Raw genomic sequence first — 57,671 nt, 5'->3', positions numbered from 1 at the left:
CCAGTACAACAAGTCGAAATCAACCGGACTGTTACCCTTCAAGTAATTGTCGACGTAGTAGTTCCAGTACAAGCTGTTTTCACGCAGTAAACTAAACGTCACGCTTAAGGAACGGCCGTCCATATACCCTTTTGCGTTATTTTGCGCTTCAATTGCACTAACAATGGTGTCATTGATATACGCGCCGACTTCACCTGGTTGAGAGAAGTCGAGCAACGTGGTGAAGAAAGTGGCAGACTTAATGCGCTTCTTCATACGTTTTGCAGCGTAGTAGGCAACCGTGCTTGCTAAAACAGTACCACCGATACAATAACCAGCAGCATTGATTTGCTCTTGTCCTGTTATATCTTCAATTGCAGCGACGGCTTTCACTACGCCTTCTGTCACGTAGTCACCAAACTCTATGTGCGCTTGTGCCTTGCCTGGATTGCGCCAAGACATCATAAATACACTATGCCCCTGCTCTAACAACCATCGAACCATTGAGTTCTTTGCTGTTAAATCAAGGATGTAGTATTTATTGATGAAAGGTGGGACGATGAGCAGCGGCGTCGCATTCACTTTCTCTGTTAGAGGTCGATATTGAATCAACTCAAACAATTCGTTTTGAAAAACCACATTGCCCTGTGTCGTCGCAACGTCATCGCCCACGCGGAATGCATTGTTATTCGTCATACGAATTTTTAAAATGTCTGCGCTCGACTCAACGTCTTCTTTCAACTGCTCTAAGCCTGCCAGTAAGTTTTGACCGTTTTGCTCAAGTGTCAGCTTCAAAAGCTCTGGGTTAGTGGCGATGAAGTTGGAAGGAGAAAGGGCGTTAATGGCTTGGCGAGAGAAAAAAATAATACGTTCTTTCGTCTTTTCATCTAAGCCTTCCAAAGACTCGATGGTGTCCAGATAGGTCTTACTAAATAAAAGGTAGGATTGTTTGATGAAGCTATACATGGCTTCATTTTGCCACGCTTCGTTTGAGAAACGCTTATCCCCTTTTTCAGCTTCGACGATTTGTGCTTGGTTCCCTGCCAATGCAACATTCTGCCAAATTTGCAGCTGCTGTTCCCACCACTGTGCTTGCAGCTTTAAAATCGCAGCAGGCTGATTCGCAGCTTGTTCGAACAGTTTGGCAGTATCCTCAAAGTTCACTTCTTGCATGGCCTTGTTTAAAGGAGAGTTCACGACTGCCTTGTTCACTTCGAAATCATGCCACCACTGATGATTGGTTTCCTGAAGCTTCACAAGATAGTCCGAAAAGAAGTGTTGAAACATAGTCTTACTCCTATATTCGGAAAAAACAACGCCGCCCAAATCTAGGGGCGGCGAGAATCGGACAAATTACGCTGGAGTAACAGTCTTTAGATTTTCCGAAGTCATTTTCTCAACGTCTTCTTTGAACTCTTTTGCAATCGCTTGAAGCTTGTTGCTGTCATCCATCATTTGTTGAGAAAGTTTAGTAAGTACGCTTAGTTGCTGACTGTTGAAAGCAGTCAATGACGTTACGTCTTTGATTTCTGTCGCTGCTTTCATCTGGTTTAGACCCACTTCACTGTATGTGCGAATGGCGTTCAATTGAAGCTCGGTCAACACTTCTACGTTTTTTGTCACTAGCTTGTTGAACTTCAAGTAAGGTTCTAGATTTTTTTCAGTTTGATCGCTAAATGTTTTGAAGAAATCTGTGTACATGGTTTGTCTCCTAGAGAAAGAATTAAAAATGTCCGTTTAAATAATTACTTAACTGTCTTTACAACCACAGCCGTGCCCATGCCGCCGCCCACACAAAGTGAAGCAACGCCATATTGACCATTTTGCTTATGAAGCTCGTGAACCAGCGTGACTAAGATTCGGTTGCCAGAAGCACCAAGCGGGTGTCCTAGCGCGATAGCACCACCGTTAAAGTTCGCTTTGTCTTGAATCGCGTTAACTGGAACTTGGTTTGTTTCCGCCAACTGATGAATCACGCCAAGTGCTTGCGCTGCAAATGCTTCGTTTAACTCGTAAACGTCGATGTCGTGTACACTGAGTTCCGCTTTTGCGAGTGCTTTATTGACCGACTCAACAGGACCTAGGCCCATGATCTTCGGATCAAGACCCGATTGCGCGTAGCTTACGATCTCAGCAAGCGGCGTTAATCCATGCGCTTTAACTGCGCTTTCAGACGCCACGATAATCGCACTCGCGCCATCGTTAATACCTGATGCATTACCCGCAGTCACAGTGCCTTCGCGGTCAAAAGCAGGACGTAGCTTGCTTAAGGCTTCCATTGTCGCGTTCGCTTTTGGGTATTCATCCGTATCAAACATCACGGTTTCACGGCGTTGCTTTACTTCCACTGGCACAATTTCGTCTTGAAATTTGCCAGCTTCGATAGCGGCTACCGCTTTCTGTTGGCTAGACAGCGCGTATTCGTCTTGCTGCTGGCGAGTTAAGCCGATTTGTTTTGCTACGTTTTCTGCCGTCACACCCATGTGATATTGGTTGTAAACATCGGTTAAACCGTCCGCTACGAGCAGATCTTTTAGCTCCAGATTGCCCATTTTGTTGCCATCACGAATGCTGCTTGGTGCGGCAAACGGAATCTGAGACATGACTTCAACACCCGCTGCAACAACGATCTCAGCATCGCCACTACGGATATGGGACACGGCATCCATGACCGTTTTCATGCCACTACCGCAAACCATGTTTACGCCATATGCAGGAACAGATTCAGGAATCCCCGCAAACAGTGCCGCTTGGCGGCCAACACCCATTCCTTGACCTGCACCAACAACGTTGCCAACAATCACTTCGTCAACCTTGTCGCCAGGCAACTTTGCCGCTTCCAACGCGCCTTTAATCGCTACTGCTGCCAGATCGCCAGCAGAAGTATTTTTCAGGCTGCCACCAAAAGCACCAATTGGAGTACGCTTCGCCGCTACGATAAATACTTTTTCCATCATCTTCTCTCCTTAGTGCATGTATAGGCCGCCGTTCACCGACAAAGTCTCTCCGGTGATGTAGGCGCCCGCATCGCTGACCAAGAAGCTCACTGATGCTGCAATTTCCTCTGGTGTCGCAAGACGTTTCATTGGAATTTGGTTCGTAATGGATTCCAGCACTTCTGGCTTCATTTGCTCAACCATTGGCGTACCCGTGTAACCCGGAGCGATAACATTAACTGTCACACCCGAGCGAGCACCTTCGTATGCTAAGGCTTTAGAGAAACCGATCATCCCAGCTTTCGCCGCCGAGTAGTTTGCTTGACCAAACTGCCCTTTAAGACCATTGACTGAAGAGATATTGATGACACGACCACCGCCTTTTTCGCACATTGCAGCGAAGAGGGGTTGCGTAACGTTGAATAAACTATTGAGGTTGGTATTGATGACATCATTCCAAGCTTGCGCAGTCATCTTTTTAAACACGCCATCACGTGTGATTCCTGCGTTGTTGACAACAACATCAATGGTTCCCTCCTCCCCAAGCAATTGCGCCAATTTCTCTGCACACTCTGTCGTGTTTGTTACATCCAACTCAAAAAGGCGAACCTGATCTTTGGTAAACCCTTTGCTGTTGAACCACTCCAGCGCACATTCGTAGTTACCTGTGAAATAAGTAGCGATTACACGGTAACCGTCATTGACTAATTGAGAGGAAATAGCAGAACCAATTCCGCCTTTTGATCCAGTGATCAAAGCGACTTTCTTCATTGAAGACTCCATTCTTAACGGCATTTAAAAAGCAAACTTAATACACTGATGAAATAGTTCACCAACTGACGTGTTTATTTATTCTTTTGACAACCAATCCCGTGCTGCCTTTATTTTAAGTTAACCTAGAAATATTACATTTCAAATAAAAAACTCACCCAATTGCATAAGATTGATTTAGATCTCATTACCCGTGAAATGTTATAAAATGGTTAATTTTACATAAGTCATTGTTTTAAATCACACTTCCACAAAAGCCACACCAACAGAAATAGAAACATAATTATTAAATATCATGAGCTTACATACAGAATGGTAGACGTTACATTATGTCATGATTTAAGATCTGAATTTTAAGCCTATATGATTACAACAAACTTGAGATTAGAATAATAATTCAATTATCGGTAAAAATAATTATCAAACATATCATTTAATTACTGCATTTAATGATAATTTAGTTATCAATTAGATTATTTTAATACAGTGATGATTAATACCGATAAAATATAATAAATTAAACATATTTAATCTAAACATGATATAAGAGCTTGTCTCATACTGGTGCAATACGCACTATTATGACGCATAGATTAAAATATAATTTCATTTTAAATTTATATACTCGAAGAACATCAACTAGCTACTAGTGAAAGTAATCGTTCGCTTTGTAGTAGCATCCTTTTCCACTTTGCACTATCTTTGTGGCTTCTCTTTAATCACTAAATCATCAACAGATATGAATCTTGCATTGCTCAGTATGTTCATCCCTACTTTCTTTTTTGTCTCAATCACGCCTGGTATGTGCATGACTCTCGCCCTAACGTTAGGTATGAGTATCGGTTATCGTCGCACGTTATGGATGATGATAGGAGAACTTCTCGGTGTTGCGCTGGTGTCAGTCTCTGCGGTGTTAGGTATCGCTGCGATTATGCTCAATTATCCTTGGATGTTTATCGCGTTAAAGTTCATTGGTGGCGGTTATTTACTCTATCTTGGTGTTGAAATGTGGCGATCGCGAGGGAAACTTGCGATTAATGTCGACAACTTAGAAACACCAAAGAGTGACAATATCGCACTGATCATGCAAGGCTTCGTTACTGCAATCGCAAACCCAAAAGGCTGGGCATTTATGATTTCTCTTTTACCGCCTTTTATAGACCAAAACGCAGCACTTGCACCGCAACTGATCATACTTGTCTCTATTATTTTACTGTTTGAGTTCATTTGCATGTCTCTGTACGCTACTGGTGGTAAAGGGTTGAAACACGTATTAGGTCAGTCTAAGAATGTACGCCTAATGAACCGTATCGCAGGCACTTTAATGATGGGAGTTGGTGTTTGGTTGCTACTAAGCTAAGGCAAACTGGAAACAATGAAAAATATTCTGAATAAAATCGCTAAAGTCATGGGTGAAGTATTGGACTTTCAAGCCCGAGTTTGGGTTGTGAACGTCTATAGCGGTGAGCATAAAGGCGAGTCTTATGTCGTTAATGAAGATGCTTTCTCTGTACCTCTTCAGTGGATGAAGAAGAAAGGCTACCAAGAGTCGATGTTGAATAAAGTCGAAGCAATGAAGCGCTCACAAGTCTTAGAGTTCGATTTGGGACTTGTGAAACATCGCTTGATGCGCGTGAAATAAGCACAAAAAAGCGCCACTCAAGATGAGTGGCGCAAGCACTTTTACCTTAAAAATAATGCTACGGCGCAGCGTCGATCTCAACTGGAAGATAATGTTTCGGCTCCAGTTTCAACCACTCCGGCAGAACAGTACCAATCGAAATCGAAGACCATGTACCCGACAGAACGCCAATAAACATGGCGGTTGAGAAACCAGCCAAAGGCGCTCCTCCCATAATCCATAATGCACCAACAGTGATCAATGTCGTACCAGATGTCACCATGGTGCGTGAAAACGTCGCGATAACAGCTTGATCATTGATGTCTTCTGTTTTCCAACTCTGTTTCGCAATCAACAGCTCACGGATTCGGTCTGCAATGATGATAGAGTCATTCAATGAGTAACCTAAAATTGCTAACACCGCTGCAAAAACGGTTAAGTTGAACTCCATTTGAGTAACTGCAAAAAAACCAAGCACTAAGATCACATCATGGGCCAAAGCAAACAGTGAACCACTGGCCAAACGCCACTCAAAACGGAAACACAAGTAACCGAGAATACTCAACACACAAATCAACAATGCTAAGCCACCTTGTTCAAACAAGTCTTGGCCAACTTGAGCGCCAACTATACTGTTGCTGACAACATCAACTTGGTGAGAGATTGGCTTCAACACCTCTTCTACACTTGGCAACGTTTGTCCATCTTCCGGCGCAGAGTAACGAATCACCCAACGGCCATCTTCACCAGAGCGTGTCACTGACGCAGATTCACCAAGCTTTGGTTGCAGAACGTCAAGCAGATCATGGTTAGTTAGCTGCTTATCTACCTTTACTTCTGTCACCATACCGCCAGTGAAGTCCAAACCTAGGTTCAACCCTTTAAAGCCTAGAGCGACGATCGCGATCACCGTTAAAATGATGGAAACTAGCGTAGTAAAGTAGCGAATTTTACGAATATTTTGTTTTAGCATTTCGACCATGATTAAACCCTCACATCACGACGGGCATCGCGGCCCCAAATTAAATTGATCATTGCTCGAGAGGCAAATACGCCTGTAAACATACTGGTTAACAAACCTAATCCGAGTGTTAAGGCAAAGCCTTGGATTGGGCCATTACCGATGGCGTACAAAATCACGGCGGTGATCATGGTAGTAATGTTGGCATCAAGGATGGTCGAGAATGCGCTGTCAAAGCCAAGATCAATCGCTTGAGCGAAGCTGCGGCCTTCACGCATTTTGTCCTTAATACGTTCAAAGATAATAACGTTGGTGTCTACTGCCATACCGACGGTTAACACTAAACCGGCAATACCCGGAAGCGTTAGAACCGCTCCTGGTAACAAGGCGATTAAGCCAAGCAAACAAAGCATGTTGGCACAAAGCGCCACGTTTGCAACCCAACCTAAGCGGCGGTACCAAAGTGCCATAAAGGTCAGTGTTAGTCCCATACCTAAAGCCAGTGCTGCAAAACCGTTTTCAATGTTTTCTGCCCCCAGAGAAGCACCGATTGTTCGCTCTTCCACAATAGTAACCGGCGCGGTCAGTGACCCCGCGCGAAGCAATAGCGCCAACTGCTGCGCATCGTCCATGCTACCTGCCCCAGTAATACGGAACTGGCTACCAAGCTGAGATTGAATAGTCGCGACGCTGATAACGCGCTCACTACGCTCAGTTACACCGCGATCGTTTGTTTTGTATTCACGGTAAACGGTCGCCATTGGCTTGCCGATGTGAGTTGCTGAGAAGTCACTCATTTTCTTACCACCAGCGTGGTCAAGAGAAATATTGACTTCTGACATGCCCATTTTGTCGACACCAGCACGAGCGTTCACGATGTGCTCGCCCGTTAGAACTGGTCGTTTTGACAAAATCACAGTACGACCATCATTATCTTGAAGAACAAGATCTTGGCTGCTGTGTGCTTGGCTCGCATCTTTCACTTCATAAAACGCCAAGCTTGCTGTTGCACCAATAACGTTTTTCGCTTGAGCAGGATCTTGTACACCAGGGAGTTCAATTCGAATGCTCTCTTTACCTTGGCGTTGCACTAGTGCTTCTGTGATACCAAGTTCTTCAATACGACCACGCATGATCTTCAGGTTTTGTTGAAGAGTCGACGATTGAAATTCTTGGATATTTTGTTCACTCGGTTCAAGCACAAAGCCACGAGATGAACTTTTTGAAATCCAGCCCGGGTAGTTTTGACGCAAGAGCTTGTTCACTTCCGACAATGCTTGCTCGCTGTCACTGTTTACCGTAATTCGGTTGCCGCTCTCTGCTCGAACTTGCACACCACGAACACGTTGATCACGTAGGTTCGCTTTGATTTCATCAATCAACGCATCACGTTGTTCTTCAAACGCTTTATTCACATCAACATTCAACAAGAACTGAACGCCACCACGAAGGTCAAGACCGAGCTTTATTGGGCTAAAGCCCATCTCATTTAACCATTCTGGCGCAACCGATACGTATGAGAAAGTGATGCTGTCGTCTTTATTTAGCTCTTTGTTTAACAACGCACGAGCTTTACTTTGCGCATCTTCACCATCGAATACAATGGTTGTTTTGCCGTCTTTTTCGATGATTTTGTCGGCTGAAATATGGTTGGTTTTTAGCAGTTGATTCAGATGAACAACCGACATTTCGCTGTTGTTTTGATCCGCAAACGTCAACTGGATAGAAGGCTGTTCACCAAACCAAGTTGGTATAGCACTTAGGGTTAAAATAATGACTGTCGTGATTAATACGACATATTTCCAAGCTGAGTAGTGATTCATCAGCTTTCTGTTCTTTTGCTGCTTTGGTGTTTTTTTCATGTAAACATCATCCCTTCACAATGAAGTGAAGCTTTTAATAACAAGGCTTAACACACGACAGATGCTCCCAGAATAAATTCAGGGTATGAAATGCTCAGAACGCTCACGTCCTGTCGAATACAATCGTCGTGCTAAGAGTGCACAATGGTGCAAATAGATGGTGTTTAGGCAGAAAACTGACTATTGAGTGCGACGTACATGGCATTGGTCTCTTTCCAACCAGAAATGCGATGATCGCTTGTGAAATGATAAAATGTGGACTGGTTGTGACGCCAGTTAATGTCCATCAAGCTGTATGCGTAACCCGCATCAGCGTAAAACGGAGTAGTGAGATCGCCGACAAAATCTACGTGCTCGTCATCAAGCCCTTCCCGTAAGTAAGACGTCCAGCGCTGAGAGTTAAACAAAGCAACGGAATCGAGACTTGCATGGCCTTCAGATACTGGAGATTGAGAGCTTTCTTCTGAAACTTCAGAAAAATCGACGGAAGAGTTTGGCGATACACTTACGGCTACAAAAGGTTGTAGCTTAGAAAAGTGCGGTACGTGAGCCTTGTGGTCGATTTGCGCAGCAGATACATGCACTGGTAGCAATACCATTGCAAATAGCAGCAAAATCAACTTTCTAAGGTAAATCCAAGGCATAGGAACTCACTAAAAACACAAAGAGCCAAGTTAGGTCACTTGACTCGTTGATAGTATTCCTATTGATTATGGTTCACAACTAAAAAGTTATAAATCTCTGATTTCAGGTTTGCATCGTTATTGCATTTATCAAAACGTCTTTAGAGAACGAGTGTAATTGGTGGTGAGTTATCGATAAAAAATATCGCCCTTATCAACATCTAAGTAGATCTTATTCTCTTGCTCCAAACCGCCACAATAGATGAAGTAAACGTTGCGCTTTTTGAACGTCACAGAACGCACCCAACCCCCGAGCTCCTCAAAATCACTCGGATCACAGGTTTCATCGTCTAACAATTGCTGTGTTTTCTTACGGAAAATATCCAAGTGAACTTTTAAATCATCCGACTTCTGTAGGTATTCATCCAATATCTCTAAGCGCTCTTGCTCTTTAATAACTGGCTCTGCATCCGATAACCCTTCAGCATTCAACCATTCGGCTTTTTCTTCTCCACCCTCTTCATAGACAAGATAGCCGGAGATTCGGTACCACCCATCTACTTTTTCTAACACCGATACTTTTTCTCCCTTATAGAGCGTATCGACAACTAAAGCATTAAGGTTAGGCTTGTTGTAAACATTGACACGACGCTCAATAACGTAGTACTCGGTAACTTCCGGGGGAGCGGCTTCTAAATCCAGAATCGGTTTGGATGTTTCTTTTTGCAGTGACGATTGCTCGACTTGTGTAGCCTTTGGTGCTTCAGGTTCATCTTTCTGCATAAAGAAGAAATAGTATCCAGCCCCCGCTCCGCCGAGCAACAGCATGACAATCAATGCGACGAGAATTTTCTTCATGCCCTTTTCCTTTTCATTCTTTATTCTTATCCCACCAGCAGCACGCATGTCGTAGAAATTTGGGTATATACTCAAAAGAGCAGGTCAACTAACGCGAGCAATAATGATCAACAGACTCAATTGGATACTACTATTTCTTCTGTTCCCGATAACGGGGCACGCCAATATTCAATGTAACCCATCGTCGTGGAATGACAATCTTACCCAATTCAATCGTTTAGAGTCCAATTACAATCAGCATGTTGAGGTATTCAATACACTTTTAACCGAACATAAACAGCGTCAGTTATTGTCCGAAACCTTTTCAATGCATGAGCTCGTGCTACTTTGGCGTGCCAAGTCGAACCAAAATGTGTTCAAAGCGCAATTAAAAGCATCGATTCAATACAAAGAAGAGCTCACAACTAAAGCGAATCAGCTGCTTAAATTGAGCACACAATCCCAATGGTCAGCAAATGGGTGGGAGATACTGGCCCAAAAGTGCCGCGAGTCAAACAAAATAGCCAATCAAATAACCGCGGAATGGTATAACACCAACGCTCTGGAACTTGCTGAAGATTACAAGCGCCTCTCTTCACAATATCAAACTCTGTCACAAGTCTATGATAAAGAAGCTCGAGCGCTTCAATACGCTCAAGATGTTTCGAAGTAAAAACAGAGCCAGTTTTGAATAGACGATGTTGGTTTTTCACTCCAATATTGGACGTTATTCGTGCTTTTTATCTTTCCTTAGTCGTGAATGATATCAAATGTAAATAATGGGATTGTTCCCTTTGACAAACTTGACTAAACCATGACCAAGACAATCAATTTATAGAGACATACGTCACATTAATGCTTTACTTATGGACATTTTTTGGTTAGTTTAGCCATTAATAAAATTTAATAAAAAGTCACATTTGGCTGGAGATGATGCTACAAACATGGTTATCAATCGATTAAGTAACAGGGAATGTCCTAATGCTACCAAAGCCAAGTTTTTGTCAGTAGTTAGGCACGTAAAAGAGTTCGGTTCAATCAGTGATTTGGATCTGTGTAAAATCTTCGGAGAAACAATATGGAGTGATGGGAGGGAATACCATTCAGCCGCGTTCTCATTCAAGGTTGATAGATACACAGGTAACTGTGAAATCTCACAATACAAAAACCAATAAGGCTTAAGAATTTATAAAGCGGAGTCAGGAAACGGACTCCGCTTTTTTGATCATGGCAATCGTAAAGTCGTGCTCGGAGTACCCCTCAATCAATCGTGTATTCGGACACAGCAACCGACAATAGCGAAAGACACCTTCTTTATTGTGCGACGCTAACATTTTCATGCTGGGTAGTTTGGATTCATCCAACAAGTTAAACACACAACCTTTCTCTGTCGCTCGGTACATTTTCTCAATCATTTCAATGGTGTGATTTGGGTTGGTGGATTGATAGTTCAATGATCCGGAAGCAAAAACAAAGTCGCAACGAGGCAATACCAACGTTGAAAAGTCGCCACATATAAACTTACTTTGCGTACGAAAATCTCGTTTTCTGGCTTCAGAGATAAACTGTTTTTGCTGATCAATGCCAATATAGCTTTGAGGAAGCCCCCCCATAAGTTCGATAAACGCTAACAAGTCTCCGTAGCCGCACCCAATATCTAAAATACTTGAACCGTCTAACGTTAACCCTCGGCACAACGCCTCAAAACGGCTGATCTGACTATACTTATCTGCCCATCCCAGAGTTCGGGCTCTGTCTTTACCAAACTGTCTATATCGCTTTCGATGATAGTGGGCAATCTTAAGTCTATCGAAAAATTTCATCTTTCTTATGCATAAATCGGCAAACTGCCATTTCCTTTCACTTGTCTAATCGCCAGGTGGGTATGAATATCTTTCACATTTTCTAATCGCTGTAACTTTCTAGTAAATGTTTCATAACCAGCGAGATCTTTACTGACCACCTCTAACAGGTAATCATAGGCCCCTGATACGACATGGCATGAGATCACTTCATCCATCTCAACAACGGCATGTTCAAACTCATCAATCGAAGAAGCTTGGTGGTTATTTAAACTCACTTCAACAAATACAGTCATCGCGATGCCTACGGTGTCTCTGGACACAATAGCTCGATAACCACTTATTACACCTTCCTGCTCCAAACGCTTAATGCGTCTTGCACAAGGTGATGCCGATAGCCCTACTTGGTCAGCAAGTTCTGCCGTTGTCAGAGTGGCATCCTTCTGCATTAGGTTGATAAGTTGCCTGTCAATTTTATCCATCTATTCTTCCATGCCTTTAATCACCAACAATTAACACTTATACGCAATTTATCACCAACATCAAGCCTAATTACGTCAAACTTTGCCTCCCTTTGGCAAGAGTTTTATTCAACAATTAACACATCATTTACAAATGGACATGTCGATAATGATCTTGGGATACGCAGCTATATTAACGACCTTACTGCTTTGGTCTGGTTTCTTTATTTCTTTAAAAGGGGGCGCAATTTCTGCCTTGCAGCCAGCCGATATCGCGTTAGTTCGCTTTCTAATCCCAAGTATAATTTTATTACCATTTGTGATTAAGCATAAACAGTCGCTGCGCGTCGTGCCTAAACGCTACCTGGTTGGTGTTGTGGTTGGAAGCGGCCTTCCCTATCTTCTGGTCGTCGGAACGGCTATGCATTTCGCTCCCGTGGCGCACGGCAGTGCATTAGTACCTGGCACTTTGCCATTGTTTGTTTCTGCTATCGCGGTACTTTGTTATCAACAGTCGCTGAGTGCTCACCGCTTAATCGGGCTTTCTACGGTGTTGTTAGGGATTTTCGTATTCCTTCTTTCTAATAGCGGCGCAGAGTACAACTGGTCTCAGTTGCAAGGGCATATCCTGTTTCTAACTGGCAGCATCATGTGGGCTGCTTTCACCATCAGCGCTCGTGTCGCTAATCTTAATGCACACGTCTGTGCAGGATTCGTTGCAATCGCGTCTTTGGCTCTACTCATCATCGCCGTTGGTTTCGGGTGGGTAGACAGTTATTTGGTGGTAACACCGTTCAGCCAGTGGCCATGGGAGGAGTTATTTGGCCACGCGATGCTACAAGGTGTTGGCGCAGGTTTAATCGCTTCTTTCACTTTCATTTATGCAATTAGGATCATCGGTGCCGAAGCCAGCGCAGCTTTTGGTTCATTAACTCCAGTCGTCGCGACACTTCTTGCCGTTCCAATTTTTGGTGAACAACCAGATTCTCTCACTTGGTTAGCTCTGATGTTGGTCACATGCGGCAGTATTGTGGCAAGCCAAATCTTTATGAAAGGTGGAATGAGCCAAACTTATCGCCCACCACTTCACAGATAGCGATGATTTTACAAAAACTTATGCCTTACTATCTTGAATAACAAAATGGCGTTTTGATAGCCTCAGCTCAACTAATAATTAAAACGCCAATGTGATGCCAGCCACTCATACTAAAGATGAACTGCATAGGTTTCTCAAACCGGGAATGAAACTTTCTACTAATTTCGAATTTGGGCCTAAGGATCAATATACGTATTCCACCACCTATCTGGGGATGAAAGAAAATGCTTATTTGATTCTTGATATACCAATGCGTTTGCTTGAAGAGCAAGTGATGAGAAAACTCCCCAACGCCGATGTCATCGTGCGTGGTGTATCAGATACGGAGTTAGGCCATGTCATTGCGTTTAAGTCCAGCGTACTGACGACGACCGTTCGACCATCCCCCCTTTTGTTTATCCGCATTCCAGGAACATTTGCAACCAAACCAGTTCGAGAACATGAGCGTTACAAGTTGCAAATGGACTGTAACGTTATTCATGCAGGGAATGTCTACGACGGTAGCCTTATCGATTTCTCTCTAGCAGGTGTTGGTATATCAACCTTGATTGAGCCCGAATTCAACGTGGGTGAGAGTGTTACCATCGAATGCCCGTTAAGCCACTATATCGGAGAAGAAAATCGATGTGTCATTGCCAACATTAAGAAATTGGCGAAGGGATGGGTAGTTGGAATTAAGTTTGCTAGTTCCATTGAGATGACTCACGAACTAAAAACAGAGTTACTGGAGCAATCCTTTCTAACCAGTAACGTCTGAAATTACTGCTCGCTAAAGCGCGTCGCCTCAAAGCTGTTGAGTATTCTGTGAACCGTATAGGTCACAAGCAGCGTCGCAACAATAGCAAACAAAATACTGCTCACGCGATACAGCGCACTGAACATTAAGTCACCATCCGGAGTAAGATATTGGCCGAACAAAATGCCTAATGTGGTTAAGCCGCCAAATCCGGCTCCCGAACCGCTAGATTCTTTCACGTGCATATAGCTGAACATCATAGCCCCAATCCAAAGCAATGGGACGATAAACAATAAAGTATCCGACCAATCGTATAATACAAGTTGTCCGACGATACCAAAGGTCACCCCCATCAAGGTTCCCATTGCTCTTTTTCGCGCATACCCTAAAGCACCGTTCCAATGCATAGGAAACAATAAAAGCAAGGTTGTCGCCTGAGCAGACATAGAGTCACTGAGGTCAAATAGCTGGAATACAAGGAAAGACATTGTAGCGATACTCGCCCCCATAAGGGCTTCATGACGCATTCGATGACTCTGTTTAGGCTGCGACGGTTTCGCTGGTGGCTGACGAGGTTCCGCATCGGGAATCAAAAATGTCACCACATAAGCAACGATCACTGAAATAACATTCGCTTGCAGGTTGCTAAATATTAGGTCATTTAAGTCAGTGGTTGGATAACTCGCAAAGTGCAGCATGATGCTTAAGCTCAGTACGCTGTTCGCTCCAAATAAGAATAAGCTCCCTTTTGACATACAGGCGAATTTATACAGGAACAACCCGAATGCAATGATTGTCATCATGCCTGGGTGCCCACCAAATAACCCACCAAGCACACCAACTTCTAATCCACACACAACCGCTGAAAAAATCAGTTGTCGTGCGGCATGTAGACTCATGACTGGCACCATTCCAAGTAACAGCATCGGGGTTACAGTAAAGAATACGCCATAGTTCCAACCAAATACTTTACACAAAGTGAAACCAATGGTCGCACCAGTTGCAATGCGCAAACACTGACGGAAGTCGTTTTCCGACATGGGGTGGTCCCATAACTTCATATCGCCTCCTCGTTAATAAATATAATGAAGAAGACTCAAGAATTGGATCTGGCACCTCGCTAACCAACCAGATAATGAGTTTTCTGGCAACAACTGCACGGTTGCTCGTGCCCCTGCTGGAAATGCGCGCTGCTGAGGTTCATCGATAGCTAAATGTAAACGTAAGCGCTGCGCGTCTCTCACCCAACGGTTTGAGTCAGTTGGTGTTGCTAAGCGACCATCCGCATCGAATTGACCCGAGCTGACCCCGGCATCCACACTCGTAATACGAGCTTCAAATACATCACCAGGTAAGCTATCAAAAGCCACTAACGCACGGCTGTTCTGATTAAAGTGTCGTAAACTCTTTTCACGAAAGTCGGCAATGATATCCACGTCATCGGAGACTAAAGCGACAAGAGGTGTACCAGCTGCCGCATAGGCCCCCGTCTCCAGCTGCAAGTTAGCGACAACGCCATCATGTTCCGCCGAGACTTGAGTGTAAGACAGATTAAGTTCCGCTTGTTTTAGCTGGTTTTGCGCTACGCGGATATTCACATTCGTCGCGCCTAAATCACCGCGGTTTACTTCCAACTCTTTTAAACGAGCACGTGCGGCCAGTAAGTTCGCTTTAGCTGCCGTTGCACTGCTCTGTGCGTCATCGCGCTGCTGTTGCGAAGTACCATTACGGTGAAACAGGGTATTAAGACGTTTTGCTTCGCGAACTTTTTGTTCCGCCACGATTTTGCTCGCTTCAACGTCTGCTTTTGCCGCCGCAATAGAAGCATCAAGTTGTTCGTTGTTTTGAATCACACGCTCAAGGTTAAGTTGAGCCTTTTCTACGGCGAGCTGATAAGGCTGGGGATCAATCTGAAATAGTAGATCGCCTTGGCTTATTTCTTGGTTGTTGGCAACATAAAGATGCGTAATCTGCCCACTCACACGGGGGGCCACTTTAGTTACCACACGCGTTGCCATTGCCTGAGGCGTCAACGGCATGGCGAGATCTGCAACTAGAAAATAGGCAAAGACAAGGACAAACGCGACGCAAGAATATTTGATCCAACGTGCGAATTTTTGATCTGGAGTCATAGGCGTTTACTTCTCTTTTTATTCGGTTTTCTGACTTATTCGCTAAGTGAATCAAGCGCATTGTGAGCAATCTGATCAAGAATCAATGAAAGCTGCTGAAGTTCCTGGTCGTTGATGTCCGTTAGGAGCTTGCTTCGAACTTGAAGAATTCGAGCCTCCATTTGCTTTAGTAGGGTTTTCCCCTCTTCTGTGAGGCTAACAATACGTGCTCGCTTATCGTGTTCACAGCAATGGCGAACGATCAGAGATTGCTCTTCTAATAATTTTAATGTTCGCATCAACGACGCTAACTCGATCTCAAGCGCTTCAGCCAAATGCTTCTGACTGATGTTGTCACCCATTCGATAAAGCTTCCATAACGCAGTCCAACGCGGATACGTTAGGTTTAAAGGCTCTAACTCGCGATCTGCAACCATTTTCCACAAACGAGCAACACGAGATAATTTTTCAGCCAGAGAAAGGTCTCGCAAACTGTTGATGTCTTGAATCATAAGATCTACTCAATTACTTAGCGTGCTAAGTAATATAAAATAGTTAGCACGCTAAGTAAATATCTTTTTGTGATTGAAATCACGTTGGGTGTGTCAGTGAAGGGGCAGAAATCTAAGTAACACAACACTATGTTTGAACTTGAAATGCAGCGATGTACACAACAAACGTCGAGACCAATAAAGTCTGATTTGTATAAGAGTAAAAGGGTCAGATACAAAAAAGCACAACCCACAGTCATGGTGTTGTGCTTTTCAGATAATGAATAATTGGGTTATCTCGTAGTGAGCCAATTATTCATGTTCGCTCGACTAAGAACCGCTGTTTAAAATCCACAAATGCTTCATGGAGCGCATTTTCTTTAATCGGCTTGAGAAGCACGTAATTTGCACCCGATTCCATAAAGGCGTCACTGGTTTCTTTCGCGGTGTCAGCAGTACACGCATAAATTGGCGTGCCTAGTTTTAGCTTTTGTCGGATCTCTTTGGTCGTTTCAATTCCACCAAGATGCGGAAGTTGGTTGTCCATCAGTATCAAATCGTAAGTATGATCTTTTAAGAATTCCATTGCTTCTAACCCATCTTTCGCCCAATCAACCTGCATTTTGTACTTGTTACAAAACGCTTTTAGAATGAATGCGTTAGTATGGTTATCCTCTACCAACAACACTTTGAGACTCTCTGCAAATAGTTCACCTGGCTTAACTCGCAAACTCGAATCAAGAGGGGTGAGTACTCGCTCACGATCTTTCACTGGCATTGTAATGACAAAAGTCGTTCCTAAACCTTTCTGACTGCGGACTTGAACATCACCTTCCAGCATGTCGACAAGGCTCTTCACAATGGTCAGCCCTAAGCCACTACCACCGTATTCTCGAGTCGTTGTTGCTTCTTCTTGAACAAAAGGTTCGAACATTTGGTCGAGTTTGTCAGACTCGATGCCGATACCTGTATCCGTAATTTCCACGACCAGCACGCTATTGTCAGCACCATAGAACTGCTCCAGTTCCGCATGCAAGCGCACGCTACCCGAGGGCGTAAACTTCACAGAATTACTGACTAGGTTGAATAAAATTTGGTTCAGACGAACTTGGTCAGTAAAGATTTCAACATTGGGATCTATTTTGTTTTCAATGACAAGGTTGACGCCTTTACTTTCACAAATAGGACGATAAATGTTTTCTAACGTTCGAATTGTATCAGTGAAAGAAAACGGGTGCTTTTGGATATTAAACTTACCCTGCTCAATCTTCGAAAAGTCCAAAATATCATTCAAAACAGCAAGTAAGTGCTCACCACTATGCCGAAGTACGTCAATTTGGTTATTCTGCTCTTCTGTTTCCACAGAGTCTTTTAGCAATTGAGCAACCCCTAAAATTCCATTGATTGGCGTTCGGATCTCATGGCTCATTTTAGCCAGAAAGTCGGCACGGGCTTGAGCAGATTTCTCTGCTTCTTTGCGCGCCAAGTTACTCTGTTTTTCCGCCTCAATAAGCGTGGTTATATCCTGACCTTGAACAATAATACCGCTAATATCTCCATCAACTCGAATCGGCGATAAGTTCCAGCGATATACTTTGTCTCCAATTGGCACATTAACGCCTGTCAACGTAGCTCCCTGAGCCGCCATGCGAAGATGTGGCATCAACTTTTCTTTGAAACCTTTGAACACTGGGTGCATGGTTTCAACATCGTTTTCCATGACTAACTCTTTGCGTGCTGCCGGATTGATTTGGACAAGTACACCCGATTCAGACCACACCATAATAGGTGATAACGCAAAGTTAAACAGGTCGCGGAAAGACCGCTTTTGTGCTTCAAGCTCTTCAAAAGTGTTTTCTAGTGTCGAACCAATATGATCGAATTCCTCAATATCTGACCCCTCAAAACGCTCAAATCCTTTTTCTTCACGAGCCGAGCGAGTATATGCCATCAGGGATCCTAACTCTTCAACTACACGATTCTCGATCCATTCTTTAGTCATTAGCGCAATCATGACCATACCGATAACTGAGGCTAGCATTGCTAGCAGGTGTTGGATTTGCAATGTCACCACGCTCTGATTGTCTTGCACAGTAAGCAAGCACAAGTCAGTCTCGGCGGCATTTACCTCAATAGGGGTTTTGATGATCAATAATTGGTCAAGCTTGTGCTGGGACTCTCGTCGTTTGAGTACGTCAAATATTTGATAAGCCTCATCTCCTACTAATGAACTTGCCAATGGTGTGTTGTTAGCGACCAACACAACATTGTCGACGTTGCCTTCATTTTTTAGCCTTTCCATCAACCCAAAGTTATTATCTAAAACAACAACATTGTAAGAGTACCCCATCACTTCACCGGTTTTAGGTTGTAAAACGGGTACGCGACGAAGTAACAGATGGCGAGTTCCCATCGGGGTCTGTGAGGGTAGATAATACCAGTTGTTGCTAAAGGTCACCTGACTGGCAAGTCGGCTAAGTATCAGATTGTTGATGCCATAGAAATGCGCGTTGCCATCGTCCCAAATAATACCTTGATGATCGGTTAGGAAACGAAACTCTGGTGTATGGGAAGGATCACTCTGGTCAATACTCATGAAAAAGTAATTGAGTGCCTCTTCATCACGTTCTGTATAAAAATCCAATACAACATCACTTTTCGAATTGCTGTTGTGATGAATCTGAATCGCTGCAAAATGGCTATCAAAAATGTTCAGGATCAGGGCAGAGGTCTGCTGCTTGGTTCGGTCGACTTCCTGCCAAATAATCTGCTTCGAGAAGTAATAACTCTGAACAAAGATGCCTAGAATGATCGGAGCAAGTACGAGAATAATTATTTTGGTAATAAGCGTCGACAGTGAGCGACGCTTTCTTGTTTTTGATGTAGTTGTCATCAATTATCTGAGTATCTAAATGCACGTTTTCTTAATGCTTCAATTCTTTCTGGAGAGTCCGATTTGGTAACGACTTCAAAATCACCAGAGTAAACAGTGGGAACTGGCTTTCCTTCTAAATCCCACTTAATGGCCTCAGCCATTGCAATACCTGTATCATCGTTCATACGCATAACGGTAACGTCTAACTCCCCTTTAGAAAGCGCCTCTAACTCTGCTGAACCGCCGCCCCAACCATTGATCATGACATCATCACGACCTAACTCTTTAAGAGCGTCAACAGCACCTAATGCTACATCGGTAGAACACGCGTAAATGAAGTCAACGTCCGGATACTTCTCCAAACTGGCTTTTGCAGCTTCATACCCAGATTGCTTTGTTGCTTTGGTGTAGTAAGCAGATTGTAGTTCAAATTGATTATCGCGGTTCACTTGGTTGATAAAAGTGTTGCCTCTGATGTCACTAATGTAGCCCTCTGAGAAGTAGAGAACACTATAGTGGCTATGTTTAGGGAAACGCTTGCCAAACTCAACGGCCAATTCACGACTTCCTTCTGCGTGGTCGAAACCAACATAAAGAAACGGCTGATGATGTTCCCAATCCCTAACAGGTGTGGTGATATTTTGTAAAATTAACTTGGTTTTCTTTGAATCTAAGACATGCTCAACAAACTTACGATGTCTTGTGGTATCTAGAGTAAAGATCAAGTAATCGGAGTTGCTTTTCAGCGCCTCCATTAAAGACAAACTTTGTTGCTTTATATCTGCATTAGGACGAGTAAACACCTGATTTAGTTGATAGTCGATATCAAGCTTATCTAGGCGTTTTTCAAACGCATCGATGTTTCGAATCCAATAATCAGAGATCTGCTGCCCTGGATAAACAACAGAAATTTTCAGTGGACGCTTCTTGTCTTTTGCTACGGGTACAGGGGTTTCTCTTACCACTTCAGCCAACGCACTAGTTAGCTGCTTCTGTTGTGGAAACTGGTCTAAAAACTCTTGATATGCCCAATACCCATTAAGAACTTGGGTGGCCTGCACATTCGGCGCAAAAGCGGCCATTGAAATCAGGGAGAATACTAACGCTTTTTTCATCTACTGCTCTTTTAGCTTTTTTATGAGCCTAATTCAGCTCTATTCATTACCTAGCCGAGTCATCCTATACTCTTGTAATCTACCTTCCTCTTAGTGCCTGTTTCAATAGTAAATTGGTTCTTGGTCTGAGTGGATGCAAATAAAGTACATTGAGTCGCTTCCTTTGTCTCGATGACGTAGAGACATTTCGCGCTTTTCATACTCAGGACCTGTAAACAGAACACCAGCCCATTATGCGTCAGTTTATTCCTACATGGTACTCCAAAAACAAAAAGAAACCGCCAATGTGACATAGGCGGTTTCCGTGTATCTTTGCGTAGCAAGGGCTTATCAGAGTGCCACTATCTCTAACATCATTTGTTGATGTTCGTCGACGACAATATTTGCTTTTGACATAACGAGCAGCTCTTTTTTCGCTTTAGTTAGTTGCTTAATATAGTACTCTGCTCGCATGGCAAGCGTCTTTGACTCAAAATCCGATGACCATTCCAATACCAAAGGGCCTTTTCCCTTCAAAGCTTTCGCTCCTTTTCCGGTTTGGTGCTGATTGAATCTTCGTTCAACATCATTGGTAACACCACAATACAACGCGTTGCGGTTATTTCGTATCAGGTAGACACTCCAACGCTGCGTTGTATTTTCCATCATGAAAGCAGTGACTCAACCTTAGCTTTTAATTCATCCAGCTCTTCTTTCAGCTGAGCGACTTCGAGCTCTAGCTGACTTACTCGATCGGAGCTCGAGCTTGCAGCAGACACAGGCGCTGCAAGTTCGGACGCATCAACATCACCACAGAACAAATGCATATAACGCGACTCCCGCTTACCAGCCTCACGTGGTAATTTGACCACTAATGGTCCTTTCTCTTCGCTTGCTAAATGCTCAAGGACCGTTTCCACTTCTTTTACATCATGAAATGTCGCGAGACGATTAGTACGAGTACGAATTTCCCCAGGTGTTTGAGCACCGCGCAAAAGCATACAGCATACAATGCCCTTCTCCTGCTCTGTCAGCTTTAAATCACCAAATTCCGTATTACAGAAACGGTGTTGATACTTGCTGACGCGGCTGTTGAACGCACTTTCGTCACTGACGAGCCTGCGCTCAATAAGAGCATCAACGGCATCGAGAACGTCTGACTCAGAGAGTGACATCACGGGATCACGGTTGCTTTTTTGATTACACGCGTTGGTTAATGCGTTCAGGCTGAGGGGGTAAAGATCTGGGGTAGTGACTTCTTTTTCGATCAAGCAACCAATAACTCGTGCTTCAATTGCCGTTAGCTCAACTTTCATAATGCATTTCCTTATTATTTTTGCATTTGACTTTGTACCTAAATCGCTTCGAAATCATACGCCATAAATTCACACAGCAGTGCAAGAAGCGTTAGCGGTTCAGGTGTTGGTGTCAGGCTAAAGCATAGCGTAAGACCTGACACCCCTTACGAATAGGGTCAGGTATCAATGCTCCGAGAGAATCGGCACTCTCGTCAAATTGCCATCTTGGTCGACCATCATTATTTTTGAACGATTAAGCTCAACTTCGATGATTTCGAGTTGCTCACGAGCGTTGATATACGCCGTTTTTAACTTTTCAGCCACAGAGCGAGTGACTTGCTCATTATCTTGACTATTTACTTGCTCCGCAGTGTTACCAGAGTCCATATCAAGTTCATCATTTTGCATTCAATGGTGTTGATAATATAGTGAAGGCCACGTTATGACAATGAATCGATGGATTCTACGTTGTTGGCCAAAACTCGAAGAAAGCAGCACGATTATATGGACACAGCGCAATTGGTTGAGAAATGTTCAACTCTGCATTGCTATTGATCTAAAGACTGTTATGCCACTGGATGTTGTGCTTTAATCGAGGAAGATATTCATAAAATTAGGAAAGAGAACTATGAGTAGCGTATTTGAAATCGTTAACCAAGCTCGTCGTAAAAACAAACTAAAACGTGAGCTTCTTGATAACGAGAAGAAAGTTCGTGATAACCGCAAACGTGTTGATCTTCTAGAAAACCTTCTAGACTACATCAAACCAGAAATGACTCACGATGAAATCGTCGCAATCATCAAAAATATGAAAGCAGACTATGAAGATCGTGTTGATGACCACATCATTAAAAGCGCTGAGATCTCTAAAGCACGTCGTGACATCAGCCGTCGCATTCGTGAGCTGACTGAAGAAGACAAGCAAACTAGCGGCAAAAAATAAACGCGTGAGCTAGATTTTCGAACCCCGAGCAAGAATATCTTCCTCGGGGTTTATTTTTGTCTCTAAACTAACCGCCGTGTACAATCAATCTAACTCTTATTCCTAACGCATTCAGCTTTCTATGTCTTCAACTACGACAAGTACACAACCAACGCTTGCAAAACAATTATTTACGATGACCTGGCCAATGCTTTTTGGCGTTCTGTCTTTAATGAGCTTTCAGCTTGTGGATAGCGCGTTTATCGGTCAGCTCGGCGTTTTACCGTTAGCCGCTCAAGGTTTCACTCTGCCTTTGCAAATGGTCATTATCGGCATTCAAGTCGGTCTAGGGATCGCAACGACAGCGGTCATTTCTAAAGCTCTTGGGGCGAATGAAAGCCAGTATGCCAAACAACTTGGCGGATTGGTATTGATGATCGGCTCAATTGGTGTCGCTATTTTTGGCGGGCTAATTTGGCTTTTGCGCTACCCCATTTTAGCTCTATTAAGCGCTCCAGAATCTGTTATGCCGATAATCGACAGTTACTGGCCTTGGTGGTTATTAAGCTCATGGACTGGTGCGGTTTTGTATTTTTATTACAGTATCTGCCGAGCTAATGGCAATACAATGTTACCTGGCACAATGATGATGATAACCAGCGGCGTGAACCTTGTACTCGATCCGCTATTTATTTTCACGTTTGACTTGGGTATTAACGGAGCGGCAATAGCAACCATCGTCGCTTTTGGGTTTGGTATTTTAGTCGTCGCTCCTCGCGTGAAAAAGAATCACTGGGCAACGACACAATGGCAAGATCTTAACGTAGCCAAAAGTGTTGCATCTATCGGTAACATTATGGGCCCTGCGATGATTAGCCAACTGCTGCCACCGTTGTCTTCCATGCTAGCAACAAAATTATTGGCAAGCTTTGGAACCGCAGCAGTCGCCGCTTGGGCGCTTGGTTCACGCTATGAGTTCTTTGCTATCGTTTCGGTCTTGGCGCTGACAATGTCTATGCCTCCAATGGTTGGACGCTTACTTGGAGCAAAGAACTATGAAGATATCCAAAGGCTCGTCAGTATTGCCGTAAAATTCATTCTAGGTTTCCAACTTTTGATTGCTGCCATTACATTTGCCGTCGCAAACCCACTCGCATTATTGATGACAAGTGATGTGCAAGTGGAGCAAGTCTTGGAAATGCATTTACTGATAGTGCCGATCAGTTTGGGTTCATTAGGGGTTTGTATGCTAATGGTTTCTCTTTGTAATGCATTAGGCAAATCTTACACCGCGCTCACCATTTCAGCGCTGCGCTTGTTTGTCTTTTTCCTACCGTGCTTGTGGGTTGGCGCTCAAATGGATGGAATCCGAGGTTTACTCTTAGGCGCTTGTATCGGCAACCTGTTAGCTGGTGTTTCCGCATACCTAACCTATCGCCAAACCATACGCAAACTCGCAGGCGCGCAAGCCAACGCACAACAATGAATAATCAGAACTAAGCCCCTGAAGTGGGGCTTTATCGTTTTGACGCCTTGTCTAAGTTGAAATGTTAGCTAGGCGAGTTTTAATTCACTAAAGAGCTCAAATAACTGGTTCGATTTATACGGCTTAGGTAAATAAGCATCCATGCCTGCCGCAAAACAGTTGTGGATGTCTTCTTCCAAAACACTCGCAGTGAGTGCGATAATCATCGTTTTTTCACGTCCTGCTTTCTTTTCCCAACGACGAATTTCTTTCGTCGCGGTCAGTCCATCCATCACGGGCATCATGCAGTCCATTAAAATTGCATCGAATTCTTCTCCCTTTGTGATGGCTTCTAACGCTTCTTGACCGTTGCTTGTTATCAAATAGTCATAACCTGCTTTATCCAGAAAGAAACTCGCTATTTTCTGGTTCATCAAGTTATCCTCCGCAATTAAGATCCTGCGATGAGAGCGCGACGCTCGATATTCAGAGCTGACAACATTATTGGTGACATTGTCACTTGATATGGTCTTTTCAACCTTAGCTAAATCATCAATGACATGCTTAAATCGATTGCCAAGGAAAGGTAATGTGAGTACGGCATGTACTTTTTCTGCATTTTCGTAGGGAGTGGATAAATGATGCTGGCAAATAATCACACGGCGAAGATCGTAATTAAATGATAGATTATCCAAGATTTCATCGGTATTAGCGTCGTTACTGTGGCACAGAAATATGACATCAAAGTCATCATTTATCGCTTGCACTTCATTCACATTATTAACACCAAAGAGATTGATTTTCGCTAAGCGACACTCTTTTAATACTTGGTCGGCGTAGTCGTAATTTGAGCAGATCAAAAGCCCTTTATTAATCACCTCCGAACGCCAGCCAAACACCGGAATTGCTTCAACCTCAATCGAGAATTCAAAGCATGTGCCCACTCCTTTTGTAGATGTTGCTACGAGCTTGCCCCCCATCATCGACACAAGCTGACAACAAATTGCCAAACCCAACCCTGTACCGCCAAATTGCCTCGACACTCCTTCATCTTCCTGAGTAAAGGGTTCAAAAATCGTGGTTAACTTATCTTGATCAATGCCTATTCCGGTATCTTCTACTTTAAACGTCAGCACTCCACGTTCTTTCTCAAGTAATTCCTCATAACTAACATCAACGCATACATGCCCACTTTCGGTAAACTTAACCGCATTCGATACCAGATTCGTAACTACCTGTTTGACACGATGATCATCGACCATCACGCGAATGGGGATATTTTCAGCTAAATTAATACCTAACTTTAGCTGTTTAGATGTTGCTTTGGATTGGAATAAAATCACCGACTGATACACGACTTCTCGGATATCCGCTTCTACTAGTGACAGCTCCAATCGTCCAGACTCGATTTTAGAGAGATCCAATATATCGTTAAGTAAAGTAAGCAGTGTTTGAGATGAGGAGTCAATGTCATCAACAACTTCTTGTTGATGCGAAGACAACTCACTTTGAGAGAGTATTTCTGTCATGCCCATGATCCCGTTAAGGGGCGTGCGTATTTCATGTGACATGTTGGCAAGAAACACAGATTTTGCACGATTAGCCGATACTGCTGACTCTTTTGCATGCAGTATTTCTTCAGTTTGTCTCTGCATTTCTTCAACCACTCGATTCACTTGCTGAGCAAAAATGGTCAGTTCATCACTTCCATCAACTTTGACTTTTGTTTGCTTCTCTTCGGAGTTGATCAACGCGTTTAAAGTATGAATGATCGCATCGAGTTTGCTGTTAACTCGGAACCAAGTACTAAATCCGAGCCAACAAAGCAGGATAACCACTAAGGCGACGCCAAAACTGATCATCGCTATATTGGCCTTTTGTTCATGAACCTGCGTGAGAAGCGACTGCTCAGTTTGTTTGGTGAACCCATCAATGAGCACTTGTAAGCGCTGCACACGAAAATCGAGTTCTTTTAAATACGCGGTGTAGTCACTTTGTGACATGTCTCCTGACATTAATTGTCCGCGAGACGCTAAGTTTCTCTGATATCTCGGCGAAGTAAACAAGCCAAGCAATTTATCCACTTGCTCGTATGACCCACCTAAGTTTAAAAACGCATCCAAATTTTGCTGCTGTCGGTCAATCGCCTGATAAAACATACTTTGACTTAGCCGACTCTCAGGGTCTTGGACTAAACGGTTCGTCAGCCAAGCTTCTTTCTGTGTCCAAAAAGAGAGCTGAGCAAGGTAGGCAATAAAATTTTGCATGCGAATGCCATCGTCACTGCCATACCATTGATGATTTTGCAACAAAGAGCGCGACATATTTTGGAGCTGTTGAAATGCCCAATCACCCAGGTCGTCCATCTCACTCAATCTACCTGACAATACCCCCAGCATGGCTTCTTTCAGTTCATCAGCATACTCAGCAGTATTAGGGTTACTCACAAACTTTTGATGCAAAGAAGAAATAACTTCACCTTGTTCTTCAATATTAATGGCTGCAGAGACTTGAAGATCAGGCTGTCGGCGTACTTTCTCTATGGAGTAAATAAAGTGGGAGGCCTTGGATATCAATTGGAAACCTTGAATATTGCTAACCGTTTGATTGAGACGGCTCACGCGCAACGCATTATCAGAAAACTGCTGAACTGCAAACACCACTATTACCACAGCGGGTAATAGTGCGAGGAGTGCTAAGCGTGTTTTTATTGATAATCTCAACATCCATCAGCCTAATGGTTGATTTCATCCGTTTATTTAATATTAGACTAGTTTCTTGCATTGAAAGGCATATACGACATTGTTACTTTCAAACAACATTCACCTACCTAGATTATGGTTATTGTGAGTGTTTTATCATCGGCTAATGAAGTGGCAATTGTGATTCAAGTCATATTTTTTGATCTTAAAGTTGGATGCAAACAATAAAGTTTCACTCACAACTAAGAGTCGCATCACTTTTCAGGAAATCATCTATTGTATGTTTACCTATTGAGTTGCCTTATCGAGTCAAATCACACAAAAATGCAAAATATCCATTTTTGTCAACAAAACTAATTTGAAAGCAAACGTTATCATCGCAAAAAAAGTAAGTTACTTTCTAAATGTCAATACGTGAAAACCACTGCTTTAGTCACATTAATCCACCACTAACGTCCCCTTAAGTAGTGTTTTACACTGGATTTAATTTTCCTAGCAGAATAAGGACTCCGACCTTAGAATCCGCACACATAACTATTACAACCCGATTACATAACCCACCACACTCTTGCACGCTGCCGAAGAGGCAACAGCAGAGAGTATGGTTAGCCCCCAAAACGTGAAAGGTCTAATACAACAATGAGTCCAGAGAAATATCTCCAAGACTGGCAAACTAGCCAAACGATTGCTGAATCTATTTCCCCTCTAATTGGTAAGCTATATCGTCAAAAAGGAATCGAAGTGGTTCTGTTTGGTAAAACGCTTATTAATGCTACTACTATAGACATTCTCAAAACTCATCGCGTTGCAAGACGTTATACCGGTAACCCACTTTCGCTTGAGCACACGATGCCTATTATTCAAGCGCTTTGTGAAATGAGCATTTCTTCATGCCGTGTCGATGTTGGCCAATTGGCAACTATGTACTGGAATGAACATGACGATACAAGCTCTCTAAACGATTTCCTTATCACTGCACTTGATGGCGCTCGCGACGCAGATTCTTCATTGAAAGCGCGTGATGTGGTTCTTTACGGGTTCGGTCGCATTGGTCGACTACTTACTCGCCTTCTCATTGAGAAAAGTGGTCCAGGTTACCCACTAAGACTACGTGCGATTGTGGTTCGTGGCGGTAAAAAAGGCGATTTGGAGAAGCGTGCTAGCTTGCTGCGTCGTGACTCAGTTCACGGTCAGTTCAACGGTAGCATTGTTATCGATGAAGAGCGTAAAGCACTGATCGTTAACGGCAACTACATCCAAATCATCTACGCAAATAACCCAAGCGAAGTGGATTACTCAGCTTTCGGTATCAATAACGCGCTAGTTGTTGATAACACAGGTGTTTGGCGTGATTCTGAAGGTCTGAGCCAGCACTTAGCGTGTAAAGGCGCAGAGAAAGTACTGCTAACAGCACCAGGTAAAGGTGACATCAAAAACGTTGTATTCGGTGTAAATGAGTCGGTAATTAAAGAAGATGACACCATCATCTCTGCGGCAAGCTGTACAACAAATGCAATCACGCCAGTCCTTAAGGCTCTGAACGATAAATATGGTGTTCTTTCTGGCCATATTGAAACCGTGCACTCATACACAAACGACCAAAATTTGATCGACAACTTCCACTCTGGTGACCGTCGCGGACGTAGTGCTTCACTAAACATGGTTCTGACTTCAACAGGTGCGGCAAAAGCAGTTGCTAAAGCATTGCCAGAGCTTGCAGGCAAGCTAACAGGCAACGCGATACGCGTACCGACACCAAACGTTTCTATGGCAGTCGCTAATCTAAACTTAGGTGAAGACGTAGACCGTGATTCACTGAACGATTACTTGCGTGAAATGGCGTTGAACTCTGAGCTTTCGGCACAGATTGACTACACCGATTCAACAGAAATTGTATCAACTGACTTAGTTGGCTCTCGCCATGCAGGCGTCGTAGATGGTCAAGCGACTATCGCACAAGACAAGCGTTGTGTACTTTACATCTGGTACGACAACGAATTCGGTTACAGCTGCCAAGTTGTGCACTGTATGGAACAAATGATGGGTGTTCGTTACCAAACATTCCCTCGATAGGTGAACTTTGCTCCACAACGTTAACCACATAGCGTAACGGACAATATCTCATATTTGTTCTAAATAATAAGCGCCATGCGCATTACTAATATTTTTCCCCGTTTATACGCCTGATCACTCTCAGGCGTTTTTTCGTTTCATTCATTTGACACTCTCCGGACAAAGTAAACGTCAGCATTCATGTTTTGTTCATGTTCACAGCATTAATCTGAGCACATAAATTACAGAGAGGTCATGATTATGAATCGGATTATTGTAACTGCACTAGCACTGATTACCGGCTTTTTTACGTTAGTATTTAGCTTGATCATTGCGATTCCGTTGACCATCGCAGCATTAATTACCGGCAAGCGTATTGAAAATCGCGTCAAGAAAATGCAGAGAGAAATGCACGAAGAATATGAATTTAATACAGGTAAAGCAGATGCGATTGAAGGTGAATTTGAAGAGGTTCGACGGTAAGTAAATAAGATTTAGATGAGTTTCTCTCCCCAGACCGCTCCTGAGAAACTTCTTGCTTTCACCCTGTCCTTAAAATGGCAGGGTGCTTTTTTGAAAAGCAGCCACACGGGCTGCTTTTAGTATTTCTGTCTTGCGAGCTTGTCTATACCGTTACGACCACTCTAAGAGCCAGCAGCATGAGTACTACCCCTGACAAACGATCAATCAACACTGCCTTAGAGCGAATTCTGTCAACGACTTTAGAGCTCGATAGCACTAGGGTAATAAAGGTGTACCAAAGCCCATCCACAACAAACGGCGTGGCAACAATGATCATCTGATTACTCAAATCATTACCGAGCGCGACAAACTGACTGAATAATGCGATAAAAAACAAAGCAATTTTGGGACTTAAAATCGAGATAAAAAAGCCTTCTCGCGCAGACTGGATTACCGTTGTTTCCTCACCTGACTCCAACTTCGCAGCCACACCACCTTTTGAACGCAAAGCATTAAACCCTAAATACGCAAGATATGCCGCACCCACAAGGCTAATCGTCTTGAACAGCATCGGGCTTTGCTGCAAAACAACAGCGAGCCCAATCAAGGTAATAAACGCATATATACCAATGCCAAACGCATGAGCCCAAGCCGTAGCTAATCCATTGATACGTCCACCAGCCAACGAGTGCTTAGCGACAATAGCTAAACTGGGACCTGGTGACATAGCCCCTAATAAACACACGGTAAAAAGTGATAACCAAACTGTTAGTGTCATAAGAATCTCCCCTCTTTGACGCTCACTCTATCAACGGAAGAGGTATAATTAGAAATCAAAGTTATTCATACTAATCATGACTTCAAGTCATAGCTAAACGGTGTACGTATTAGCGAATGGAATATTCAGAAATTTGCATTACTGAGCGAATCTCTTCTCGCACCCATTTATGCGCAGGATCCGTGTCGTATTTGGGGTGCCACATTAACCAATATTGATGAATAGGTGTTTCGAGTGGTAATGCTTTATGGGTTAAGTCCCAATGCTTAGCGAGGTTAACGGCAATATGTTCAGGAGCCACCATCAGGTGCTCACTTGCAACTAAGCGATTGATCGCAGCAGAGAAGAATGGAACCTTAAAGGTAACGTGGCGGGTGTGCCCTAGCTCTTTCAATGCTAAATCAGTGTAGGAATCTTTGTCTCCGCCGCCAGTCACTTTGATGTGTGAATATGAAATCAAGTCTTCAATACTGATCTGGTCCTGCTTTGCTAACGGATGAGAAGATTTCATCAAACAAACTGATGAATCCTCACCAATTTTAACGCTCGACACACTCTGTGGTTTTTCTGGATACATAGAAGACGCGATATGGATGCCCGTCTCATGAAGTTTATCAAGAAAGTTGGGTTGCCACAGTCGGTACGCCATATCTAACTGTGGCGCTTGTTCACCCAAGTGAGAGGCAATATCGGGCAATACGTATTGCGCCACGTAGTCACTAGAAGCAATAACAAGCTCACCTTGCCACTGCCGCGGCTCAAAAGGTTGGTCATCGAGTAAATGGTCAAACTCAGCCAGTAATGCATCAAGCTTTGATTTTAACGCTATTGCTCGTGGCGTTGGTATCAGTTGATTACCTTGACGAATAAGCAGTGGGTCACCACACAGATCGCGCAATTGTGCAAGCTGTCGACTGACGGCAGACTGCGTAATGTGCAAACGGTCTGCGGTCCGGCTGACATGACACTCCTCTAAAAGTACATGCAAGGATCTAAGTAGATTCAAATTAATGTTGTTTAACATATTCGCTCTGAAGGGTTTTCAACATGGCATCCATTCATGGTCACTTCACAAACAGGTTCCCAGTCGTGTTAAAGAATTCAGCTAAGACGGTATGAGTCATCAGGTTTCGAAGCTCTGGATATCGTTGAATTTGATCTCTGATTTCGTTCAAGCGAGCCATCGTAGGCACTTCGACAAAAACCATCATGTCCGTCTCACCGCTGATCGCATGACACCATTTTACGCCATCAATTTTGTATAACTCGTCCGCGTATGATTCGCAATAATACGTAGAGGTTGATTTATCGAACTTTAAGGCAAAATAGGCGCAAATCGAATCCCCACCCGAAGGCGCAATTTCAGCGTGATACCCTAGAATCACTTTGTCATGCTCTAGCTTACGAATACGGGCCGTTACCGCAGAACGAGAAAGGTTTACTTTATCCGCAATTTCAGTCACCGACAGCCGAGCGTTGTGCCTGAGCAGATCCACAATCTTATGATCAAACTTGTCCATACCGTTACCAAGCTTTCCTTATTTTTCTCATTCTATACCGATTCTAACTGCATAAGAAACCAACATTTTGTTGGAATTATTTAAAACAACCGTCATATTGACGGTTTAGTAAATCATTTTGTTATTAACATTTTGGATATGCTATTTGGCGGGCATGAGATGAGTGCTGTTATCCATTTCAACAGAAAATAGATAACACATTGAAATCAAATTCCCAACTTAAGTACTCAGCACATAAATAGCATCGCTTAAACACATAAAACGAAATAACCAGAAGCCACAAGCTTTTTCGTAATAAACCTCATAACATTGGATGAATCAATTCGCATGGAAGAGCTCAAAAAAGACATTTCACTCACATCAGGTATCGCACAGTTATCCACCACATTAATGGGAACGGGGCTGTTTATGATCCCGGCTATCGCAGCAGGTATAGCTGGCCATTTTTCACTATGGGCTTGGATTTTATTGTTCATCGCGATTTGTCCTATTGCGCTGACTTTTGCTCAACTGGGTAAACGATACCCCAACGCGGGCGGAACAGCCTTTTTTGTACGCAAAGCCTTTAACGCCAAACTGGAAAGTAGTGTCGCTTGGCTATTTGTTAGTGTCATTCCGGTAGGGGTTCCGGCCGCGATTGCACTCGCCGCAGGCTTCCTACAACAAATATTGCCAGAGCCTATTAGCAACAATCTGTTTGCACAAGTTCTCACGGTAGTACTTCTTGTGTTCGTCAACTTGATGGGCACAAAATCATCAGGTCATTTACAAACTCTTATTGCTTTGAGTGTCTTCGCACTTGTTGGCGCATTTTTATGGAAAGGCGACGTTAACAGCGCCGATCTTGTGATGCCCGCCATCACACAAGAGTCAATTTGGCCTATTACCGCAGCGTTAGGCGTGATGTTCTGGTGTTTTGTTGGCATAGAGGCTTTTGCCCATATGGGGGAAGAGTTCAAAAACCCTCAAAGAGATTTCCCTATTGCCATTGTGGTCGGTTGTTTTGTAGCAGGGGCTACCTATTGGGCATGCTCTGTCGTTATTTTAAAATTTGGCGCGTATGGTAACGCTCAATTTGATAACGCATCCATCCCCTGGCTTAGTGCCCAACTACTAGGCGATGGAGCCAAATGGATAATCAGCTTGATAGGTTTCTCCGCTTGTTTCGCGAGCGTTAACTTATACACACAGAGCCTAGCGCGAATGGTCTGGGCTCAAGCTCGGGAACATCGTCCTTCTAGTCCACTAGCCAAGATTTCGCGTCGTGGTGTCCCTTTCTCAGCCACCATATTAGTTGGCGGTATATTATTGATATCTTGTGTGATAGGAACCCTATCACAGCTCGATCTGGAGTTTTTCCTAAAACTCGCAAACAGTGTATTCGTTCTGGTTTACATGTTGGCGATGTTAGCCGCTTTTAAATTGCTTCGAGGATTTGGTAAAACACTTGCGGGACTGTCCCTACTGCTTTGTACCGGTGTTTTTATATGTTTAGGCTGGTCAATGTTTTATGCACTTGGCATTTTTACTCTACTTTTACTGCCTTGGAAACAGTGGCGACATAAGCGACAAACACGTGTAGTTGAATAGTCATCGCTTCCCATTTCGAAATATGTGAGCTAAACGTTGGATACCAGCGTCTATGTTCTCTAACGCGATATTGCCGTAACCAAGCACGGCACCATGCCAGTGACGTGCTTGAAAATCTGGGTGTTCATAATAGCTCAAAGGTCGCAAGATGATCCCTTCATGCTCTGCTAGTTTTATAAAACGCTGCTCATCCATACCGTCTTGCCATTTCAACGTAACATGAAGCCCCGCCGCTTGGCTAACGACGCAAACACGGTCGCCAAAATGCTGTTGAATGGATACATGCATCTGTTCATGCTTAGTTTTGTAGAGTCGACGCATTTTTCGAATATGACGTAATAACCCACCTTCAGTAATAAAGTCTGCCAATGCTTCTTGTGTATGCGTCGGCGAATCACCACTTAACGCATCCTTAACCACTAAGCATTGCTCTACTAAACGTTCAGGAACTACAAGGTAGCCAAGCCGCAATCCGTTAAACATCACTTTACTGAAGGAACCCACATACAACACGCGATCATCTCGACCCATTTGAGCTGCTAGCCCCTGTAAACTGGTATAGGGACGATGAGCAAACTGAAATTCGCTGTCATAATCGTCCTCGATGATCCAACTTGATTGTTCGACCGCCCAGTTGATGATCTTTCCTCTTTGCTCGGTATTGAGTGTGGTACCCATCGGATATTGATTACTTGGTGTAATATACAGCGCATCGGCATCGCTTGAGGTCACCGCTTCCACATCAAAACCTAATTTCTCTGTTACGAACAAAGGCTCAAATTGATAGTTTTGGAACTGAATCAACTTCCGCATTTGCGCGTAACCTGGTTGCTCCATCAGAACCTTATCACCTTGTTTGAGCACTACCATCGTCGCAATCGACAACGCTTGCTGCGCCCCAGAGGTAATAATAATGCGCTCTGGAGAACAATTCACTGAACGGCTTGATGCGAGGTAGTCAGCTAAAGCACAGCGCAATGCCCAACTACCCTGAATATCTTGATTCCCCAACAAGCAAGTACGAGACATATGGCGAGTGAGTAACTTTTGCCATTGCGCCATCGGAAATGCGTCCAAATCCGGCACACCCGGTGCAAATGCGCGGTTGATATCAAAGTGAGCTTTCGGTGATGAGTCTCTCTGAACTGAACTAGGTTCAGGCAAGTACTGCTCTGGCAGTTCTACGGCAACATAAAAGCCAGAACCTTTTTGGCTGTTCAAGTACCCTTCCGCCACTAACTGTTCGTAGGCAGAAATCACGGTATTCCTACTTAGATTAAGCTCTTGTGAAAGCTTCCGCGTAGAAGGCAGCTTCCCATTCTTCACCCACAGTCCTTGAACAATTTTCTTGCGAATAGCCAAAAACAACGCTTGCTGACGCGTTCCTTCACTGTCTTTTAAATGCAGGTCACCGATATCAATCAAAGACAAACTGGATCCATCCATTAGTTAAAACTGGCTCTCTTTAAGCTACCAGTTAAACGCTACATTGCAATCAAAGAATGAGGATCAATCGCTCGTAATCGTGAGCAAACAAGGAGAGAAAATGCTATCCAACACCAATAGAACGGAAATTAAGAAAGGCGCACATAAAGCCGTCTCTGATGTTAGCAAACTGCACGCCATCATAGATGACAGCCTAATCGCTCATATTGCGATAACCAACGAGTCAGGCCCTGTGGTCATCCCTATGCTGGCATGGCGTGTCGATGATTACGTGTATATCCATGGTGCCAACAACAGTCGACTGTTACGCTCACTCAAACAAGGAGTGCAAACGTGCTTAACCTTTACTTTGTTTGATGGTTGGGTATTGGCTCGAAGTGCGTTTCACCACAGTGCGCATTATCGCAGTGCTGTGGTCTTTGGCCAGTTTGAGGTGGTGGAAGATAACCAAGAGAAAGACAGGTTGCTGAATCACTTTATTGAACAGATCGCTCCGGGGAGAACAGAACAAGTCCGTTTGAGTAATGAAAAAGAACTCAAAGCCACCATGCTGCTGCGTATTCCACTCACAGAAGCATCGGTGAAAATCAGCAATTTTGGCGTCAACGACGATGCGGAAGACATGGACATCCCTGTTTGGGCAGGTGTCCTACCCTACCAAACCGTCGTAGGTCCGCTGCAAGCTTGTGACGATTTGTATGAAGGTATCGCAGAGCCAGACTACCGCAGTGCCTACTCTAACCGTTGGCAGGAATAAGCACCGTAAAACGTGCGCCGCCTAAGTAACTCTCGCCGACAGAAAGCTCCCACCCCAGTTGCCGCGCTGCACTGGTAGCGATGGCAAGCCCTAAACCAAAGCCTTTCATGTCGGCGTTGCGGCTTTTGTCTAAGCGCGAAAATGGCATAAATACTTCTTCTCGCATCGCCTCAGGGATGCCCGGACCATCGTCCTCAATATCGATGCTCCAGCAATCCGCTACCGTTCGAATCGTCACCTCAACGCAGGACTCACCATAACGCTTGGCGTTTTGCAGTAAATTATCGAGGACAAGGTTACCCAAAGTAGGCTGAAAGTGAATCAATTGGTTCGCGAGTTTATTTTCTGCTCTCAACATGGCGGACTCTAAGCCTAGGTAATTCATGCGGCTTTTACACCAAAGTGGCAGTTCCATGGTTTCAACAGAATCGATCCATGAGTGGTTTTTCACACTCAAGCGAGACAGCATGACAATGTCGGACGTTAAATCCGTCACGACATCAACGTATCGTTCAATATCGTCATGTAACTCTGCCTGCATTTCACCACTCGTGCGTCGAGCTAAATCCGTCGCTAGCTGAATACGACTCAGCGGAGTGCGCACTTCATGAGGAATAGCTTGAGTAAAGATGTGTGTTTGGCGCACTCGTCTCTCAATCTCTTCAGACATGCAGTTGAAGCCTTGGGCGAGCTCTTTCACGGGTTGCGAAAATTGCTTTAGCTCGACTCGCGTATTCAACTCACCAGAACCAAATTGTTGTTGCGCAGCCGTTAGTTGCCGAATTTGGCGGTCAAGACGTCGTACAGGTATGTAAACCATAATGCCTAAACTGCATACAACAACCAAAAGTAGAGTAAGTATAAATACAATCTCAGAATCTTCATTCCAATCAACGTGTGGGCTAAAGAAATCCGTTTTTTCTTTGAAAACTAAACTCTTCGAAGTGTTAGGCAAAGGGAATACCGCAGCATAGGTACTGCCATCAATAAGATAAACAGGTATCCCTTGCATACGGTACAGCAGATTACAATCTCGACAAGGCGGTGATCCGTCCCAGTTTTCAACCAATGTTAAATCAAAGATAAAGAAATCTTGCTTGCCGTTTTCGGTTAACTTCTTGTAGAGAGAATCCGGAGTGCCTCGTTGCTCAATGTATTGATCGACAAAATAAGCACCGTCACTCAAAAAAACACCGACTTCTGTTTTGCGCATGTACTCTTCCCCCATAAAGAGAAACAAAGCAACAGTCAGCGCAAGGCCAGTTACTAACCCCACATATAGACGAGTAAACAGGGAAAACATGCGTCATTTACCTGTCAGCATGTAGCCGTGGTGACGTATGGTTTTAATGGTAGCCGTATGGATATGAGCCTTAGAGAATTTCTTCCTTAGTGAGGATATACGCATATCAATCGAACGATCAGTAATACAGTATTCAATGCCTCGGGCAAGACGGCAACATGATTCACGAGATACTGGCTTATCGACATTCAGCATCAGGAGCTCTAAAATTTCAAACTCAGAACTCGTTAAACCAATATCTTTTTGCAAATAAAATGCTTGGGAGCGACGAAGACAAAGACTAATGCCATATCGGCTCAGCTTTTCTTCTTCAACGATATCAACTTGACGACAATAGCGACGCAACGCTGCTTCAATACGGGCGAGAAGGATATTGCCTTTTATCGGTTTGGTAAGGTAATCATCAGCACCAAACTTAAATAAGCTCACCTCGCTCATTTCATCATCGGTCGCAGTCAAAACAATGATAATACCATGATAAAACTTACGCGCCTCTTGACATATTTCTGCGCCATTTTTTCCTGGTAACATCAAATCTAACAGCACTAGGTCCGGCTTGAGCCCCTTAATCGTTTCTAATGCATTTTGACCGTTATCGATGACAGTTACCGTATATCCTTCGGCTTCGAGGTACATTTTGGTTAATCGAGCAATCTCTGAGTCGTCTTCTACCAGTAAGATTGTATTACCCACCATGAATCATTTACTCCACCAATATGATGGAGGGAGTATATCGCTCGTCCTATACTGCGCAACCTACTTAAATGATAATTTTAATAAAACGCAGGCTTACATACGCTTACAAACCATACATATACGATAATCCTAATCATTCTATACCCCTAAAGCCATGCAATAACCTGAGGTTTTATTCATTATCAGAATATAGCTTCACATAGAAAATAAAATTCGGAATAAAAATCCACTATATTTTCAAATGTATCGAATAATAGGTCTTACCAAAAAACAATACCAACATATATGACTTAGTTTGCTTATATAGACAGGACTTTATGTTGCTTCTAAGTTTCTTGCTCTAATAAAGTCTACGAGTAACATGAAATGAGATATTCCAAATTAACACCTTTAGCCATATTTTGCGCGATAAGTCTAACTGCTTGTGGCGGCAGTGAATCTAATTCGAAACCATCGACAACGACACCTCCAACACCACCAGTGCCAACATTGAGCACTGTCACAATCCCAACTGTCGTTTCTACAGAGTTTCCGGCCAAGTTAAAAGTAGCGGCAGATGCGGGCTTCACCCACTATGTGAAAATCTCCCTTTCCGAAGCAAACAACAACGATACATTTCACATTGTGGCCGTTGATGACGGTGCGAATAATGAAAAAATCTTTCGTGCAGCCAAAATCATCCAACACCTTCTAACAAACCAACCAGACTCTAAGTACGGTGCTGACAAGTCTCTTATCGCTAAGACATTAGCCGAGCGTGATGCCACATTAATGCTGACCGAAAACGACGAACAGAATGATGAGATGTTAACCAAAATCTTTATCAACGAACTGATTCGCCAAGACAAATTGAACGATGCAGTTACAAACTCGGGCTTAGCACACTCTTTTGATACGAGTTCTCTAGAAAAGTTTGTTGTAAGCATGATCGTACTTAACGAAGATGATATGGATACACTTGTCACATCTATCGCGTCAACATTAGTAACTAGTGAAGAAACACCAAACTGGCTAAGGAATAGCCAATCTTTAATGTATCGAGAACTGACAGTTGAAGGCGATTGCCATTACATGAGTAATTTTGCCGATTACTGCGCCAATCTTGGTAAAAAAGCCGAACGAGACGCCGCTTTTGAAGAAATTTTACACTTGGTCCAAGCGCAAGGTATTGCACCTAACACGGCGACTGCGGCACTGCAAAATGACATTCAAGCTCATGCGTTAAGCATCTATAACGATATTCAATCGGGCAAACCGACGGTGTGGCGCCCTACTCAGTATGACTGGGACGATTGGAAATCGGACGACTTCGATCCTGAAAGTGTGAAACAAACGGGCCCTTCATATTCTCACGAATATTTTGCTGCCGCTTTTGAAGCGTACATGGGCGTAGCAAAAGCAAACGGACATGGTTTAGATGGCTACCAAGCGTTAACGCGTGAAGAAATGCAAACCCAAGATCCACAAGCCGTTGATTGGATCAGTGGCTTATTCCACGGATACTTGCAATATACCGCGAATATCGACTCTGCGGGCGTCAAGCTCTACACCGAAAAGACAAATCCAGGCACAGTACCTACCTTCCGTATGGCTCCCAACAAAGACGGTTTGATAGAAGCGTACACCTACAAATCTCAGTGGCTAACAAAAGTGAAGATCATTGGCGACGACGCGATGAATGTGATCGGTAATGATCAAAACAATACTTTTGAAGGCAACAGCAAAGACAACAGCATTTATGGTGAAGGCGGTATCAACACCTATATCGTGCCACACAAACTGGCGGAATGTACTGTTATCAAAGCAAAGAGTGTTTCTGTTGAGTGCCCAAATACAGGCACTGACGAGTTGTACGACATTCAGAACATCCAATTCACCGACCAAACCCTAGATGTAACCAAGCTATAAACAATGAAAAACATGAAGAAACTTATTCTATTCGCTCCCTTGCTCCTTGTTGGTTGTGGTGGCCTAGCCGTCATGGATCGTACTGATGCCGTAAAAGCACAACCAGAAATGCTGATCAAAACCGACGGTGATTTTTGGGGATTCGGTGCAGATGGCCATTTTGATTTTGCTGGTAAGTACAAAGGCAAGTATTCACGCAGTGCTTCTAACTCAAGTTGGTTTAACCGTATCTCTTTCAAAGAAGGTTCAATGGGCGCAGAAGTGACTCGTATCGACAGCGGGGAAACTTGGCTTTTGAACTGCACCGGAGGCGGTATGTCGGTTAACTACATGGGCGTCGATTTTGGTGGGAATGATCCTTACACCTGTGACATTACTCAAGATGGTAAAAAAGTCGGTGAGTTTGCGATGGAGCCAAAATCGGCTCTCATCGACATCAGCTTTGAGAAAAAAGAGACAGGCATAGTGCGTATTGGTAGCACCCACTTTAATGTAGAAACTGTACATACTAGTCCTGACGCCATGATGGCGGTAGACATTCCATTGGGTTATAGCTTTAAGGAAGGCACACAAGAAATTGCCGCTGTGCAGACGAACGGTACCATTGCGGTACAGATGCTCCCTGAACTTAGCGAACAAAAAAAGGATGTAGTTGCCATCGGCGCTGTTGCAAGTGCACTAAGTTGGCGCCCTAAAAAATAGCCATTACATAAAACAACAACACACAAAAAACAAAGCCCTCTACTTTTTTGAGGGCTTTTATTGCTTGTACTCATAGAAATAAGTGGAGCACTACTTCTCTAATCTTCCCATATACTGCTTGGGCGTTAATCCACGATGTTTCTTAAACATACGATTGCAGCTCGCCACATTGGTGTAACCAAGGCGCGTGGCAATGTCATCAATACTCACGCGCTTACTCAACAAACCAGCTGCAATATTACTCAATACATAGCCAGAAACCGTCGAAAAATTGAGCCCTAATTTATGCAAACGACGTTGAAACTGCTGTTCAGATAAATCAAGCAGAGAAGACACGCGCTCTAACGTTGGCAATCCATAATGGCTGCTGTAATTCACCACTTCATAAATCACTTTCAACTCATCTTCTGGGTCGGGCATATTAAGCAAATCATCCAAATCGGAAAAACTCATCGCTAGACGGTTGTCTTCTCGATGGCTCACTTGGCGAGAAGCTAGTCGGTCATCTCCCGGGATCCATATCTCTGTTTTTGGCTGACTCCATTCCACCTCGCAGCCGAAATATTCCCGGTATCGCTCAGTATTTTTTCTCGAGCCTGAAACCTTGACACGTAAAGGCTGGTAATCTTTGCCAAGAAATTCGCGTAACACCTTAATCATAAATACCGCACAGCGGATACTATCGTGCACCTTTACTGACGTTTCTATAAACGGGTTGTGGTAAGTCCATTTGATGATTTTACCCGACTGTTCGCCAGCAAAAAACGCCCCTGATTGTAGGTTGCTCACACCATAATTCACTCGCCGAATGGTACTGGCTAAATCATTGCCGGAGAATAACCAGCGTCCCACTGGCCCTAGCTTTTGCAGTTCAATACCTCGGCTGAGACTCAACACCACATCCGGGTCACCACTGGCTTGTTCAACACAACGGTACCATTCCGCAACGGCTTTTAGCGGGATCAGTGTCATTGGGTTACGAAACACCGATGCTGGGATCCCTAACTCATCCGAGTCCAAATTGTATTTAGATAACGCGAGGTTATGCATGTTTAGAATGCCCATCGCGCGAATAAACCGAACCGTTTTCATAACCAATCACATCAAATTTAATCCTGTAGTGATTGAATCTGTCACAAAGAAAGCCGCAAATCAAATTCAGATCACAATACGCCAACAGTTTGATAGAGGAGTGTTTAATGAGTTTACTGAGTGTCCCGTTTGTCGGTACAGGCGCAGATACGGCGTTACATGTTGTCGCTGCTGTCGTTTTAATTGCGAGTGTCGCGGGCGCGTGTTACGGCTTTTGGAAAATCCATGAATTGCCTATCAATAAAGCACACAGCAAAGACCATCATCAGATAGGGCTCATCACTGCGCTGACCTGGATAGGGTTTGTCTGGCACTGGGTTTGGGTGCTAGCCGTGATCTTTGCATTCGTTGATATGGAAAAAGCCATCATCAATCTGCGTGATACATGGAAAAGTAAACCGCAAACAGAAACACAGCCAAAAGAGGAAGCATAATGTTAGAAGGTTTAGCGGTATGGGCACTCTTCATCTATCTGTTGCGTTTGGTTGGCATGCCTTGGAACAAAGCAACCAAATCGTTCGCTTATCTTGGCGGCTTGGGTTGGCTAATGTTCGTCTGGGTAGGTTTGATTAACTTCACCCCGATGGATTTATCCGGCGGTTCTGTCGTGCAGTCGCCACACATCCAATTGCGTCCAGATTCAACCAATGTAAAAGGTAAAGTTGACCACATTTACATTGAGCCGAATCAGCAAGTTAAAGAAGGTCAGCTCATTTATGAACTTGACCCAACGCAATACAACATCGCATTAAATCAAGCGAACGTATCCGCTGATTCTGCTCGCGTTGCATTAGCTACAGCAATAGGCGACATCGAGATTGAAGAAGCTAACCACGAAGCGCTAGTGCAAGATCTAGAAACATCAAAGAGCCAGTTGGAAGCGGCGAAAGTTGACTACAAATTGCAGAAAAAGATGCTAGTTCGCTATGTTGAGCAAAACCGAGTGGTGCAAAACACCATCACGGAAAGCGACATCGACAAACAGTCGAGCACAGTAGACATGGCTCGCCACAATGTGTTGACTCTTGAATCTCAAATCAAGAAGAAACAAGTCGATATTTCACGTGCGAAGCTGGCGATTCATAAAGCGGAGTTAGCGGTTGAAACGAAGCAGGCTGAATTGCGTCAAGCGGAAGAGCAAATTGCAAAAGCACAATGGGATTTGAACAGCACCAAAGTGCATGCACCTAGTGATGGCTTTGTAACTAACTTTATCCTGCGTGAAGGTCAGCGCGTATCAGCGATGCCACGTATTAATATGTACACCAACGAGAAGTACGTACTGATGCGAGTGAACCACCAAGCGATTCGTAACATCAAACCGGGTCAGCCAGCGGAATTCTCTTCGTCCGTTTACCCAGGTAAGATCTTCTCAGCGACCGTCGAAGGCATTGTTGAAGCAACAGGTGAGTCACAAGGTAATCTACTGGGTTTCGATGATTCCGTACGTGTCACCACTGGAAAGAACTTACAGAACAAACACCACTTTGTTCGTCTTAAGATTGATGAGCCAGAAGGCTCCGACATCCCTGTTGGCTCTGTTGGCCTCGCATGGGTCAGCGGTGAAAAACCGATAGGCTTCATGGCCTTCTTAGATGTGATTCGCGGGATCATCATCCGAATGAAGTCTCAACTGTACTTCTTCTACTCTATCTAAACTCGCAAACCGCCAGTTACGCTGGCGGTTTTCTTTTCATTTGTATCCAAACATATCCTTTTCCCGTATAACAATTAGTTAGTAAATAGCGGAGAAGATTCATGTCGGCAAAGGAAAGAAGCCTACCTACCCATCGCATCTCAAGATTCAGCAAGTTCGCTTCACTTGCTACCCGTGTCGCAGGCAATGTGATTGCAGAAGGCACGAAGCAGATAGCCAAAGGCAACAAACCAAAAGCGAAAGACCTCTTGCTGACGCCACAGAACATCGCGCGCTTAACTGACCAACTTGCTCACCTGCGTGGCGCTGCAATGAAGCTTGGTCAAATGCTATCAATGGATGCTGGTGATGTTTTAGAACCTGAACTTGCCGATATTCTTTCCCGTCTTCGTTCCAACGCAGACCCAATGCCTGCAAAACAACTCAACGCAGTAATGGAAAGTTCGCTAGGAACGAATTGGAAAGCTGAGTTTCTGTCATTTAACTTCAAACCAATCGCCAGTGCATCAATAGGACAAGTGCACCAAGCCTACAGCGATGCGGGCGATAACCTAGCCGTCAAAGTGCAATATCCGGGCATACGGAAAAGTATCGATAGCGACGTCGATAATGTCGGTACACTGCTCAAGGTCGTTGGGTTGATTCCCGAGTCTGTCGACTACAAAGGATTGCTCGAAGAAGCGAAAAAGCAGCTACATGACGAGGCCGATTACGCACGAGAGGCACAATTTGCCATTCGTTATCATGACGCTTTGAAGGAGCACCCTCATTTTGTGGTGCCCAAGATTCATACTGAAAGTTGCTCAGACTCCGTTCTCGCGATGGAATTCATTGATGGCAGTCCGATTGAGCAAATCGAACATTATGATCAGAGTACGCGAGATTTTGTCATGCACAGCCTACTCGAATTACTGTTTCGAGAGCTGTTCGAATTTAAGATGGTACAAACCGACCCAAATTTCGCCAACTACTTATATATCGAAAACACTCGTCAAATCGGCTTGCTAGATTTCGGGGCCACTCGCGAGTACAGCGAGCGGTTCAGCACTGGTTATCGCCAAGCTTTCGCATCTGTCGTTAACAATGACGAACAAGGCTTGAATGATGCGCTTGAACAAATAGGCTTCTTCAGCCAAACCATCCTTCCAGACCAACGCCAAGCGATTCTCGATCTAGTGAAAATGGCATGTGAACCTATGTTGGTCGATGAGCCCTATGATTTCAAAGCCAGCGGCTTAGCACAAAAGCTTCGCGAGGCTGGCACCATTCTAAGCATGGAGCAAGAATACTGGCATACTCCACCAGCAGATGCCCTATTTTTACACAGAAAAATCGGCGGAATGTACTTGCTGGCAGCCCGTATTGGCGCAAAAGTGAACATTCGCCAATTGGTACAGCCATATCTCACCATCAACAGCGAATAGCCTATTGTTTTTCTGTTACTTTCAAGTACCTTGAGCAAGGTTAAGATGCATAGTTGTGCATCTCAATAACATGCCATACTTCCATAAAACGAATTAACTATCGGGGTACTCGGTGAGCAAGTTTCAAGATCTCTCCACTCTAATCCAGCAAATTGGCCAAGCCGAAGAAGCGGATCAAGTCGCAACGCTCAATGAATCTATTGAAGCGGGCCTCGAGCCCGGCGCGGTTGCCCTGATTCTAGAAGCATTTCCAATCGACGATCGTGTTCGCTTATGGCGAGCTTTACCACTAGAGCTACATATCGACGTGTTAACGGAAATGCGTGCGGACGTACGTTTCTCTATCATCAATGCGTTATCTGAAGTCGAGCTAAAGCTCACTCTCGCTAAACTCGACAACTTATCGCTCATCGAATGGGCCGATTCGTTGCCAGAGTCGATCATCAACGAAGCGCTCTCGTTGATAGAAAAAGATGAGTTGGAACTTTACGATCAAGCAAACGAGTATGCTGATGAAGAACTCGGCCACTGGGCTGAACGTAAGATCATCACCCTGCCCTTCAACATTACGATTGGGACAGCTAAGCAGTTAATGGAGCGCTATAGCTACGACACGCCTCAACAGGTGTATCTGATTAATCGTAATAAACAGTATCGTGGAACGGTCAACTACTTCGATATCTTGCGTGGTGACCCCGATACTCGCTTAAAAACACTCGTTATTGAGGCTGTGACGGTGCTAGACAGTAAAATGATGCTTCCTGAAGCGGTAGAGGCATTAGAACACAGCACACTGCCCGCTCTCCCTGTAACTGATGCAGACCAAACACTGATCGGTGAAGTCGATTGGCAGTTTGCATTGAGTACACAGCGTGAAATCTACGAAGCACGTTTGATGGCCGGTACAGGTATGGATGAAGGCGATGACTTGTTTGCGCCAGTATTAAAAAGCTCGCAAAAGCGCGGTGTTTGGTTAGGCATCAATTTGCTTACTGCGATTTTGGCGTCTGTCACTATCGGACTATTTGAAGATGTAATTGCTCAGGTAGTGGCTTTGGCGGTGCTCATGCCAATTGTTGCATCCATGGGGGGCATTGCTGGCAGCCAAACGCTCACTCTAATGATTCGTGCGATGGCGCTTAATCAGATCACCCCAGGTAACCGCTTCAAGCTTTTGAAAAATGAGTTGGGTATTGGCTCTCTGAACGGCATTGCTTGGGCGTTAATCATCGGCGGGCTCGCTGGATTGTGGTTTCAATCTCCGGTTCTAGGGGGAACCATCGCGCTCGCCATTATCGTCAATATTATTACCGCAGCTTTATTTGGTGTGCTGATTCCCATTATTCTGGATAAGTTTAAATTGGACCCCGCTTTGGCTGGCTCGGTGATTCTAACAACAGTGACAGATGTAGTTGGTTTTTTCGCCTTTTTAGGAACGGCGAGTTTAGTCATGCTTTAAAAGGTTCATTGTTTATTAATCAATCATTAGCATAATAGAGTCAAATTGCATAACGCAGTTGCAAATTGCAAACACACTCAAACTTTAAGCAACGCATGTCACAGAAACTACGTATTTTAGGGCATATTAAAGTTGGCACAGTAACTGCATTATATAAATCGACCCTTCTTAAGCCGAGGGTCACCTAGCCAACTGACGTTGTTAGTGAACTTGATTTTGTTCACATGTATATAAGCCAATCGCACTCTTTGCGGTTGGCTATTTTTTTATGTGGCTATTGCCCTCTTATCCTCTGACCGAGCTCGGTTGTACTTTTCTTACCCACAACAGATTGTTTACTGTTTATAAAATTCAAATATTCGCCCACTAAACCATTAGAAATGCCAGCTTCAACAAAAATAAATCACCTACATAAAATAAAACCAAGAAAACACACCCAAGAAAAGAACAAATAACGTCCAAACCAAAAACCTCATCATGAAATCGTTTTCTTTTCATAGAAATCGACTGAACAATCCAGAGTTATAGATAAATTTAATCCATAAAAACAAATAGCAATTCAAAACATTCATTTCACATATAAAACCTGTCTATAAATCATAGAAAATACGTAAAATCAAAATTTCCACCTTTAGAATTTAAAAATCAAACCATTGTTATTAAAAGAAAAAACACACATCAAAAACAAAGCAAACGTTTAAATTGCAATTTTATCATTGACTATTAAATTTACATCACGATAATACGCGCCGTTTGCCTGAAAATCAGGTGCTATAATTTAATATTTCAATGTGCGGAGGTAATAATGGCTGGAGACAATAACTACAGTCTTGGACCAGTTCCTAACACGGCCAGAAAAGGCGTGGCGTCACTTACAATGGTGATGTTAGGACTCACTTTTTTCTCCGCAAGTATGTGGACTGGGGGTTCTCTCGGTACTGGGCTCTCCTTTAATGATTTTTTCCTCGCTGTTCTCATCGGTAACCTAATCCTCGGTATTTACACTTCTTTCCTCGGTTACATCGGCGCTTCTACTGGTCTCTCTACTCACCTTCTTGCTCGTTTCTCTTTTGGTTCTACAGGCTCTTGGCTTCCTTCTGCTCTTCTTGGCGGTACTCAAGTTGGGTGGTTTGGAGTTGGTGTCGCGATGTTTGCGATTCCGGTGCACAAAGCAACGGGCATCGATACCAATACTTTGATCCTTGTCTCCGGTTTGCTCATGACCGCGACCGTTTACTTTGGCATCTCCGCACTGATGGTGTTGTCAGCAATTGCCGTTCCTGCCATTGCGCTACTTGGCGGCTACTCTGTCATCGAGGCAGTAAATAGTGTTGGCGGTATAAGCGAACTACAACAGGTTCAACCAACCGAGCCACTCGATTTTTCAATAGCTCTCGCGATGGTTGTCGGCTCTTTTGTCAGTGCTGGTACATTAACGGCGGATTTCGTACGCTTTGGTAAAAAGCCGCGCAGCGCCGTGATGATCACCATGGTGGCATTTTTCATCGGTAACTCGTTAATGTTTATCTTTGGCGCGGCAGGTGCGTCGGTGACGGGTCAATCAGACATCTCTGAAGTGATGATCGCGCAAGGTCTTCTTATTCCAGCTATCATCGTTCTTGGCTTGAACATCTGGACGACCAACGACAACGCGCTCTACGCATCGGGTCTTGGATTTTCCAACATCACAGGCTTACCAAGTAAATACATCTCAATGGCGAACGGTCTTGTTGGCACACTTTGCGCTCTCTGGCTCTACAATAACTTTGTTGGCTGGCTGACCTTCTTATCTTTGGCAATTCCACCGATTGGCGGTGTGATCATCGCTGACTTCTTCACGAACCGTAAACGCTACGCAAACTTTGAAGCCGCCCAATTCCAAAACATTAACTGGGCTGGCATTATCGCTGTCGTGATTGGCGTTGGTGCGGGACACTTCCTGCCTGGCGTAGTGCCGATTAACGCTGTACTTGGCGGCGCAATTAGCTTCCTGATTCTTAATCCTGTTCTCAACAAAAAAGCACTGGCTACACAGCCAGCGTAAGGAACCATCATGACAACACTACTGATCAAAAACGTAACGCTAAAAGGACAAGAAGGTCTGCAGCAAATTTTGATTGAAGATGGTCAATTCAAGCGCATTGAAAGCAACGATGTGGAGCTTAGTCATAACGGTGACATCATCGATGCTGAAGGCGGTATGGCGGTTGCGCCTTTCTGCGAGCCACACATTCACTTAGATACAACTCAAACCGCAGGTGAGCCAAGCTGGAACATCTCTGGCACATTGTTTGAGGGTATTGAACGTTGGGCTGAGCGCAAAGAAATGCTGTCGATTGAAGACGTGAAAGCGCGCGCAAAACAAACCTTAAAATGGCAGATAGCAAACGGCGTACAACACGTTCGTACCCACGTCGATGTTTCAGACCCTACCCTAATTGCCCTAAAAGCGATGGTAGAAGTGCGTGAAGAGATGAAAGAATGGGTAGATATCCAAATCGTCGCCTTCCCGCAGGAAGGAATTCTCTCTTACCCAAATGGCAAAGAGCTGCTGGAAGAAGCCGTCAAATTAGGTGCGGACGTGATTGGCGCGATTCCACACTTTGAATTCACACGCGAATATGGCATTGAATCGCTGCACTACGTATTCGAGTTAGCGAAAAAATACGACCGCCTGATCGACGTGCATTGTGATGAAATCGATGACGAACAATCTCGGTTCGTTGAAACACTGGCAGCATTAGCGCACAAGTTTGATATGGGGAATAAAGTCACGGCCAGTCACACCACAGCGATGGGTTCCTACAACGGTGCATACGCATCTCGCCTGTTCCGTTTATTACGCATGTCCGGTATCAACTTCGTGGCAAATCCATTGGTGAACATTCACTTACAAGGCCGTTTTGATGATTACCCAAAACGTCGCGGCGTAACACGAGTGAAAGAGATGCTGAATGCCAACATCAACGTCTGCTTTGGACACGATGATGTATTTGACCCTTGGTACCCACTAGGCACTGCAAACATGCTGCAAGTGCTGCATATGGGTCTGCACGTGTGCCAGGTGATGGGTTACGACCAAATCAACAACTCACTGGATCTGATCAGCACCAATTCAGCACGTACACTGAACATTCAAGATAAGCACGGCATTGAAGAAGGCAAACCTGGTAGTTTACTGATTCTTCCCGCAGAAAATGGTTTTGACGCAGTACGTCGCCAAGTGCCGGTTCGTTACTCTGTTCGTCACGGTAAAGTGATTGCAGAAACACAGCCTGCGACAACTCATATTCATCTTGAACAAGCAGAGCAAGTAACGTTCAAACGCTAAAAAGATCGGCGAAACGAAAAAGGCCTGACGACATCGTCAGGCCTTTTTTCTACTGGTAAACATCACTGCTCGCTCTGTCTATTCTTGTCTCATAAACCACTGAACACATTGAAAGGCCATATAAAACGGCTGAGTACCAAACGTTGCACAAGGTTCTGGTGGCTGAATCTCAATTACACCATCGCACTTGGAAATTATTCTAAGCGTTGGGCATACTTCTGACTTCATTTTAGTTGTAGATATGAACCATGACGTCATTAAGCCAGATAGAACCGCAATTTTTGGAATTTATGCAGCAAGAGATGCAAGTAGATGCAGCTCATGATCTTAAACACGTAAAACGCGTGGTCAAAACAGCGAAACAGCTCTGCAAAGAAGAAAATGCAGACATCGCGATTGTATTACCGGCTGCCTATTTGCATGATTGCTTTACTTACCCGAAAGATCACCCAAATCGCAAAGAGAGCTCAATCATCGCAGCCAAAAAAGCGGTCGCATTTTTAGAGAGTATCGATTATCCGCAGCAATATCATGATGCCATTGCTCATGCGATAGAGGCACACAGCTTTAGCGCAAACATCAGGCCAAATACGTTGGAAGCTAAAATCGTCCAAGATGCCGACCGTCTGGACGCTTTAGGCGCAATTGGCGTGACGCGATGCATTCAAGTCAGCACTCAATTTAACGCGCAACTTTACAACGACAGCGATATATTTGCCGAAGAACGTGAACTTAACGATAAACAATTCACTCTGGATCACTTTCAAACCAAGTTATTCAAAATCGCTGAAACCATGAACACAGAGTCAGCAAGACGCGAAGCGCAAAAACGCAAAACCTTTATGCAAACGTACCTAGAGCAGTTACACGACGAGGTAACAGCGTAAATGTCAGAGAGCTATACGTTAATTAAAGAGCTTAAACGCCAACTAAAGTTAGCTGGGCTGCATTATGCCGATGTTGCACAACACCTTGATTTAAGTGAAGGAAGCGTCAAACGTTTACTCGCTGAAGGTCAACACATTAGTCTTGAACGCTTAGAACGCATTTGCCAATTGATTGGTTTAGAAATGGCGGAACTATTTAAGCTCGCGGCTGCGCACAATAAAGGTCTGGAGTCGCTAACGTTAGAGCAAGAAAAGCAGTTGGTTGATGATAAAGCCCTGCTACTCGTGGCAATCTGTGTTGTAAATGGCTATCAGTTTGAGCAAATCGTTCAGCAATACACCTTCAATGAGTTTGAACTGGTGCAAAAGCTTACTCATTTGGATCGTCTGAACATCATCGACTTGCAGCCAAATAACAAAATTCGTTTGCGTATATCTCCGACATTTAAGTGGCAGATGGGCGGCCCTATTCAACGGTTCTTCCAACAGCAAGTTCAAGACGCCTTTTTCCAAAGCTACTTTTCTGGTGAAGATGAAAAGTTCTCCATGGCAACAGGACTGATGAGTGTACCAAGCAACAAGAAGCTACAACAGAAACTGCAAAAGGTCATCGATGAGTTTTATCAGGCTTGCCAAAATGATAGCTCTCTCGATATGGACGAAAAGCACGGCACCTCTCTGATTATTGCGATGCGTCGTTGGACGTTCCCTTTGTTTGAACCATGGGAAAGAAAACCTGCTCAGAAGTCTCGGAGTTAGTAACTCAATAAACGAATGGAAATGAAAGTAACGAATTTCGTTACTTTTGGTGGCATACAACGTCACTTGAAAGAGAAAGCTGGTTTAATCGTTCATTGAGCATAAAGTGCTCCCATCTCATTCGACTTTGTTTAATCGGAGCCAGCATGTTTTTCTCAAAACGCTTTTTTCCTTACTTTGTGACGCAATGCCTTGGCGCACTCAATGACAACATCTACAAAAACGTTCTGTTATTGATGGTGACATACAGCCAAATTGATAACCTACCAATATCTGTCAATCTATTCGTTAATTTGGCGGCAGGCTTATTCATCCTACCTTTCTTTCTATTCTCAGCGCATGCTGGTGCCGTCGCTGACAGCATGGACAAAGCCAAATTAATCCGACGTCTAAAGCTCATCGAACTAGCTATCATGTCTTGCGCAGCAACCGCTATTGCCACCCAAAGTGCCATGCTGATGCTGGTTCTGCTGTTTATGACAGGCACTCAATCGGCCTATTTTGGTCCCGTGAAATACGCCTTGTTACCACAAGCGCTCAAACCAAATGAGCTTGTTAAAGGAAATGCTTGGGTTGAAATGGGCACGTTTCTTTCGATTCTTATAGGTACGCTTAGCGCAGGCCTGCTGCTAGCCATTCCTAATGGTACCTTGATTGCTTCTTGTACCGTGATTGCCTTGTCTTTGCTTGGGTTCATGAGCAGCGTGAATATTCCAACGATGCCTAGCCAATCGAATGACAAAGCGAAATTTGAACCGATTTCTGGTTTAAAGAACACGTTAAAAGTGGCAAAAAAACAGAGAGGCATCTGGATGTCTATTCTTGCCATCAGTTGGTTCTGGTTCATGGGTGCGACTTACCTAACTCAATTCCCTAACTTCGCACGCGAACATTTGTTCGCAGATAGCACTGTCGTTTCTTTACTGTTGGCATTGTTTTCGATTGGTATCGCGACAGGCTCTTGGTTGTGTGAAAAACTTTCTTTCAACCACGTTGAGCTTGGTATTTTGCCATTCGGTATCCTTGGTCTGACAGTCTTTGGCGTCGACTTGCTATGGGCAGTCCCAAGTTATCTATCACTTCCGGTGCACTTTTATGATGTGCAAAGCTTCGTTGCTGAATCCAAACATCTGCGCGTCATGATTGACCTGTTCCTTGTTGGTGTAAGCGGCGGTGTCTTTATTGTTCCTCTTTATGCGTTCATCCAATCGCGTTCAAACAAAGGGGAGTGTGCACGTGCCATTGCTGCTAACAACATCATGAATGCGTTGTTTATGGTGGTGTCTGCTTTGGTTTCGATCGTTGTACTCAGCGTACTAGAGCTTTCTATTGTGGAACTGTTTACCATGATGGCAATAAGTAATTTTTTCGTGGCGATCTATGTCTATCGCCAAGTACCGGAATTTACACAACGCTTTATCAGTTATTTACTCAGCCATTGTATGTATCGTGTGTCAGTAAAGGGGCGCCAACATATTCCTGAACAAGGTGCTGCGTTAATCGTGGCTAACCATGTTAGCTATGTCGATGCATTGATTTTGATGGGAACCTCTACTCGCCCGGTTCGTTTTGTGATGGACAAGTCCATCAGCGAGCTACCTGTTCTTAAATATGTATTCCTTCATGCCGGTGTTATCCCGATCTGTTCTCCACGTAAGTGTGCCGACACTTACCGACGAGCATTTGAGGAGATTGAACAAGCACTTTACGACGGTGAGGTTGTCTGTATCTTCCCTGAGGGTCGTTTAACGTCTAACGGTCAATTGGGTGAGTTTCGCCCTGGTGTAGAGAAAATCCTTGAACGTAACCCTGTTCCTGTCATCCCTATGGCGTTAAAAGGGCTTTGGGGTTCTTTTTTCAGCCATAAAGGCGGACATGCTCTCACAAAACGACCGACTCGTTTTTGGTCAAAAGTGGATGTTGTTATCGGTGAAGTGTTAAGTCCTGCGTCTTTAAATCGTCATCAATTGCAACAACAAGTACAGGATTTACTGGGCTGAGTCGCTTGCTACAGCAGTCAAACTTTGCAGCAAAACGTAAATATGCACCACAAAGCACAAGTAGTTTCTTGTCAATTAGAGTAGGATATCTACGACGTCATAAATCTAGGAGGTATTATGAAAATCATCATCTTACATGGTCTTTATATGCATGGGCTGGTCATGCAGCCTCTTAGCCAAAAGCTGAGAAAACTCGGATACGAAACGCAAGTACTCAGCTATAACACTGTTGCTATCGATGAGTCTTCACTGTTTGATTCTATTGATCATTCGCTTAATCCACTGACCACAAACGTGCTCGTGGGACACAGCTTGGGGGGCTTGATGATTAAGCGCTATCTCGCCAACAGAAAACCGAGCACTAACTTAATCTCTCATGTTGTCGCTATCGGTTCGCCTCTTAAAGGCGCGTCCATTGTAGGTCGAATTCAAGATCTCGGATTGGGTGCAATTTTAGGCAATTCGCCACACCACGGATTAAACAAACATGATGACGCCTGGGATTTCCCTCAAAAACTCGGCAGTATCGCAGGAACGATGCCGATTGGCGCTCGCCCATTGTTGATCCGTAATGACAACACCATGTCGGACGGTACCGTTACCGTAGAAGAGACAAGACTGGACGGTATGCAAGATCATATCGAAGTGAAGCAAACGCATACGAGCCTGATTTACAACACCTTCGTGCCGCAGCAGATTGATCACTTTATTCGCACAGATTATTTCCGTCGATAGCACACTTTTCCATCATACAGATGGAATCGACTTTCCAAGCTATTCAGTTCGCAGTACTATCCTAGCTCCACTTCTTCACAACTTGGATGAAGTGGTACATTTTTAATTGTTCTCAGGGCGGGGCGAAATTCCCCACCGGCGGTATACTTTTTCAAGTGAGCCCGCGAGCGCTCGATTCGTCGAGGTCAGCAGATCTGGTGAGATGCCAGAGCCGACGGTTATAGTCCGGATGAAAGAGAATAAGAATACACCAGCATAGCGAGTCAGATCGCTAAGAATGCTGGTGCACTTCTTTTTGATCGTATTTTACGGCGATCTCTCATACCGCCCTGATTCTGGTGAAATTTAGGAGTTAACCATGAATCAGTCATCACTACTTGCCGAATTCGGCGACCCAATTACTCGCGTTGAAAACGCACTTATCGCTTTAAAAGAAGGCCGTGGCGTACTGCTTCTTGATGATGAAGATCGCGAAAACGAAGGCGATATCATTTATTCAGTCGAGCACCTCACTAACGAGCAAATGGCATTGATGATCCGCGAATGTAGCGGCATCGTTTGTTTGTGCTTAACAGATGCTCAAGCAGACAAACTGGAACTGCCTCCAATGGTGGTAAACAACAACAGCGCAAACCAAACCGCATTTACGGTTTCTATTGAAGCGAAAGTTGGTGTAACAACGGGTGTTTCAGCAGCAGACCGCGTAACGACCATTAAAACGGCGGCAAACCCGCACGCAAAACCGGAAGATCTTGCTCGCCCGGGTCACGTATTCCCTCTGCGCGCACGTCCAGGTGGTGTAATGACTCGCCGTGGTCACACAGAAGGTACGATTGATCTGATGCAAATGGCAGGGCTTCAACCCGCTGGCGTACTGTGTGAAGTGACCAATCCAGATGGCACGATGGCAAAGGCACCGGAGATCGTAGCATTCGGTCGCCTGCACAACATGCCGGTACTGACGATTGAAGACATGGTAATGTACCTGAACCAGTTCGAGTTGAAACTGGCATAGTCAGATCTCAGCTCTTGAAAAAAGCCGCGCATTTGTGCGGCTTTTTTGATCGATCCTCTTTGCACTTGAGTAGTTATACTTATTGAAAACAAGGGGAACAACACCATGAAAGGATTACTGAAACTCGCCGCTCTCGTTAGCTTTCTCTCCATGAATTCGCTTGCTCTTGCATCTGAGTGCCCTGATATTCTTCAAGGTAAGCAAAGGTTGTTAAACTCAACGGAAGAAGTCGATCTATGCGAAAGCTTTAAGGGAAAGACACTACTAGTCGTCAATACAGCAAGCCAGTGCGGCTTCACTCCTCAGTTCGAACAGTTAGAAACCCTCTATCAAACTTACAAAGACCAAAACTTCACCGTTATCGGTTTCCCGAGCAATGACTTTCGACAAGATAGAGGAAGCGAAACAAACACTGCGAAAGTCTGTTATCTCGATTACGGGGTAACCTTTCCAATGATGGCTCGCTCTTCAGTATTAGGTGTAGATGCGAACCCAGTCTTCAACCAAATTACTAACCAAGCAGGCATAAAACCAAAATGGAACTTCTACAAGTTTCTGATTAGCTCTGAAGGTAAAGTTATTGCTACTTTTCCAAGCTCCACATCACCGACAAGTACTACGCTTACCAATATGATAGAGCAACAATTGTAAGGTGACGACCATGACAACACGCTCAACCATGCTACAACTCGGTTACTTAGGCCTGGTTCCATTTGTGTTTAGTTTAGGGCTGATTTTCACTGACATCTCACTCTTCAATTTAAGTGGTCAGAAATTTTTCATCGCATATAGCGCCGTTATATTAAGTTTTTTATCTGGCATCCTTTGGGGTAATGGCATTGAGCATTACTACCACCGCCTTAGCCGAAATGTATTAATTCTCAGCAACCTTTTTGTCTTACTGGCTTGGGGCGCATTACTGCAGGGCCACAAACATTACGCGGTCGCTACCCTACTCTTAGCAATTGGGTATCTTGCTGTTTGGTATGCAGAAAAGCTCGTGAGGAAAGTCGAACAAGACGCCGAGCCCAAGGGATATCAAGGAATGAGGAGCAAACTGACCTTCGGCGTAATCGTAATGCACGGATTGGCTTTAGTTTCATAACCTGGTCTGTCCAGTACTAAGATCACAAAAAAACGTCTTTTTATAAAACAATGTTCATTTCGTGAATGCACACATATTTTGAACACTGTTTTGTTTCATTTATGAATCAATCCACATATAAGTAATTCAAAGCATTCACAAAGGATATGAATATGTTTTTTCGCAAACTTTTGTTTAGCACTGCGATGATCAATGCAACGACAGGTTGCGTGTCTTACCAGGCACAACAAGCCGCCGCTCAAACAGTAAATAATACAGGTGCCGTGCTTACCAATGTGATTAAAACCACGATTGCTCAGCCATGTAATGTTGCAATCACTGCTGCTAGCTTGTTTTATCCGCATGCCATATTTATGACTAGTGTTCCGACTCAAGCATGTACAAGCGTTCTTAGATAATACGAGTGTGATAAGCATAAAAAATGGCGACTCTACCGTCGCCATTTTTAAGCATCAATGCTATTTACAGTTACAGCGTCAATAAGTAATTAACTAATTGATTGTACTCGTCGTAAGTACGAATTTCGTTGGCCAAAACAATGTATTTATTGTTCACAACCACACCCGGAACCCCTCTTAACGTGCTAGCAGAGAATTGCTTATCAAAACCTTTCTGCATTGAGTTTACGGCGAAACTGTTGTACGCCGCATCAAACTTCTTACCTTCTACGCCATTATCAACGAAGAGTTGTTTCAGCTCAGCTTCGTCTTTTGGCGCTTGTCGCTTTTGATGAATTTGGGCAAACATGGCAGGAATCATTGTATCTTCAACCCCAAGCGACACCATCGTCGCGTAGGACTTGGCCATCGGAATCGCCATATCTCCGCCCATGAACCCCACATGCACCTTTTCAAACTTTGCCTCTTTTGGCAGAGCAGGTTTTAAACGCTCAATAAGCGACTCAAACTTGTAGCAATGTGGGCAATAAAAAGAAAAGAATTCCGTCACAACAGGTTTCGATGCTTTCTTTACATCCAGAACTTTGTAGTGCTTCCCTTCTTCAAATTGCGCTGCATGAGCGGTAAAAGTCAGTAAAAGTGCACTACATAAGGCAAGTAGTTTTTTCATTGTTTATTTCCTTGTGGCATTCAAATGCCAAATCATTTCATTTGGTAAAAAGGGGTAAACCCCAAGTAATTTGAGATGAGGAATTAAACAATCGGAGGACGATAAAGCTTGGTGATCACTGTCACTACTTTTTCGACTAGAGGCCTATCAATCAAGGCAAGGCTATAAGGAAGAAGCAGTAAGTCGTTTTGAGATAAGTTGGCGGGAATTTTGACCATGCAGGAAGAGCTACAACTCGTGTGAGATTGTTGTGCCTTATTGATGGCTGACTCATCGTGATGTGATTCTACGCAGTCGTCATTGACGCCAAGTTGTTTGTGCAGAGCAGCCTGTTGAACAATAAGATCGCGTACTTCAATTGTTTTCATCGGAGCGGAAGCCTGCGCCACAGGAGCGACACTACTCAAAAGCATAGCAACTAAGCAAACTATCGCAGTCAACAATGTACGGTTAAACTTCAACATAGCTACATCAAGGAAAATGGTGATTTAAGATAATACATGATAACGGTTTGACTTCAAGATACGGACTCTCGGCTCGCTAACAAACTCTGTTCTTTGACTATTTTAGGCTAGTGAATTTTCTCTCTAACGCTCCCTCAGTACACGAAACCAGCACAACGAGCTATTCACCGTTCGGATACTCCCCTCATCAGATACCAGCAACAATTCGATAAAACTTGAAATCATTATGAAACACGAGTAATAGTTAGAACAGTTTTTGTACGAACAAGGAAAGATCAATGCTTAAAAAAAGATTCTTTAAGACAAAAGATGAAGTCGAAGTCACGTTCGAGCTAGATAAAGATCAGTGGGACTCTGTCCAAATTGCTGGAGACTTCAACAACTGGCAGCCAGAACCGATGAAATTAGTGAAGAAAAGTCGTCAGTTTAAATTTAAAACCCGCTTACCTAAAGCGCGGAATGTTCAGTTCCGTTACTTGCTCGATGACGCGAAGTGGGAAAATGACCCACAAGCTGATGCTTACGTTCCAAATGCATTTGGCAGCGACAACAGCGTCGTATGTACCACCGAATAAGCGGTAATTTCGCTTTAAGATTCCATACCTAGGCGCAAACGTTGCGCCTTTTTACATCTCTCGAAATGTGATTGGTGATTAGATTTAAATCATTAATTGGCAATTTTATCCAATTAACTCATCCGATAACCTTATTCTGAGAAAGCTTTATTTGAAATAATTCGTAAATTTGTTTAAGTTCCATTGATATTAAATATTGTATACATCACTTAAATGAACGCACAACAAATCAAACCATCTCTA

The 57,671-nt window shown here is 43.9% G+C and carries 57 protein-coding genes and 1 riboswitch (2 of these 58 only partly in view); of the genes, 29 read left to right on the top strand and 28 right to left on the bottom strand.

Annotated features, from left to right (window positions below; genetic code table 11):
- The 4 genes from phaC to IQP38_RS19610 all read right to left on the bottom strand — a co-directional run.
- Window positions 1–1,266, bottom strand: the 5' portion of a protein-coding gene (gene phaC, locus IQP38_RS19625) for a class I poly(R)-hydroxyalkanoic acid synthase (protein WP_054574707.1). Its footprint begins 510 nt before the window's first position; 1,266 of the gene's 1,776 nt are visible here — the first part of the coding sequence; the start codon lies at window positions 1,264–1,266; its stop codon lies beyond the left edge, outside the window.
- 66 nt (window positions 1,267–1,332) lie between these two features.
- Window positions 1,333–1,680: a phasin family protein gene (locus tag IQP38_RS19620; protein ID WP_005373550.1), complete on the bottom strand. Its 348-nt coding sequence runs from the start codon at window positions 1,678–1,680 to the stop codon at window positions 1,333–1,335.
- 44 nt (window positions 1,681–1,724) lie between these two features.
- Entirely contained in the window at window positions 1,725–2,933 is a 1,209-nt protein-coding gene (locus IQP38_RS19615) for an acetyl-CoA C-acetyltransferase (RefSeq protein WP_170897050.1), read from the bottom strand.
- A gap of 12 nt (window positions 2,934–2,945) precedes the next feature.
- On the bottom strand, window positions 2,946–3,686 hold the full coding sequence (locus tag IQP38_RS19610) for an SDR family oxidoreductase (protein ID WP_005373555.1): 741 nt from the start codon (window positions 3,684–3,686) through the stop codon (window positions 2,946–2,948).
- A gap of 739 nt (window positions 3,687–4,425) precedes the next feature.
- Here IQP38_RS19610 and IQP38_RS19605 point away from each other — a divergent pair.
- Complete coding sequence (locus IQP38_RS19605) at window positions 4,426–5,046, top strand: LysE family translocator (RefSeq protein WP_021035942.1); 621 nt, start codon at window positions 4,426–4,428, stop codon at window positions 5,044–5,046.
- Between the two features lie 15 nt (window positions 5,047–5,061).
- The gene (locus IQP38_RS19600; RefSeq protein ID WP_017635186.1) at window positions 5,062–5,328 is read left to right on the top strand and encodes a hypothetical protein; all 267 of its coding nucleotides are present in this window, start codon (window positions 5,062–5,064) and stop codon (window positions 5,326–5,328) included.
- 58 nt (window positions 5,329–5,386) lie between these two features.
- On the opposite strand, the gene secF is transcribed toward IQP38_RS19600, so the two are convergent.
- The 4 genes from secF to IQP38_RS19580 all read right to left on the bottom strand — a co-directional run bounded on the left by secF (window position 5,387) and on the right by IQP38_RS19580 (window position 9,611).
- A complete protein-coding gene (secF, locus tag IQP38_RS19595; RefSeq protein WP_054577769.1) occupies window positions 5,387–6,289 on the bottom strand; it encodes a protein translocase subunit SecF in 903 nt (300 codons plus the stop codon).
- 2 nt (window positions 6,290–6,291) lie between these two features.
- Complete coding sequence (gene secD, locus IQP38_RS19590) at window positions 6,292–8,130, bottom strand: protein translocase subunit SecD (RefSeq protein ID WP_193837923.1); 1,839 nt, start codon at window positions 8,128–8,130, stop codon at window positions 6,292–6,294.
- Between the two features lie 164 nt (window positions 8,131–8,294).
- Window positions 8,295–8,774 carry a hypothetical protein gene (locus IQP38_RS19585; RefSeq protein ID WP_005373572.1) on the bottom strand — a complete coding sequence of 160 codons (480 nt, stop codon included), beginning with the start codon at window positions 8,772–8,774 and terminating at the stop codon, window positions 8,295–8,297.
- 168 nt (window positions 8,775–8,942) lie between these two features.
- A complete protein-coding gene (locus IQP38_RS19580) occupies window positions 8,943–9,611 on the bottom strand; it encodes an SH3 domain-containing protein (protein WP_005373574.1) in 669 nt (222 codons plus the stop codon).
- 103 nt (window positions 9,612–9,714) lie between these two features.
- Here IQP38_RS19580 and IQP38_RS19575 point away from each other — a divergent pair, with 103 nt between their 5' ends.
- Window positions 9,715–10,263: a hypothetical protein gene (locus tag IQP38_RS19575; RefSeq protein WP_005373576.1), complete on the top strand. Its 549-nt coding sequence runs from the start codon at window positions 9,715–9,717 to the stop codon at window positions 10,261–10,263.
- 526 nt (window positions 10,264–10,789) lie between these two features.
- Here the strand turns inward: IQP38_RS19575 and IQP38_RS19570 are convergent.
- Window positions 10,790–11,413 carry a class I SAM-dependent methyltransferase gene (locus IQP38_RS19570; RefSeq protein ID WP_053304531.1) on the bottom strand — a complete coding sequence of 208 codons (624 nt, stop codon included), beginning with the start codon at window positions 11,411–11,413 and terminating at the stop codon, window positions 10,790–10,792.
- 5 nt (window positions 11,414–11,418) lie between these two features.
- Entirely contained in the window at window positions 11,419–11,874 is a 456-nt protein-coding gene (locus IQP38_RS19565; protein WP_005373581.1) for an Lrp/AsnC family transcriptional regulator, read from the bottom strand.
- 148 nt (window positions 11,875–12,022) lie between these two features.
- On the opposite strand from IQP38_RS19565, the gene IQP38_RS19560 reads away from it, so the two are divergent.
- Both IQP38_RS19560 and IQP38_RS19555 read left to right on the top strand, forming a co-directional pair.
- Window positions 12,023–12,949: a DMT family transporter gene (locus IQP38_RS19560; protein WP_017635181.1), complete on the top strand. Its 927-nt coding sequence runs from the start codon at window positions 12,023–12,025 to the stop codon at window positions 12,947–12,949.
- A gap of 94 nt (window positions 12,950–13,043) precedes the next feature.
- On the top strand, window positions 13,044–13,706 hold the full coding sequence (locus IQP38_RS19555; RefSeq protein WP_017819882.1) for a flagellar brake protein: 663 nt from the start codon (window positions 13,044–13,046) through the stop codon (window positions 13,704–13,706).
- A gap of 2 nt (window positions 13,707–13,708) precedes the next feature.
- Here IQP38_RS19555 and IQP38_RS19550 read toward each other — a convergent pair whose 3' ends face one another.
- The 8 genes from IQP38_RS19550 to IQP38_RS19515 form a co-directional block, all read right to left on the bottom strand.
- On the bottom strand, window positions 13,709–14,746 hold the full coding sequence (locus tag IQP38_RS19550) for a DUF2955 domain-containing protein (RefSeq protein ID WP_017635179.1): 1,038 nt from the start codon (window positions 14,744–14,746) through the stop codon (window positions 13,709–13,711).
- A gap of 12 nt (window positions 14,747–14,758) precedes the next feature.
- The gene (locus IQP38_RS19545; RefSeq protein ID WP_017635178.1) at window positions 14,759–15,817 is read right to left on the bottom strand and encodes an HlyD family secretion protein; all 1,059 of its coding nucleotides are present in this window, start codon (window positions 15,815–15,817) and stop codon (window positions 14,759–14,761) included.
- Between the two features lie 35 nt (window positions 15,818–15,852).
- Window positions 15,853–16,308 (bottom strand): transcriptional regulator SlyA, encoded by a 456-nt coding sequence (gene slyA, locus IQP38_RS19540; RefSeq protein ID WP_017635177.1) that lies wholly within the window; start codon window positions 16,306–16,308, stop codon window positions 15,853–15,855.
- A 295-nt stretch (window positions 16,309–16,603) separates the two neighbouring features.
- A complete protein-coding gene (gene luxQ / locus IQP38_RS19535) occupies window positions 16,604–19,180 on the bottom strand; it encodes a quorum-sensing autoinducer 2 sensor kinase/phosphatase LuxQ (RefSeq protein WP_017635176.1) in 2,577 nt (858 codons plus the stop codon).
- Window positions 19,180–20,277, bottom strand: coding sequence for an autoinducer 2-binding periplasmic protein LuxP (locus IQP38_RS19530; RefSeq protein ID WP_005385634.1), 1,098 nt, complete (start codon window positions 20,275–20,277; stop codon window positions 19,180–19,182). The genes luxQ and IQP38_RS19530 overlap by 1 nt, the downstream gene beginning before the upstream one ends.
- Before the next feature lie 330 nt (window positions 20,278–20,607).
- Complete coding sequence (locus IQP38_RS19525; RefSeq protein ID WP_053304534.1) at window positions 20,608–20,925, bottom strand: GIY-YIG nuclease family protein; 318 nt, start codon at window positions 20,923–20,925, stop codon at window positions 20,608–20,610.
- Window positions 20,922–21,572, bottom strand: coding sequence for a YceH family protein (locus IQP38_RS19520; protein ID WP_005373594.1), 651 nt, complete (start codon window positions 21,570–21,572; stop codon window positions 20,922–20,924). The genes IQP38_RS19525 and IQP38_RS19520 overlap by 4 nt, the downstream gene beginning before the upstream one ends.
- 165 nt (window positions 21,573–21,737) lie before the next feature.
- Window positions 21,738–21,941, bottom strand: coding sequence for a hypothetical protein (locus tag IQP38_RS19515; RefSeq protein WP_031777159.1), 204 nt, complete (start codon window positions 21,939–21,941; stop codon window positions 21,738–21,740).
- A 241-nt stretch (window positions 21,942–22,182) separates the two neighbouring features.
- Between IQP38_RS19515 and IQP38_RS19510 the strand changes: the two genes are divergently transcribed.
- Entirely contained in the window at window positions 22,183–22,497 is a 315-nt protein-coding gene (locus tag IQP38_RS19510; protein ID WP_005373603.1) for a DUF496 family protein, read from the top strand.
- Window positions 22,498–22,618: 121 nt separating this feature from the next.
- A complete protein-coding gene (locus IQP38_RS19505; RefSeq protein ID WP_017635172.1) occupies window positions 22,619–23,962 on the top strand; it encodes an MATE family efflux transporter in 1,344 nt (447 codons plus the stop codon).
- A 68-nt stretch (window positions 23,963–24,030) separates the two neighbouring features.
- Here IQP38_RS19505 and IQP38_RS19500 read toward each other — a convergent pair whose 3' ends face one another.
- Window positions 24,031–26,667 (bottom strand): hybrid sensor histidine kinase/response regulator, encoded by a 2,637-nt coding sequence (locus IQP38_RS19500; protein ID WP_017635171.1) that lies wholly within the window; start codon window positions 26,665–26,667, stop codon window positions 24,031–24,033.
- 615 nt (window positions 26,668–27,282) lie between these two features.
- Here IQP38_RS19500 and IQP38_RS19495 point away from each other — a divergent pair.
- Both IQP38_RS19495 and IQP38_RS19490 read left to right on the top strand, forming a co-directional pair.
- Window positions 27,283–28,716 (top strand): glyceraldehyde-3-phosphate dehydrogenase, encoded by a 1,434-nt coding sequence (locus tag IQP38_RS19495; RefSeq protein WP_025767937.1) that lies wholly within the window; start codon window positions 27,283–27,285, stop codon window positions 28,714–28,716.
- A 240-nt stretch (window positions 28,717–28,956) separates the two neighbouring features.
- On the top strand, window positions 28,957–29,178 hold the full coding sequence (locus IQP38_RS19490) for a hypothetical protein (protein WP_021035939.1): 222 nt from the start codon (window positions 28,957–28,959) through the stop codon (window positions 29,176–29,178).
- A gap of 142 nt (window positions 29,179–29,320) precedes the next feature.
- On the opposite strand, the gene IQP38_RS19485 is transcribed toward IQP38_RS19490, so the two are convergent.
- The 3 genes from IQP38_RS19485 to IQP38_RS19475 all read right to left on the bottom strand — a co-directional run bounded on the left by IQP38_RS19485 (window position 29,321) and on the right by IQP38_RS19475 (window position 31,455).
- Window positions 29,321–29,935: a LysE family translocator gene (locus IQP38_RS19485; protein ID WP_005373611.1), complete on the bottom strand. Its 615-nt coding sequence runs from the start codon at window positions 29,933–29,935 to the stop codon at window positions 29,321–29,323.
- 109 nt (window positions 29,936–30,044) lie between these two features.
- A complete protein-coding gene (locus IQP38_RS19480) occupies window positions 30,045–30,959 on the bottom strand; it encodes a LysR family transcriptional regulator (protein ID WP_017819875.1) in 915 nt (304 codons plus the stop codon).
- A 40-nt stretch (window positions 30,960–30,999) separates the two neighbouring features.
- Complete coding sequence (locus IQP38_RS19475; protein WP_005373615.1) at window positions 31,000–31,455, bottom strand: Lrp/AsnC family transcriptional regulator; 456 nt, start codon at window positions 31,453–31,455, stop codon at window positions 31,000–31,002.
- 327 nt (window positions 31,456–31,782) lie between these two features.
- Between IQP38_RS19475 and yjeH the strand changes: the two genes are divergently transcribed.
- A complete protein-coding gene (gene yjeH, locus IQP38_RS19470) occupies window positions 31,783–33,045 on the top strand; it encodes an L-methionine/branched-chain amino acid transporter (RefSeq protein ID WP_017635168.1) in 1,263 nt (420 codons plus the stop codon).
- Here the strand turns inward: yjeH and IQP38_RS19465 are convergent, their stop codons facing one another.
- Entirely contained in the window at window positions 33,046–34,491 is a 1,446-nt protein-coding gene (locus IQP38_RS19465; protein WP_017635167.1) for a PLP-dependent aminotransferase family protein, read from the bottom strand.
- Between the two features lie 100 nt (window positions 34,492–34,591).
- Between IQP38_RS19465 and IQP38_RS19460 the strand changes: the two genes are divergently transcribed.
- Window positions 34,592–35,248: a pyridoxamine 5'-phosphate oxidase family protein gene (locus IQP38_RS19460; RefSeq protein ID WP_017635166.1), complete on the top strand. Its 657-nt coding sequence runs from the start codon at window positions 34,592–34,594 to the stop codon at window positions 35,246–35,248.
- Here IQP38_RS19460 and IQP38_RS19455 read toward each other — a convergent pair.
- Both IQP38_RS19455 and IQP38_RS19450 read right to left on the bottom strand, forming a co-directional pair.
- Window positions 35,229–36,551, bottom strand: a complete 1,323-nt coding sequence (locus tag IQP38_RS19455) for an ATP-binding protein (protein WP_047101179.1) — start codon at window positions 36,549–36,551, stop codon at window positions 35,229–35,231. The genes IQP38_RS19460 and IQP38_RS19455 overlap by 20 nt on opposite strands.
- A gap of 3 nt (window positions 36,552–36,554) precedes the next feature.
- A complete protein-coding gene (locus tag IQP38_RS19450; protein ID WP_005373624.1) occupies window positions 36,555–37,247 on the bottom strand; it encodes a response regulator transcription factor in 693 nt (230 codons plus the stop codon).
- 366 nt (window positions 37,248–37,613) lie between these two features.
- On the opposite strand from IQP38_RS19450, the gene IQP38_RS19445 reads away from it, so the two are divergent.
- Entirely contained in the window at window positions 37,614–39,155 is a 1,542-nt protein-coding gene (locus tag IQP38_RS19445; protein WP_033906362.1) for a hypothetical protein, read from the top strand.
- Between the two features lie 12 nt (window positions 39,156–39,167).
- Window positions 39,168–39,857 (top strand): hypothetical protein, encoded by a 690-nt coding sequence (locus IQP38_RS19440; protein ID WP_017635164.1) that lies wholly within the window; start codon window positions 39,168–39,170, stop codon window positions 39,855–39,857.
- Between the two features lie 90 nt (window positions 39,858–39,947).
- On the opposite strand, the gene IQP38_RS19435 is transcribed toward IQP38_RS19440, so the two are convergent.
- Window positions 39,948–40,949: an AraC family transcriptional regulator gene (locus IQP38_RS19435; protein WP_062731051.1), complete on the bottom strand. Its 1,002-nt coding sequence runs from the start codon at window positions 40,947–40,949 to the stop codon at window positions 39,948–39,950.
- Between the two features lie 107 nt (window positions 40,950–41,056).
- Between IQP38_RS19435 and IQP38_RS19430 the strand changes: the two genes are divergently transcribed.
- The 14 genes from IQP38_RS19430 to IQP38_RS19365 all read left to right on the top strand — a co-directional run bounded on the left by IQP38_RS19430 (window position 41,057) and on the right by IQP38_RS19365 (window position 55,719).
- On the top strand, window positions 41,057–41,383 hold the full coding sequence (locus IQP38_RS19430) for an MFS transporter (protein ID WP_017635162.1): 327 nt from the start codon (window positions 41,057–41,059) through the stop codon (window positions 41,381–41,383).
- Window positions 41,383–42,606 carry an HlyD family secretion protein gene (locus tag IQP38_RS19425; protein ID WP_193837922.1) on the top strand — a complete coding sequence of 408 codons (1,224 nt, stop codon included), beginning with the start codon at window positions 41,383–41,385 and terminating at the stop codon, window positions 42,604–42,606. The genes IQP38_RS19430 and IQP38_RS19425 overlap by 1 nt, the downstream gene beginning before the upstream one ends.
- A gap of 101 nt (window positions 42,607–42,707) precedes the next feature.
- Entirely contained in the window at window positions 42,708–44,030 is a 1,323-nt protein-coding gene (locus IQP38_RS19420) for an ABC1 kinase family protein (RefSeq protein ID WP_005385593.1), read from the top strand.
- Window positions 44,031–44,142: 112 nt separating this feature from the next.
- Window positions 44,143–45,489: a magnesium transporter gene (locus IQP38_RS19415; protein ID WP_005373641.1), complete on the top strand. Its 1,347-nt coding sequence runs from the start codon at window positions 44,143–44,145 to the stop codon at window positions 45,487–45,489.
- 805 nt (window positions 45,490–46,294) lie between these two features.
- Window positions 46,295–47,533: a cytosine permease gene (gene codB, locus IQP38_RS19410; protein WP_193837921.1), complete on the top strand. Its 1,239-nt coding sequence runs from the start codon at window positions 46,295–46,297 to the stop codon at window positions 47,531–47,533.
- A 9-nt stretch (window positions 47,534–47,542) separates the two neighbouring features.
- The gene (locus IQP38_RS19405; protein WP_104980493.1) at window positions 47,543–48,820 is read left to right on the top strand and encodes a cytosine deaminase; all 1,278 of its coding nucleotides are present in this window, start codon (window positions 47,543–47,545) and stop codon (window positions 48,818–48,820) included.
- Window positions 48,821–49,068: 248 nt separating this feature from the next.
- A complete protein-coding gene (locus IQP38_RS19400; protein ID WP_017819864.1) occupies window positions 49,069–49,707 on the top strand; it encodes an HD domain-containing protein in 639 nt (212 codons plus the stop codon).
- Window positions 49,708–50,466, top strand: coding sequence for a helix-turn-helix domain-containing protein (locus IQP38_RS19395; RefSeq protein ID WP_193837920.1), 759 nt, complete (start codon window positions 49,708–49,710; stop codon window positions 50,464–50,466).
- A gap of 146 nt (window positions 50,467–50,612) precedes the next feature.
- Window positions 50,613–52,466, top strand: coding sequence for an MFS transporter (locus tag IQP38_RS19390; RefSeq protein ID WP_193837919.1), 1,854 nt, complete (start codon window positions 50,613–50,615; stop codon window positions 52,464–52,466).
- Between the two features lie 117 nt (window positions 52,467–52,583).
- Window positions 52,584–53,201 carry a hypothetical protein gene (locus IQP38_RS19385; protein ID WP_005373653.1) on the top strand — a complete coding sequence of 206 codons (618 nt, stop codon included), beginning with the start codon at window positions 52,584–52,586 and terminating at the stop codon, window positions 53,199–53,201.
- A 104-nt stretch (window positions 53,202–53,305) separates the two neighbouring features.
- Window positions 53,306–53,446: riboswitch (FMN riboswitch) on the top strand.
- A gap of 113 nt (window positions 53,447–53,559) precedes the next feature.
- Window positions 53,560–54,216 carry a 3,4-dihydroxy-2-butanone-4-phosphate synthase gene (gene ribB / locus IQP38_RS19380; protein WP_005373655.1) on the top strand — a complete coding sequence of 219 codons (657 nt, stop codon included), beginning with the start codon at window positions 53,560–53,562 and terminating at the stop codon, window positions 54,214–54,216.
- A gap of 105 nt (window positions 54,217–54,321) precedes the next feature.
- Window positions 54,322–54,867: a glutathione peroxidase gene (locus IQP38_RS19375; protein ID WP_033906358.1), complete on the top strand. Its 546-nt coding sequence runs from the start codon at window positions 54,322–54,324 to the stop codon at window positions 54,865–54,867.
- Window positions 54,868–54,877: 10 nt separating this feature from the next.
- Window positions 54,878–55,321, top strand: a complete 444-nt coding sequence (locus IQP38_RS19370) for a DUF3429 domain-containing protein (RefSeq protein ID WP_064376220.1) — start codon at window positions 54,878–54,880, stop codon at window positions 55,319–55,321.
- A 152-nt stretch (window positions 55,322–55,473) separates the two neighbouring features.
- Window positions 55,474–55,719: a hypothetical protein gene (locus IQP38_RS19365; protein WP_005373664.1), complete on the top strand. Its 246-nt coding sequence runs from the start codon at window positions 55,474–55,476 to the stop codon at window positions 55,717–55,719.
- Window positions 55,720–55,789: 70 nt separating this feature from the next.
- Here IQP38_RS19365 and IQP38_RS19360 read toward each other — a convergent pair whose 3' ends face one another.
- Both IQP38_RS19360 and IQP38_RS19355 read right to left on the bottom strand, forming a co-directional pair.
- The gene (locus IQP38_RS19360; protein ID WP_005373667.1) at window positions 55,790–56,389 is read right to left on the bottom strand and encodes a thiol:disulfide interchange protein DsbA/DsbL; all 600 of its coding nucleotides are present in this window, start codon (window positions 56,387–56,389) and stop codon (window positions 55,790–55,792) included.
- Between the two features lie 83 nt (window positions 56,390–56,472).
- The gene (locus IQP38_RS19355) at window positions 56,473–56,853 is read right to left on the bottom strand and encodes a hypothetical protein (protein WP_005373669.1); all 381 of its coding nucleotides are present in this window, start codon (window positions 56,851–56,853) and stop codon (window positions 56,473–56,475) included.
- A 278-nt stretch (window positions 56,854–57,131) separates the two neighbouring features.
- Here IQP38_RS19355 and IQP38_RS19350 point away from each other — a divergent pair, with 278 nt between their 5' ends.
- Window positions 57,132–57,428, top strand: a complete 297-nt coding sequence (locus tag IQP38_RS19350) for an isoamylase early set domain-containing protein (protein WP_053349287.1) — start codon at window positions 57,132–57,134, stop codon at window positions 57,426–57,428.
- 213 nt (window positions 57,429–57,641) lie between these two features.
- On the top strand, window positions 57,642–57,671 hold the start of the coding sequence (locus tag IQP38_RS19345; RefSeq protein ID WP_005373673.1) for a response regulator. 684 nt of this gene lie beyond the right edge of the window; only the first 30 of its 714 coding nucleotides appear in the window; it begins with the start codon at window positions 57,642–57,644; its stop codon lies beyond the right edge, outside the window.

The sequence above is a fragment of the Vibrio sp. OPT41 genome, from assembly GCF_015163595.1.
GTDB classification, from domain to species: domain Bacteria; phylum Pseudomonadota; class Gammaproteobacteria; order Enterobacterales; family Vibrionaceae; genus Vibrio; species Vibrio alginolyticus.
The sequence above is the reverse complement of the archived record's forward strand: the minus strand, read 5'-3'. Positions and strand labels throughout refer to the sequence as shown.

Coding starts and splice junctions, on each gene's coding strand:
- IQP38_RS19620 (WP_005373550.1), bottom strand. CDS start 1,680: ATGTACACAGATTTCTTCAAAACATTTAGCGATCAAACTGAAAAAAAT.
- IQP38_RS19615 (WP_170897050.1), bottom strand. CDS start 2,933: ATGGAAAAAGTATTTATCGTAGCGGCGAAGCGTACTCCAATTGGTGCT.
- IQP38_RS19610 (WP_005373555.1), bottom strand. CDS start 3,686: ATGAAGAAAGTCGCTTTGATCACTGGATCAAAAGGCGGAATTGGTTCT.
- IQP38_RS19605 (WP_021035942.1), top strand. CDS start 4,426: ATGAATCTTGCATTGCTCAGTATGTTCATCCCTACTTTCTTTTTTGTC.
- IQP38_RS19600 (WP_017635186.1), top strand. CDS start 5,062: ATGAAAAATATTCTGAATAAAATCGCTAAAGTCATGGGTGAAGTATTG.
- secF (WP_054577769.1), bottom strand. CDS start 6,289: ATGGTCGAAATGCTAAAACAAAATATTCGTAAAATTCGCTACTTTACT.
- secD (WP_193837923.1), bottom strand. CDS start 8,130: ATGAAAAAAACACCAAAGCAGCAAAAGAACAGAAAGCTGATGAATCAC.
- IQP38_RS19585 (WP_005373572.1), bottom strand. CDS start 8,774: ATGCCTTGGATTTACCTTAGAAAGTTGATTTTGCTGCTATTTGCAATG.
- IQP38_RS19580 (WP_005373574.1), bottom strand. CDS start 9,611: ATGAAGAAAATTCTCGTCGCATTGATTGTCATGCTGTTGCTCGGCGGA.
- IQP38_RS19575 (WP_005373576.1), top strand. CDS start 9,715: ATGATCAACAGACTCAATTGGATACTACTATTTCTTCTGTTCCCGATA.
- IQP38_RS19570 (WP_053304531.1), bottom strand. CDS start 11,413: ATGAAATTTTTCGATAGACTTAAGATTGCCCACTATCATCGAAAGCGA.
- IQP38_RS19565 (WP_005373581.1), bottom strand. CDS start 11,874: ATGGATAAAATTGACAGGCAACTTATCAACCTAATGCAGAAGGATGCC.
- IQP38_RS19560 (WP_017635181.1), top strand. CDS start 12,023: ATGATCTTGGGATACGCAGCTATATTAACGACCTTACTGCTTTGGTCT.
- IQP38_RS19555 (WP_017819882.1), top strand. CDS start 13,044: ATGCCAGCCACTCATACTAAAGATGAACTGCATAGGTTTCTCAAACCG.
- IQP38_RS19550 (WP_017635179.1), bottom strand. CDS start 14,746: ATGAAGTTATGGGACCACCCCATGTCGGAAAACGACTTCCGTCAGTGT.
- IQP38_RS19545 (WP_017635178.1), bottom strand. CDS start 15,817: ATGACTCCAGATCAAAAATTCGCACGTTGGATCAAATATTCTTGCGTC.
- slyA (WP_017635177.1), bottom strand. CDS start 16,308: ATGATTCAAGACATCAACAGTTTGCGAGACCTTTCTCTGGCTGAAAAA.
- luxQ (WP_017635176.1), bottom strand. CDS start 19,180: ATGACAACTACATCAAAAACAAGAAAGCGTCGCTCACTGTCGACGCTT.
- IQP38_RS19530 (WP_005385634.1), bottom strand. CDS start 20,277: ATGAAAAAAGCGTTAGTATTCTCCCTGATTTCAATGGCCGCTTTTGCG.
- IQP38_RS19525 (WP_053304534.1), bottom strand. CDS start 20,925: ATGATGGAAAATACAACGCAGCGTTGGAGTGTCTACCTGATACGAAAT.
- IQP38_RS19520 (WP_005373594.1), bottom strand. CDS start 21,572: ATGAAAGTTGAGCTAACGGCAATTGAAGCACGAGTTATTGGTTGCTTG.
- IQP38_RS19515 (WP_031777159.1), bottom strand. CDS start 21,941: ATGGACTCTGGTAACACTGCGGAGCAAGTAAATAGTCAAGATAATGAG.
- IQP38_RS19510 (WP_005373603.1), top strand. CDS start 22,183: ATGAGTAGCGTATTTGAAATCGTTAACCAAGCTCGTCGTAAAAACAAA.
- IQP38_RS19505 (WP_017635172.1), top strand. CDS start 22,619: ATGTCTTCAACTACGACAAGTACACAACCAACGCTTGCAAAACAATTA.
- IQP38_RS19500 (WP_017635171.1), bottom strand. CDS start 26,667: ATGTTGAGATTATCAATAAAAACACGCTTAGCACTCCTCGCACTATTA.
- IQP38_RS19495 (WP_025767937.1), top strand. CDS start 27,283: ATGAGTCCAGAGAAATATCTCCAAGACTGGCAAACTAGCCAAACGATT.
- IQP38_RS19490 (WP_021035939.1), top strand. CDS start 28,957: ATGAATCGGATTATTGTAACTGCACTAGCACTGATTACCGGCTTTTTT.
- IQP38_RS19485 (WP_005373611.1), bottom strand. CDS start 29,935: ATGACACTAACAGTTTGGTTATCACTTTTTACCGTGTGTTTATTAGGG.
- IQP38_RS19480 (WP_017819875.1), bottom strand. CDS start 30,959: ATGTTAAACAACATTAATTTGAATCTACTTAGATCCTTGCATGTACTT.
- IQP38_RS19475 (WP_005373615.1), bottom strand. CDS start 31,455: ATGGACAAGTTTGATCATAAGATTGTGGATCTGCTCAGGCACAACGCT.
- yjeH (WP_017635168.1), top strand. CDS start 31,783: ATGGAAGAGCTCAAAAAAGACATTTCACTCACATCAGGTATCGCACAG.
- IQP38_RS19465 (WP_017635167.1), bottom strand. CDS start 34,491: ATGGATGGATCCAGTTTGTCTTTGATTGATATCGGTGACCTGCATTTA.
- IQP38_RS19460 (WP_017635166.1), top strand. CDS start 34,592: ATGCTATCCAACACCAATAGAACGGAAATTAAGAAAGGCGCACATAAA.
- IQP38_RS19455 (WP_047101179.1), bottom strand. CDS start 36,551: ATGTTTTCCCTGTTTACTCGTCTATATGTGGGGTTAGTAACTGGCCTT.
- IQP38_RS19450 (WP_005373624.1), bottom strand. CDS start 37,247: ATGGTGGGTAATACAATCTTACTGGTAGAAGACGACTCAGAGATTGCT.
- IQP38_RS19445 (WP_033906362.1), top strand. CDS start 37,614: ATGAGATATTCCAAATTAACACCTTTAGCCATATTTTGCGCGATAAGT.
- IQP38_RS19440 (WP_017635164.1), top strand. CDS start 39,168: ATGAAGAAACTTATTCTATTCGCTCCCTTGCTCCTTGTTGGTTGTGGT.
- IQP38_RS19435 (WP_062731051.1), bottom strand. CDS start 40,949: ATGAAAACGGTTCGGTTTATTCGCGCGATGGGCATTCTAAACATGCAT.
- IQP38_RS19430 (WP_017635162.1), top strand. CDS start 41,057: ATGAGTTTACTGAGTGTCCCGTTTGTCGGTACAGGCGCAGATACGGCG.
- IQP38_RS19425 (WP_193837922.1), top strand. CDS start 41,383: ATGTTAGAAGGTTTAGCGGTATGGGCACTCTTCATCTATCTGTTGCGT.
- IQP38_RS19420 (WP_005385593.1), top strand. CDS start 42,708: ATGTCGGCAAAGGAAAGAAGCCTACCTACCCATCGCATCTCAAGATTC.
- codB (WP_193837921.1), top strand. CDS start 46,295: ATGGCTGGAGACAATAACTACAGTCTTGGACCAGTTCCTAACACGGCC.
- IQP38_RS19405 (WP_104980493.1), top strand. CDS start 47,543: ATGACAACACTACTGATCAAAAACGTAACGCTAAAAGGACAAGAAGGT.
- IQP38_RS19400 (WP_017819864.1), top strand. CDS start 49,069: ATGACGTCATTAAGCCAGATAGAACCGCAATTTTTGGAATTTATGCAG.
- IQP38_RS19395 (WP_193837920.1), top strand. CDS start 49,708: ATGTCAGAGAGCTATACGTTAATTAAAGAGCTTAAACGCCAACTAAAG.
- IQP38_RS19390 (WP_193837919.1), top strand. CDS start 50,613: ATGTTTTTCTCAAAACGCTTTTTTCCTTACTTTGTGACGCAATGCCTT.
- IQP38_RS19385 (WP_005373653.1), top strand. CDS start 52,584: ATGAAAATCATCATCTTACATGGTCTTTATATGCATGGGCTGGTCATG.
- ribB (WP_005373655.1), top strand. CDS start 53,560: ATGAATCAGTCATCACTACTTGCCGAATTCGGCGACCCAATTACTCGC.
- IQP38_RS19375 (WP_033906358.1), top strand. CDS start 54,322: ATGAAAGGATTACTGAAACTCGCCGCTCTCGTTAGCTTTCTCTCCATG.
- IQP38_RS19370 (WP_064376220.1), top strand. CDS start 54,878: ATGACAACACGCTCAACCATGCTACAACTCGGTTACTTAGGCCTGGTT.
- IQP38_RS19365 (WP_005373664.1), top strand. CDS start 55,474: ATGTTTTTTCGCAAACTTTTGTTTAGCACTGCGATGATCAATGCAACG.
- IQP38_RS19360 (WP_005373667.1), bottom strand. CDS start 56,389: ATGAAAAAACTACTTGCCTTATGTAGTGCACTTTTACTGACTTTTACC.
- IQP38_RS19355 (WP_005373669.1), bottom strand. CDS start 56,853: ATGTTGAAGTTTAACCGTACATTGTTGACTGCGATAGTTTGCTTAGTT.
- IQP38_RS19350 (WP_053349287.1), top strand. CDS start 57,132: ATGCTTAAAAAAAGATTCTTTAAGACAAAAGATGAAGTCGAAGTCACG.